The organism is Anabaena sp. CA = ATCC 33047 (assembly GCF_963870205.1).
Taxonomy (GTDB): domain Bacteria; phylum Cyanobacteriota; class Cyanobacteriia; order Cyanobacteriales; family Nostocaceae; genus Trichormus.
On record NZ_CAWMSA010000040.1, the window covers coordinates 184594 to 231586 of the forward strand.

Annotated in this window: 42 protein-coding genes; 22 read left to right on the top strand and 20 right to left on the bottom strand. The window is 41.6% G+C overall.

Features of this window, described 5'->3' with window-relative positions; all coding sequences use genetic code 11:
- Positions 1-169 precede the first annotated feature (169 nt).
- The 4 genes from AACS98_RS10300 to petB all read right to left on the bottom strand — a co-directional run bounded on the left by AACS98_RS10300 (position 170) and on the right by petB (position 3734).
- A complete protein-coding gene (locus tag AACS98_RS10300) occupies positions 170-1171 on the bottom strand; it encodes a GDP-mannose 4,6-dehydratase (RefSeq protein ID WP_066379181.1) in 1002 nt (333 codons plus the stop codon).
- Positions 1172-1641: 470 nt separating this feature from the next.
- Positions 1642-2070: an ATP-binding protein gene (locus AACS98_RS10305; RefSeq protein WP_066379183.1), complete on the bottom strand. Its 429-nt coding sequence runs from the start codon at positions 2068-2070 to the stop codon at positions 1642-1644.
- 288 nt (positions 2071-2358) lie between these two features.
- Positions 2359-2841 carry a cytochrome b6-f complex subunit IV gene (petD, locus tag AACS98_RS10310; RefSeq protein ID WP_066379185.1) on the bottom strand — a complete coding sequence of 161 codons (483 nt, stop codon included), beginning with the start codon at positions 2839-2841 and terminating at the stop codon, positions 2359-2361.
- Positions 2842-3086: 245 nt separating this feature from the next.
- Positions 3087-3734 (bottom strand): cytochrome b6, encoded by a 648-nt coding sequence (gene petB / locus AACS98_RS10315; RefSeq protein ID WP_010997571.1) that lies wholly within the window; start codon positions 3732-3734, stop codon positions 3087-3089.
- Between the two features lie 545 nt (positions 3735-4279).
- Between petB and ctpA the strand changes: the two genes are divergently transcribed.
- A complete protein-coding gene (ctpA, locus tag AACS98_RS10320; protein WP_066379189.1) occupies positions 4280-5536 on the top strand; it encodes a carboxyl-terminal processing protease CtpA in 1257 nt (418 codons plus the stop codon).
- A 177-nt stretch (positions 5537-5713) separates the two neighbouring features.
- On the opposite strand, the gene AACS98_RS10325 is transcribed toward ctpA, so the two are convergent.
- A complete protein-coding gene (locus tag AACS98_RS10325) occupies positions 5714-6448 on the bottom strand; it encodes an MBL fold metallo-hydrolase (protein WP_066379191.1) in 735 nt (244 codons plus the stop codon).
- 157 nt (positions 6449-6605) lie between these two features.
- Between AACS98_RS10325 and AACS98_RS10330 the strand changes: the two genes are divergently transcribed.
- A complete protein-coding gene (locus tag AACS98_RS10330; protein WP_066379198.1) occupies positions 6606-8084 on the top strand; it encodes a site-2 protease family protein in 1479 nt (492 codons plus the stop codon).
- On the opposite strand, the gene AACS98_RS10335 is transcribed toward AACS98_RS10330, so the two are convergent.
- A complete protein-coding gene (locus AACS98_RS10335; RefSeq protein WP_066379200.1) occupies positions 8081-8800 on the bottom strand; it encodes a Uma2 family endonuclease in 720 nt (239 codons plus the stop codon). The genes AACS98_RS10330 and AACS98_RS10335 overlap by 4 nt on opposite strands.
- Before the next feature lie 356 nt (positions 8801-9156).
- Here AACS98_RS10335 and serA point away from each other — a divergent pair, with 356 nt between their 5' ends.
- Positions 9157-10737 carry a phosphoglycerate dehydrogenase gene (gene serA, locus AACS98_RS10340; protein ID WP_066379203.1) on the top strand — a complete coding sequence of 527 codons (1581 nt, stop codon included), beginning with the start codon at positions 9157-9159 and terminating at the stop codon, positions 10735-10737.
- Positions 10738-10847: 110 nt separating this feature from the next.
- Entirely contained in the window at positions 10848-11768 is a 921-nt protein-coding gene (gene prmA / locus AACS98_RS10345; RefSeq protein WP_066379205.1) for a 50S ribosomal protein L11 methyltransferase, read from the top strand.
- A gap of 166 nt (positions 11769-11934) precedes the next feature.
- Here the strand turns inward: prmA and AACS98_RS10350 are convergent, their stop codons facing one another.
- From AACS98_RS10350 to trxA, 3 genes are all read right to left on the bottom strand, one after another.
- Entirely contained in the window at positions 11935-12861 is a 927-nt protein-coding gene (locus tag AACS98_RS10350; protein WP_066379206.1) for a GUN4 domain-containing protein, read from the bottom strand.
- Between the two features lie 15 nt (positions 12862-12876).
- Entirely contained in the window at positions 12877-13764 is an 888-nt protein-coding gene (locus AACS98_RS10355) for a hypothetical protein (protein ID WP_066379210.1), read from the bottom strand.
- Between the two features lie 241 nt (positions 13765-14005).
- Positions 14006-14323, bottom strand: a complete 318-nt coding sequence (gene trxA / locus AACS98_RS10360; protein ID WP_066379212.1) for a thioredoxin — start codon at positions 14321-14323, stop codon at positions 14006-14008.
- A 341-nt stretch (positions 14324-14664) separates the two neighbouring features.
- Here trxA and fabG point away from each other — a divergent pair, with 341 nt between their 5' ends.
- Complete coding sequence (gene fabG / locus AACS98_RS10365; protein ID WP_066379214.1) at positions 14665-15417, top strand: 3-oxoacyl-[acyl-carrier-protein] reductase; 753 nt, start codon at positions 14665-14667, stop codon at positions 15415-15417.
- A gap of 7 nt (positions 15418-15424) precedes the next feature.
- Here the strand turns inward: fabG and AACS98_RS10370 are convergent, their stop codons facing one another.
- Entirely contained in the window at positions 15425-16504 is a 1080-nt protein-coding gene (locus AACS98_RS10370) for an MraY family glycosyltransferase (protein WP_066379216.1), read from the bottom strand.
- A 157-nt stretch (positions 16505-16661) separates the two neighbouring features.
- Between AACS98_RS10370 and groL the strand changes: the two genes are divergently transcribed.
- On the top strand, positions 16662-18356 hold the full coding sequence (groL, locus tag AACS98_RS10375; protein WP_066379606.1) for a chaperonin GroEL: 1695 nt from the start codon (positions 16662-16664) through the stop codon (positions 18354-18356).
- Positions 18357-18554: 198 nt separating this feature from the next.
- On the opposite strand, the gene AACS98_RS10380 is transcribed toward groL, so the two are convergent.
- On the bottom strand, positions 18555-19271 hold the full coding sequence (locus AACS98_RS10380) for a biliverdin-producing heme oxygenase (protein WP_066379219.1): 717 nt from the start codon (positions 19269-19271) through the stop codon (positions 18555-18557).
- Between the two features lie 511 nt (positions 19272-19782).
- On the opposite strand from AACS98_RS10380, the gene glmM reads away from it, so the two are divergent.
- The 5 genes from glmM (at position 19783) to hpsP (ending at position 26955) form a co-directional block, all read left to right on the top strand.
- Complete coding sequence (gene glmM, locus AACS98_RS10385; protein ID WP_066379222.1) at positions 19783-21258, top strand: phosphoglucosamine mutase; 1476 nt, start codon at positions 19783-19785, stop codon at positions 21256-21258.
- Between the two features lie 120 nt (positions 21259-21378).
- The gene (gene hpsL, locus AACS98_RS10390) at positions 21379-23022 is read left to right on the top strand and encodes a hormogonium polysaccharide biosynthesis protein HpsL (protein WP_066379225.1); all 1644 of its coding nucleotides are present in this window, start codon (positions 21379-21381) and stop codon (positions 23020-23022) included.
- Between the two features lie 294 nt (positions 23023-23316).
- On the top strand, positions 23317-24342 hold the full coding sequence (gene hpsN, locus AACS98_RS10395) for a hormogonium polysaccharide biosynthesis glycosyltransferase HpsN (RefSeq protein ID WP_066379227.1): 1026 nt from the start codon (positions 23317-23319) through the stop codon (positions 24340-24342).
- A gap of 190 nt (positions 24343-24532) precedes the next feature.
- Entirely contained in the window at positions 24533-25708 is a 1176-nt protein-coding gene (gene hpsO, locus AACS98_RS10400) for a hormogonium polysaccharide biosynthesis glycosyltransferase HpsO (RefSeq protein ID WP_066379230.1), read from the top strand.
- Between the two features lie 56 nt (positions 25709-25764).
- Positions 25765-26955 (top strand): hormogonium polysaccharide biosynthesis glycosyltransferase HpsP, encoded by a 1191-nt coding sequence (gene hpsP, locus AACS98_RS10405; protein WP_066379234.1) that lies wholly within the window; start codon positions 25765-25767, stop codon positions 26953-26955.
- On the opposite strand, the gene AACS98_RS10410 is transcribed toward hpsP, so the two are convergent.
- From AACS98_RS10410 to AACS98_RS10425, 4 genes are all read right to left on the bottom strand, one after another.
- On the bottom strand, positions 26952-28076 hold the full coding sequence (locus tag AACS98_RS10410; RefSeq protein WP_066379237.1) for a substrate-binding domain-containing protein: 1125 nt from the start codon (positions 28074-28076) through the stop codon (positions 26952-26954). The two genes, hpsP and AACS98_RS10410, sit on opposite strands and share 4 nt — an antisense overlap.
- Position 28077: 1 nt before the next feature.
- The gene (locus tag AACS98_RS10415) at positions 28078-28596 is read right to left on the bottom strand and encodes a hypothetical protein (protein ID WP_066379239.1); all 519 of its coding nucleotides are present in this window, start codon (positions 28594-28596) and stop codon (positions 28078-28080) included.
- Between the two features lie 82 nt (positions 28597-28678).
- Positions 28679-29401, bottom strand: coding sequence for a hypothetical protein (locus AACS98_RS10420; RefSeq protein WP_232317141.1), 723 nt, complete (start codon positions 29399-29401; stop codon positions 28679-28681).
- A gap of 59 nt (positions 29402-29460) precedes the next feature.
- Positions 29461-31173, bottom strand: a complete 1713-nt coding sequence (locus tag AACS98_RS10425) for a VWA domain-containing protein (protein WP_066379241.1) — start codon at positions 31171-31173, stop codon at positions 29461-29463.
- A 366-nt stretch (positions 31174-31539) separates the two neighbouring features.
- On the opposite strand from AACS98_RS10425, the gene AACS98_RS10430 reads away from it, so the two are divergent.
- Both AACS98_RS10430 and AACS98_RS10435 read left to right on the top strand, forming a co-directional pair.
- Positions 31540-32178 (top strand): peroxiredoxin, encoded by a 639-nt coding sequence (locus AACS98_RS10430; RefSeq protein WP_066379243.1) that lies wholly within the window; start codon positions 31540-31542, stop codon positions 32176-32178.
- A gap of 104 nt (positions 32179-32282) precedes the next feature.
- Complete coding sequence (locus AACS98_RS10435) at positions 32283-32867, top strand: Uma2 family endonuclease (protein ID WP_066379610.1); 585 nt, start codon at positions 32283-32285, stop codon at positions 32865-32867.
- 34 nt (positions 32868-32901) lie between these two features.
- Here the strand turns inward: AACS98_RS10435 and AACS98_RS10440 are convergent, their stop codons facing one another.
- Together AACS98_RS10440 and AACS98_RS10445 are read right to left on the bottom strand one after the other, a co-directional pair.
- Positions 32902-33093 (bottom strand): hypothetical protein, encoded by a 192-nt coding sequence (locus AACS98_RS10440; protein WP_066379245.1) that lies wholly within the window; start codon positions 33091-33093, stop codon positions 32902-32904.
- Between the two features lie 110 nt (positions 33094-33203).
- Positions 33204-33404 (bottom strand): hypothetical protein, encoded by a 201-nt coding sequence (locus tag AACS98_RS10445; RefSeq protein ID WP_066379246.1) that lies wholly within the window; start codon positions 33402-33404, stop codon positions 33204-33206.
- Positions 33405-33613: 209 nt separating this feature from the next.
- On the opposite strand from AACS98_RS10445, the gene AACS98_RS10450 reads away from it, so the two are divergent.
- The 3 genes from AACS98_RS10450 (at position 33614) to AACS98_RS10460 (ending at position 36052) form a co-directional block, all read left to right on the top strand.
- Entirely contained in the window at positions 33614-34588 is a 975-nt protein-coding gene (locus AACS98_RS10450; RefSeq protein ID WP_066379249.1) for a cysteine synthase A, read from the top strand.
- Between the two features lie 271 nt (positions 34589-34859).
- A complete protein-coding gene (locus AACS98_RS10455; protein ID WP_066379251.1) occupies positions 34860-35192 on the top strand; it encodes a (2Fe-2S) ferredoxin domain-containing protein in 333 nt (110 codons plus the stop codon).
- 53 nt (positions 35193-35245) lie between these two features.
- Positions 35246-36052 carry a DUF5331 domain-containing protein gene (locus tag AACS98_RS10460; protein ID WP_066379254.1) on the top strand — a complete coding sequence of 269 codons (807 nt, stop codon included), beginning with the start codon at positions 35246-35248 and terminating at the stop codon, positions 36050-36052.
- A 19-nt stretch (positions 36053-36071) separates the two neighbouring features.
- Here the strand turns inward: AACS98_RS10460 and AACS98_RS10465 are convergent, their stop codons facing one another.
- Positions 36072-37109 (bottom strand): adenosine deaminase, encoded by a 1038-nt coding sequence (locus tag AACS98_RS10465; RefSeq protein ID WP_066379257.1) that lies wholly within the window; start codon positions 37107-37109, stop codon positions 36072-36074.
- 90 nt (positions 37110-37199) lie between these two features.
- The gene (locus AACS98_RS10470) at positions 37200-39725 is read right to left on the bottom strand and encodes a PAS domain S-box protein (RefSeq protein WP_369815979.1); all 2526 of its coding nucleotides are present in this window, start codon (positions 39723-39725) and stop codon (positions 37200-37202) included.
- A gap of 683 nt (positions 39726-40408) precedes the next feature.
- On the opposite strand from AACS98_RS10470, the gene AACS98_RS10475 reads away from it, so the two are divergent.
- From AACS98_RS10475 to AACS98_RS10500, 6 genes are all read left to right on the top strand, one after another.
- Positions 40409-41752: an adenylosuccinate synthase gene (locus tag AACS98_RS10475; protein ID WP_066379261.1), complete on the top strand. Its 1344-nt coding sequence runs from the start codon at positions 40409-40411 to the stop codon at positions 41750-41752.
- Positions 41753-41850: 98 nt separating this feature from the next.
- Positions 41851-42150 carry a 50S ribosomal protein L25 gene (gene rplY, locus AACS98_RS10480; protein ID WP_066379263.1) on the top strand — a complete coding sequence of 100 codons (300 nt, stop codon included), beginning with the start codon at positions 41851-41853 and terminating at the stop codon, positions 42148-42150.
- Positions 42151-42445: 295 nt separating this feature from the next.
- The gene (locus AACS98_RS10485; protein ID WP_066379265.1) at positions 42446-43990 is read left to right on the top strand and encodes a bifunctional aminoglycoside phosphotransferase/ATP-binding protein; all 1545 of its coding nucleotides are present in this window, start codon (positions 42446-42448) and stop codon (positions 43988-43990) included.
- 74 nt (positions 43991-44064) lie between these two features.
- Entirely contained in the window at positions 44065-44565 is a 501-nt protein-coding gene (locus AACS98_RS10490) for a hypothetical protein (protein WP_066379266.1), read from the top strand.
- 83 nt (positions 44566-44648) lie between these two features.
- On the top strand, positions 44649-45440 hold the full coding sequence (locus tag AACS98_RS10495) for a YdcF family protein (RefSeq protein WP_066379267.1): 792 nt from the start codon (positions 44649-44651) through the stop codon (positions 45438-45440).
- A 75-nt stretch (positions 45441-45515) separates the two neighbouring features.
- Positions 45516-45746 carry a hypothetical protein gene (locus AACS98_RS10500; protein WP_066379268.1) on the top strand — a complete coding sequence of 77 codons (231 nt, stop codon included), beginning with the start codon at positions 45516-45518 and terminating at the stop codon, positions 45744-45746.
- Here the strand turns inward: AACS98_RS10500 and AACS98_RS10505 are convergent.
- Positions 45743-46015 (bottom strand): ferredoxin-thioredoxin reductase variable chain, encoded by a 273-nt coding sequence (locus AACS98_RS10505; RefSeq protein WP_066379270.1) that lies wholly within the window; start codon positions 46013-46015, stop codon positions 45743-45745. The genes AACS98_RS10500 and AACS98_RS10505 overlap by 4 nt on opposite strands.
- Positions 46016-46993: the final 978 nt, after the last annotated feature.

Consider the following 46993-nt stretch of genomic DNA (forward strand, 5'->3'; position numbering starts at 1 on the left):
GCATCATCAGCAAAAATTTACCATAAGTCTCGCCTTAAAACAACAGGTTAAAACCTGTTGAGTCGTGTTACCCCTGCGGGAAAGCAAGCTACATCCCCTCTCTAAAGAGCAGGGGTTCTCACACTCCCACTATGTTTTGATAGGCAAGAATGCCATCACCAGCACTCTATTATACGAGTAGTTGTTTTTCAGAAATTTGAGTAACTTGACGGTTTTGCAAGCGGTCTATATCTGTTTTTACCATTGTTTCTAAAAGGTGTTCAAAGCTGATTTCCGGTTGCCAATTTAAATTGGTTTTGGCTTTGTTGGGGTTGGCTACCAGTTGAAAATGTTCGTCTGGTCTGAGTAAATTTTGATTAATGACTACGTGATTTTGCCAATTTAATCCTACGCTATCAAAAGCCAGAGATACTAATTCTTTCACACTGTGTAGTTTGCCTGTCCCAATCACGTACTCTTCTGGTTCTTCAGCTTGTAGCATCAACCACATAGCTTTAACATAATCTCCGGCAAAACCCCAATCCCGTCTAGCATCTAGATTACCCATTTCTAGGGTGTCAGCTAAACCCAACTTAATTGATGCAACTGCTAAAGAAACTTTACGGGTGACAAATTGAGGTGCTCTGAGCGGAGATTCATGATTATATAAAATCCCACTGCAAGCAAATAAACCATAACGCTGACGGTGATGTACCATCGTCCAATGAGCGTGTAGTTTGGCGGCTGCATACGGATTTTTCGGTCGAAAAGGAGTTTCTTCATCTTGCGGAGAACAAAAGACATCTCCAAACATCTCAGAGCTACTAGCTTGATAAAAACGTGTAGATAAACCCACTTGTCTGACTGCATCTAATAGTCTTGTTGCAGTACCAGTGATTAAATCAAGAGTTCCTAGTGGATCTTTCCAAGAGTCAGGGACAAAACTCGGAGCTGCCAAATTATAAATTTCTTGGGGACGCAGTTGTTCTACTGCATTGAACAGGGCTACGCTATCTCTTAAATCGACTGTATAAATTTCTACTTGATTGGCTAAATTTCCCAATTTCGTCAGATTTGGTTGTCGGTGTGGCGATACTAATCCCACTACCTTATAACCATGCTTGAGGAGTAAATGGCTGAGATAGTAGCCATCTTGACCAGTAATTCCTGTAATTAGGGCGGTCTTAGTCATATATTTTTTCCTATCTCCCCTTTCTACACTAAAAGGTGATTGCGTACCAGCGTAAAATTACTTAGAATAATTGCGTGAGCATTGGCGACCCTAGTATATTTGTCTAGACCCATGACCACACCAGATAAAACTAGCAAAAGTAATGCCCAATTCTAGCAAAGTAGTCAGGATAAATTGTATGTAATACTTACTAGGATAAAAATTAAATTTTATACAATCAATATGAATGTAATTCTATCACTGACAGTTGATTGGCATCAGAATGATACAAATACAACTCCTTGATGACAGAGATGAAAATGCTTAACGGAACTTGAGATCAGAGGGAATTAAAATATTGTCAATAAATACACAGAAATTCAATCTTGTAGAAAAACTGTAAGACTCGTTGGTACTTCCAAAAGCGGTTTTCTGTGTAGTAAAAACCTCCCGCTACACCTCGCGCTGAGGTTAGCGGGGGCAGGTCAATGTCATAAGTATTTGAGTATCACCAGACAATTTCTATTATCATCGCTACGCTCATAAACTACACGGTCAACTAAGCGACGCAGCAGAAACCAACCATAACCTCCTACTTGTAGAGTACCTGGTTCTGGTTCGGCGATCGCATTTGGATCAAAAGGATGACCGTGATCCCAAATTCTAATTTCTAATCTGTCAGACCATAGACTCACCTCAATGTCTATGGTTGTTTCCGGTGGTAAAGCGCGATGAGCGTGACGCACTGCGTTGGTAAAGCCCTCTGCTAATGCTAAATTGAGGCGATAAACTTGGGTTTCTGACCAACCAAGGTGAGACAAGTATTTTAAGGAAAATTCCTCAAACCATTGTTGAACTTTGTTGAGGAGCTTCAGTTCGCTGTTTACCGTCAGATGGTCTTGCTGCATTATGCCAAGCATTGACCGTAGCTTAAATTGAATATAAGTGAGAGGTTTTTGAATCTATCGTTCTTCAGTCTATTTTAGATTTTGGCAGATTTTTTGGTTCCAAAACTAAAAAGTTGCATACAAAAGCTAAATTCACTAAAATTGACGCTTGTTAATTGGTTTCAACAGCAGATCACCTGGAGAAATGAACGGCGGTTGATGCCATAGACACCCTGCAAGGTGACTTGTCATCAGACATCATAACTTCAGATATCTGCTCTTGAAACCTACAAGCGTCAAGATAGCTTTTTGGTGACTAACTTAGAACAATCCCAAGGTCAAAGATTTTTCCAAAGGTAAAGCAGCACCAATACCTAGCCACAGAGTAACCAAAGTCCCAAACAAGAAGACTGTGGTTGCTACTGGACGACGGAAGGGGTTTTGGAATTTGTTGACGTTCTCAATAAAGGGAACGAGGATTAATCCCAAGGGTACGGAAGCCATTGCTAACACTCCCAACAGTTTGTTAGGAAGCGATCGCAAAATTTGGAATACAGGGTACAAATACCACTCTGGCAAAATTTCCAATGGTGTGGCGAAAGGATTCGCTGGTTCACCTGTCATTGCTGGGTCTAATACAGCTAAAGCCACAATACAAGCGAAGGAACCCATGATGACTACTGGGAATACATACAGTAGGTCATTAGGCCAAGCTGGTTCGCCGTAGTAGTTATGTCCCATACCTTTGGCGAGTTTGGCTCTTAACTTAGGATCGCTCAGATCGGGTTTCTTTTGTGTTGCCATATTTAAATGCGCTCTCCTGCTGGAATTTCACTTAAAGCTTTGATTACAGCCATCAATGAATTTAGGCAAACCTAACGTAAAACTAGCCTGAATCTTCTGTTTTTGGGTAGTTTACCTGAAGTCTCAAATACAAGCATTATCCTTGTGGGAATGAGTCATTAATTGCTGATTTTCCATCAGTTTAAAGCAAATGACTGTTTCTTGTAACTGAGTGCTGTTGCCTGTTGACATTGGGGCTTCTGAAATTACAAGGGGCCGGAAATACCTTGTTTACGGATCATCAAGAAGTGGAACAGCATGAAGACCGCAATTAACCAAGGTAGAACGAAGGTGTGCGCGCTGTAGTAGCGAGTCAAGGTTGCTTGACCAACACTAGAACCACCACGCAGTAGGTCGGAAATCAGTACGCCGACTACAGGAATTGCTTCTGGTACGCCACTAACGATTTTCACAGCCCAGTAACCAACCTGATCCCAAGGCAGAGAATAGCCTGTTACTCCGAAGGAAACTGTGATTACAGCTAGGATCACACCACTTACCCAGGTCAATTCGCGGGGCTTTTTAAAACCACCAGTCAGGTACACCCGGAAGACGTGCAGAATCATCATCAACACCATCATGCTGGCTGACCAGCGATGGATGGAGCGAATCAGCCAACCGAAGTTAACCTCATTCATGATGTACTGCACTGAGGAGTAAGCTTCAGCCACTGTGGGCTTGTAGTAGAAAGTCATTGCAAATCCAGTGGCGAACTGGATCAAGAAGCAAACGAGGGTAATACCACCCAGACAGTAAAAGATGTTGACATGGGGAGGGACGTATTTGCTAGTTACATCTTCAGCGATCGCCTGAATTTCCAAGCGTTCCTCAAACCAGTCGTAAACGTTGGCCATACAATCTCAAGTTCCTAAAAATCAGTTGCGGTTGATTCAATCTCCCAATTGGCAATTTTGGGATTTTCTCGTCAGAGGATTTTATGTGTTTGCTTTTGCGTTTTGATAGTGCTAAAAGTTTATCAACTTAACACTCTTTGACACTCCCCGAAATTTCATTTCAGGGATTCTTGCTTCGCTTCGCGACGCTAGCGCGAACACAGGGAGACCCAAACAACCGGACGCATCGAGAAGTTCAGATTACTTTACCCGCGCTAACGCGCCGCTACGCGAACAGCAAGCATACACCGACTGCCCGACGGCGTTGGTAAATATGGAATATATTGCGTTCTCTTTGCAAGCCAACCATGATTATGGAGGGTACAAAGTAGATCATATCCTGTTATCAGGTATATACAGGGGCATACAGGACATCAGTTGTTTAACAACTTGATGAGAAGAATGCACCACTTCTATAAAAAAAGTAACATAGTCGAGAGATAGATTTCATCAAACAAGAGACAACTAGATAATTCTCGGCAATTTGGCTAGAGGTGAATTGGAAAATGGGGTTCATGCACAAACAGGTTCTGCGGCTAGGATTTTCACTATTTTTGGCTTTTGGTTTAGCTTGGGGTGCAGTCATGCAACCAGCAAACGCATTGACAGAAGAACAAAAATTAGTTTCAGAAGTTTGGCGAATTGTAAATCGGACTTATCTGGACGATACGTTTAATCATCAAAACTGGGCAGCAGTGCGGCAGAAAGCCCTAGAAAAACCGTTTAAAGACCAAAAAGCCGCTTATGTAGCCATTCAGAATATGCTCAAGACCTTAGATGACCCTTTTACCCGGTTTTTAGACCCTGAGCAATACCGCAGTTTGCAAGTGAATACTTCAGGAGAACTTACGGGTGTGGGTTTACAAATTGCCCTGAATCCCGAAACCGGAAAATTGGAAGTAGTTTCTCCTATAGAGGGTTCGCCAGCCGAGAAAGCGGGAATTAGATCACGCGATCGCATTCTCAAAATTGAAGGATTTTCTACAGCCAACCTGACTCTCGATGAAGCAGCCGCCCGGATGCGCGGCCCTATTGGTAGTCTAGTCACACTCATAATTGAACGCGATGGAGAAGGAGAAAAAGAAGTTAGAGTAGTGCGCGATCGCATTGCTCTAAACCCTGTTGTAGCGGAATTACGCACTTCCCCCGCAGGTAAATCTATCGGCTATCTTCGCCTAACACAATTTAATGCCAACGCCTCCACAGAGTTGGCACACGCCATATCTAGTTTAGAAAAAAAAGGGGCGGATGCCTACATTCTAGATTTACGAAATAATCCTGGAGGCTTACTACAAGCTGGCATAGAAATCGCCCGTCTATGGTTAGATTCCGGCACTATCGTCTACACCGTCAATCGCCAAGGCATTCAAGGCAGTTTTGAAGCCTTCGGCCCTGCTTTGACAGATGATCCTTTGGTAGTCTTAGTCAATCAAGGAACTGCCAGTGCTAGCGAAATTTTAGCTGGCGCACTCCAAGACAATGGTCGCGCCAAATTGGTGGGCGAAACTACTTTTGGCAAAGGTTTAATACAATCTTTATTTGAACTGTCTGATGGTTCTGGCTTGGCGGTGACTATTGCCAAGTACGAAACTCCCAGTCACCACGATATTAATAAATTAGGTATTAAACCTGATCAAGTGATTTCTCAGCAACCAATCACCCGTGAACAGATTGCCACAGCAGCCGATTTACAATACCAATCAGCACTGGAAGTGTTGAGGAAAGATTCTGTTGTAGCTGGTTTGGGGAATAGAGACAAATAAATTCAAAATTCAAAATTCAAAGTTCAAAATTAGGACTTACGCACTCGCAACGAAAATCAAAGCTTTGGGATTGCTACCCTTCGGTAACAATGACGAAAATACGTTATTTTTGCGTAAGTCCCAAAAATTACAGAATTCTTGAAAACAATCTCCTTTGTCTCCCTTATCTCCCTTCTTTCATAAAATCGCTTGTTTGTGTAACAAAGCTTCTAAATCTAGAGACTTCAGACGGTGGTAAGCTTGGTCAATTACACGTTTACCTCTGAGAAAACCAGTGTTAGCACCAGGACAAATATATTGCAGCGTATCTGGCGTAAAGTTGTCTAATAATGCTTGTATGTTCTTAATTTGTCTAGGCCAGTGAAAAGTTTTTGCTGTCCGTAATGGTACTGGTTCGCCTTGCTGGTTGGGTAATAAATGACGACCAGAAAACAGGATGCCGCCTAGTTGACTGTAGTATAGACAAGAGGAACCGGGAGAATGTCCTGGTGTCCAAATTAATTTGGTTGTGCTGTCTAGTGTCAGTTCTTGAGTAAAGGTAGTGACTGTCAACCCTGGTAATAAATAGGCTTCTTGCTCTTGAATGATTACCTCACAATTAAAGCTTTGCTGAATTTCTGAGGTTTTACCAATCGCACCGCGATGGGTGATAAATAACCAGCGCACACCCCCATGCGATCGCAAAAAATCTTGATTTATTTCGTCTAAAGCCGGGCAGTCTATCAGGATATTCCCTTGATTTCTTACAATGAAGTAAGAAGTACCCCCCAATGTGTCCCGATTTGGTGGAAAAGCAAAAATAGAATTGAGCGCGAAGTCTGAGCCGAGGTTTTCTTTGCTTGCAACTTCGTCAGCAAAAACAACCCGTGGGGACTTAGTTGTATTACTTGGCTGTGGTGGTAAGGGACGCATGAACAAACAAAAACTGAGGAGTTGTGAAATTATCGTGACAGAGTTAAAAAACTCTGTTAACTTTTGTAACAAAAATGAGTTGAAAGTCTGGTATGTAGTGAAAGCGATATTGCCAAAACTACAAATCAGGCTGTGTTTCTAAATTACCAAAGAGCAAATGACATTCTGGTTTCTCCTGCTACTGGGCATAGCTACGTATTTAATGGTGCAGCGCAGTGTGGCTAGCATCACCCGTACACCAATCTGGTTATTGTGGCTAGTGTTAATGACACCAGCATTATTATTGAGTGGCTGGACATTGATGTATGGTGTAAAACAACCTCCGCCGCCATCACTGATCATCTGGCCCTCAATCATCTGCCTTTTGTTATACTGGCTGTTGTTCCAGTGGGGACGGCGATCGCCGGGAAACACTCAAACTGAACCCCAAACTCAAACATCACAATCGGCTATTCATCCTACCGCAGAATCAGTGCCTGTGCGTCCCATTGAACCTACAGAAGAAACCCAACTGCGAAATTGTTTTCCCTGGTCTATTTACTATATTCAGAACATTGAGTATAGACCCCAGGCGATTATTTGTCGTGGTCAGTTGCGAACAACACCTATTCAAGCTTATCAACAAATTCGGGCAAATATTGAAGCAGAATTTGGCGATCGCTTCTTAATTATTTTTCAAGAAGGTTTTAATGGTAAACCCTTCTTTGTCTTAGTTCCCAATGCTCAAGCAGCTAAAGCCGGTAGTGCCAAAAAACCAGAAAAGTTAACTAGACCAGGATTAGCTTTAATACTTGTTTTAGCAACTTTGGTAACTACAACTTTAGTGGGAGTCAGAATCGCTGGTTTAAATCTGACAACTATCTCCTCAAATCCCACAATCCTGTGGCAAGGATTACCCTATGCTTTAGGATTAATGACAATTTTGGGGATTCACGAATTAGGACATTATTTAACAGCCAGGTACTACAAAATCCGCTCCACACTGCCTTATTTTATTCCCATCCCGTTTTTCTTGGGAACGTTTGGCGCATTTATTCAAATGCGGAGTCCTATCCCCAACCGCAAAGCTTTATTTGATGTGAGTATTGCCGGGCCTCTGGCGGGATTTATTGCCACATTACCTTTAATTATCTGGGGTTTAGCGCATTCAGATGTTGTTCCTTTAACTGAAAAAACCGGACTTTTGAACCCCGATGCACTTAATCCTAAATATTCCATTCTTTTGGGATTAATTTCTAAATTAGCCTTGGGGAGTGCATTAACACCAAAATCAGCCATTGATTTACATCCGGTAGCGGTAGCTGGTTTTTTAGGATTAATCGTCACCGCCTTAAATTTAATGCCTGTGGGACAATTAGATGGTGGTCATATTGTTCATGCGATGTTTGGACAAAAAACCGCGATGTTAATCGGTCAAATTTCCCGGTTGTTGCTGTTACTACTGTCTTTAGTCCAACCAGAATTCTTTGTCTGGGCAATTATTTTATTGTTTATTCCCTTAGTGGATGAACCTGCCTTAAATGATGTCACCGAACTAGATAATAAACGTGACATTTTAGGTTTATTGGCAATGGCTTTGTTAGTGATGATTATCTTGCCAATGCCACAGGCGATCGCGAATTTATTACAAATCTAACTCAAATTATCTGGGTCGATGCCCAAAGCTCTTAATTGCTCTGCCAACCTTTGAGCGCGTTGAGCCTCCTGTTGAGCGCGTTGTTCTGCTAACTGCGCCTGTTGTTGTGCTTGCTTAATTTGTTCTTGTGGTGTGGGATAGCGTTTCCCTTCCCTGTCGTACCAATACATCCATTCTCGCGTTACCCCAGAATAATCTCCCCGTTCACAACCAATTCCTAAGCCAATTTCTGGTAGCCAAACCGGGTTTCCTGGTTGTAACTCATATCTACCGTTAACTAATTTATGTACCTCCAAACGGGGTTTACGGCGACGGCGAGAAGAATAAATCACGTAATAGAGTACACCTAAAGCCGCATACTCATCTAATTTATCGCTGTATTCTTTGCGATAGTTTGGGGAAACGACTTCTAACACCAAAATCGGTATAACTTGTTCATCCCAAAGCACATAACTAGGACGCAGTTCCTCATCGTAAAATCTTTCTACCCCTAGACTGAGAAATCCATCTGGGACAATAGGAGGTTGATCAGGGTGATAATAAATACCCATATCCACCCCAAAAAACCAGTCCATACGTTCCCCCCACAGTAGCAGGAGAATAGCTTTTAACAACCCTGGTATGAGTTCTTGCAGTTCATTATCCACAGGCGTTTCATCAGAGTCCGGTAGTTCGTCGGCTGAGGGTAAATACCTTGGTAGGTTGAAGTTTAACATGACTGGTTGCCCCAAATCTCATACACCAGCGTCTTTACAGGAATTATAGCCATATCTTCTACTGACACGAACTAGCTGCTGAGTCATAAAAATAAATAATCTATATATAGATTTTTAGTGCGATTCATGGTTTATCATTTATCGGCAGGATAGTGTAAGCAGCCGCTCATCTTCACATAGGTAGGGGTTAGTAGCAGACTATTCCTGTACCCTGATACTCTGTTATCCTCAAGTAAGAGGTGTGAGTACAGCATTAGCTGATATTAAAACCAATATTTTTTGCTGAATGGCCACGAATAAGGACTAAACTAAAAAGTCTTGTGCAGCAAAACTCTTAACTTATAAATGATCTAATCATGTCTAAGGTTCTTGTCTCCGATCCTATTGACCAGGCTGGTATTGACATTCTTTCCCAGGTTGCTACTGTTGATGTCAAAATAGGTCTTAAACCAGCAGAACTAATAGAAATTATTGGCGAGTATGACGCGTTGATGATTCGCTCTGGAACACGCGTCACTCAGGAAATTATTGAAGCTGGAACTCAGCTAAAAATTATCGGTCGGGCTGGCGTGGGTGTGGATAATGTGGATGTGCCGGCTGCTACCCGTAAAGGTATTGTTGTAGTTAATTCCCCGGAAGGTAACACCATCGCCGCAGCTGAACACGCCTTGGCGATGATGTTGTCTTTGTCGCGCCACATTCCCGATGCCAATGCTTCTGTAAAAAGCGGTGTGTGGGATCGTAAAACCTTTGTTGGTGCGGAAGTATATAAAAAGACTATCGGTATTGTGGGCTTGGGTAAAATCGGCTCTCATGTCGCCGCAGTTGCCAAAGCTATGGGGATGAAGTTATTAGCTTATGATCCCTTTATTTCCGCAGAACGAGCCGAACAAATTGGTTGTCAATTGGTGAATTTTGACTTGTTGATTCAGCAAGCTGACTATATCACCCTGCATATTCCCAAAACTCCAGAGACAACTCACCTGATCAATGCTCAAACCCTGGCAAAAATGAAGCCCACAGTCAGGATTATTAATTGCGCTCGTGGTGGGATTATTGATGAAGCAGCGTTAGCCGCAGCGATTAAAGAAGGGAAAATTGCGGGTGCAGCTTTGGATGTGTTCGAGTCTGAACCATTGGGTGAATCAGAATTGCGATCGCTCGGTAAGGATATCATCCTCACCCCCCACTTAGGCGCGTCCACTACAGAAGCACAAGTTAATGTAGCTATCGACGTAGCTGAACAAATTCGCGATGTACTTTTGGGTTTACCCGCCCGTTCCGCCGTGAACATTCCCGGACTCGGCCCCTCTGTCTTGGAAGAACTCAAACCTTATATGCAGCTAGCAGAAACCTTGGGTAACTTGGTCGGACAGCTAGCAGGTGGTCGGGTAGAATTGCTCAATGTCCGCCTACAAGGTGAACTCGCCACCAACAAAAGTCAGCCTTTAGTTGTAGCAGCACTCAAAGGTTTGTTATATCAAGCCTTACGAGAACGGGTAAATTACGTTAACGCCAACATCGAAGCTAAAGAACGGGGAATTAGAGTCATCGAAACCCGTGACGCATCACTTCGTGACTACGCTGGCTCATTGCGTCTAGAAGCTACAGGTACTTTAGGCACTCATTCTGTCACTGGTGCATTGTTAGGTGATAAAGAAATTCACCTCACCGATGTTGATGGGTTCCCGATTAACGTCCCACCCAGCAAGTATATGCTGTTTACCCTGCACCGCGATGTACCGGGAATTATTGGTAAACTGGGTTCTCTTCTAGGTAGCTATAATGTCAATATTGCCAGTATGCAGGTAGGCCGCAAAATCGTGCGTGGTGATGCGGTTATGGCTCTCAGCATTGATGATCCCTTACCGGATGGTGTCTTGGCTGAGATTACCAAACAGCCAGAAATCCGTGATGCGTATACAGTAACTTTATAAAGTTTTGGGTGCTGAGTAGTAAGTGCTGACTTTCTACTCAGCACTCATTACTCTTGTCCAGACGCGATAAATCGCGTCTTTATTCAGCACCCAGCACTCAGCACAAAAAAATGGCAAACACTTGGTGGGAATTACAGGTTTTATGTGAACCAGCGTTAGAGGACTCGGTTTCTTGGCGACTGGAAGATTTTGGCTGTCGGGGTACAGCTAGTGAAAGTCAAGGAGTTTCTTGTCTGGTTAAAGGTTACTTACCTGCATTTCAAGCACAGCAACTAGATTTAGCCGCACTGGGGTTATTGTTACAACAAGATGCTTTATGTTTAGGATTATCTATTCCTACGCTCAATTGGCAGATCATAGACGAAGAAGACTGGGCAAGTAGTTGGAAACAATACTGGCATCCCCAAGAAATAGGCGATCGCATCCTGATTAACCCGGCTTGGCTACCCTTACCAGAAAACTTAGACCGGTTAGTAATTCGCCTCGATCCAGGTGTAGCATTCGGCACAGGCAACCACGCCACAACCCAGTTATGTCTAGAATCCCTAGAGATGCGTCTGAGTGAAGTACCCCAATCTTTTATGGGTAAAGCTGCTCAAAAAGAACCTGTAATAATTGCGGATATTGGTTGTGGTTCTGGTATCCTTTCTATCGGGGCAGTGCTATTAGGTGCGGAGAAAGTTTATGCAGTAGATACTGATCCTTTAGCGGTACAATCTACCTTTAGTAATCGCGCACTCAATGATGTTAATCCAGAACGCCTAGTACCAGCAGAAGGGAGTGTAGATATTGTCAAGAAATTAATTGACAAGCCAGTAGATGGAATTGTCTGCAATATTTTAGCTGATGTAATTATTCAATTAGTCCCAGAACTCAGCGAAATTTCTCAACCGAGTACCTGGGGAATTTTTAGCGGTATTTTAGTTGAACAATCAAAATCTGTAGCTGATGCTTTAGAAAAACATGGCTGGGTTGTCGCTACCATGTGGAAGCGGAAAGAATGGTGTTGTTTAAATGCCCGACGTTCTTAAGCTTGGTTGTAGCGTCAAAACACATTAGTAGCGTGACAAAAAAAATATTTAGTCGGTTTATTCGGTGTGGGTTCTCACTCACATTTCTGTAGGAAACCCAACACTAATATCATAGTTGGGTTGCGCTACGCTTAACCCAACCTACATCTAATCCTAGATTTTTCGATTAATAACGTGACAAAAAAACCTTGAGTCTGTGTGCAACTTCACCAACATTTCTACAACCTAAACCTACTAAACGCGATGTAGACGGTAAGTGTCCCTTATTAGCATCTAAATTGAAAGTATAGTCATCATATTTTACCCATTCACTATTAGCTAGACTTGCTAGCCATCCCACCCTATAAGCAAAGTGCTTATACTCTTTTCTGGCTTCCCAAAGAGTTTTTTGAATACTAAAACCAAATCTTCCTTGACTATATTTAACCCAGAGATTATTAATCATCACGATGTCATGACGAGGCAATTTTTTAATTTGATCATCATCTAACCAACCTTCTTCTTGACGATTACAAATTTTGAGGAGATTTAAATAAGTTTCTTTGTCAGCTTCCTGCCATCGATTTTCTGCTAAAAGTTGTTGCAACTGTCTATAATCTACCCCAGATGTATGAGAAACAAGGGTTAACTCTGCTGTTAATTCAGATAATTGCAACTGTAGATTTGATAAAGATTGTAAAATTTGTGTTTGAGAATCTATCGGCTGTGTTTGAGAAACAATATGAGATACTTGCTCTTTTATTTGTGCTAGTTCTTCAATAATTTGCTCATTGAATTTTCTTTCATTAATCATATTCTCTTTTATAGTTTGTAATTCTTGTTGAGCAGTTAGTGCTGCTTCTTCCATATCAGCTAAACTCATTTGAGTTTCTGCTGCTTTTTTCTCAACATCTTCTAGTCTTTCATAAATATGCTTAAGCTCTGTTTTCAATTCTTGAATTTCTGATTGCAAAGGCTGAGGAACAAAATCAATTTTTTGTAAGTAAATTGCTTTCATCTCCTGCAATTCTTCACGGCTGCGCCTAAGTTCTTCTATGGCTCGCTCGTAATAGCCTAGAGGTGTTTTAGATTGATTCTTATCCGCTTTAAACATAAAGACATTAAATAATTAAACTTCTGGATTATCTTGCAATAGTTTTGGTGAAGAATTAGTCTCTAACATCAAGCTATCTTGAGCATCATAAGTCTTGATGATGCTCCGCCAAAATTCACAAAGTAAACCATATTTAATCCAATCTTGAATAGCTCGATGTTTTAACTCTGGAGATTTGCTCACTAAAGCAGCCATGATTGTGGCATTATGTTGTAGTTGTCCATAGATTTTTAAAACTTCATCAACAGGGGTGTTCTCATTTAACTTACTTAGTTCGTAACACTCGTTTAATTCATAAAGCTCAATATCAGAAAACATCCCGCCGGGTTTCCATGATATCTTGAGCTTTTGTTTACATTTATCTAAAGGAGATGGTAAGGCGTGAACTAAATATTTTCTCAACTCATTTTGTAAAACAGCAGCGTTACGATCAAGACACTCACATAGTTTATCTACTATTTGATTCGCATCTCTAAACAAGTTACTCTCTAATTTCTCAATTCTATCTAAACTTTTATCAAGACTGTCGTGGGTATTATTAATAGCTTCCATTACAGCTAACGCCATTTGATTAATTCTGTTCTCTAGATAAAAGTTTGTTTGGTTAATAGTTTCACTGATAGCTTTTGCTCTAATATTATCTATTGTTTCTAGGTAATGTTTAATTTTGGCATCTGCTGTATTTAAGATTTCATAAATATCAACTTTAGTTTTATTTTCTAATTTCTCAGTATCTTCTATTGCCTGATGAATGCGTTCTTTAATTATATAATCGAGTTTGTCGGCTAAAGGATAAAGCTTGTCATCAAACAAGCCATTTATGTTATCACGACAGTCTGAAACAATCTCCTTTGCTGCACTCTCAAATTTTTTAACAAGTCCTCCAAACAGAAAACCTAACATTTCTCAACACCCTGTAATAGATGAATTAGTAAGCAGTTATGCGTTTAAAAATAACATATGTCTTTGTAAGCGTCAAGTATAAATAGCTGCGGATTGCAACCGGATAGAATCCAAATTCATCTGCGTTTATCTGCGTTTATCTGCGTTCAATTATTTTTCTTCTCACTGATTTGAGAACCGCAATAAATTCATAAAAAAATGTGTAGAGATGCTAATTTTTGCATCTCTAACTTAATATTAATTACAGAAAACTTTGCAACCGGTTAACTAAATCAGGTGTTTGCAACACACCTTCAATCCGATCCACTGGTTGACCTTGTTTGAATAAAACCAGTGTTGGTAGAGCATAAATTTCGTACTGGCTGGCTAATTCTGTGTATTTTTCCGTGTCAATTTTGACAATGCGGATGCGGTTATTGAGTTGAGCATTTACTTGCTCTAAAATTTTCGCCATCATCTGACAAGGGCCACACCAATCAGCGTAAAAATCTACTAAAACAGGTAAATCAGAACCAGACAGCATTTCTTCAAAGCTGTTGAATTGCTTTTTAGTAGTCATGTGACACACACCAATTTTTTATTCATTGAATTCAATATTAATGTGTGGTTTCTGAAAACGGTGTAACATTATTTTGTTTTTATTGTTGCTAAATTTATCCTCTGATTCTTCAGGTATATATACATGGGAGTGAGGAATAGGGAATAGGGAAGATATGTTTATGCTGTGTAGTGGCTCAACATAATTCAATATCAAATCATCATGCTGTAGATCCCCGATTTCTTTGATAAGTCGGGGATCTGATCAATTTTCAATTTTAAATTTTCAACTCTTGGTAAGTTGTAGGTACAAATCACCATAAGATAATTAGCGCGGGAATTTGCAATATTGAGGAATAATTTATGGCAATTATCAGTGAAAATTTAAAGGGACAAGTTGCAATTATCACAGGTGCTTCACGAGGAATTGGACGAGCGATCGCACTAGAATTAGCTACCTACGGCGCGACTGTAGTCGTCAATTATGCTAGTTCTAGTGGTGCGGCTGACAAGGTAGTAGCAGAAATCACTCAAGCTGGTGGAGAAGCGATCGCCCTACAAGCTGACGTTTCCCAAGCCGAGCAAGTAGACACCATGATCAACGCCGTCATGGACAAATTCAAACGCGTTGATATTTTAGTCAACAATGCAGGTATCACCCGCGACACCCTACTTTTACGGATGAAGCCCGAAGATTGGCAAGCAGTGATTGACCTCAATCTCACGGGTGTATTTTTATGTACCCGCGCCGTCAGTAAAATCATGCTCAAACAGCGTTCAGGAAGGATTGTCAACATTACCTCCGTAGCCGGACAAATGGGTAATCCTGGTCAAGCTAACTACAGTGCTGCAAAAGCTGGCGTAATTGGCTTTACAAAAACCGTCGCCAAAGAACTCGCTTCTCGTGGAATCACCGTCAACGCCGTCGCCCCTGGCTTTATTGCCACGGACATGACCAAGGATCTGCAAGCCGATGATATTCTCAAATACATTCCTCTAGGTCGCTACGGACAACCAGAAGAAATTGCTGGGATGGTGCGCTTCCTCGCTGCTGATCCGGCTGCTACCTACATTACTGGACAAGTGTTTAATGTCGATGGCGGAATGGTGATGTAATTCCTAGTTACTGGGTACGGAGTTTATGCCACACAGTGAAACCGAGCAGGATAATAATCCCACTGGTAGTGGTAACAATTACTGCCGCACTCATACCTTGGACTCTCATCGCCAGCAAATTACAAATTAAGGTAATTGACCATAAGGTAAGTGCCGCACGGCGTTGAGAAAATCCCCAAGCCAGGAGACGGTGGTGTAGGTGGTCTTTACCAGGGGTACTGAGGGGGTTTTTACCTGCTAACAGCCGGCGGATAAACACCTGTGTAGTATCTAACACAGGCAACAGCAGGAATAAAACTGCGGGGCCTAGAGCATAGATGGTATTCTCTTGCAGATTACCTAAAATACTGGTTGCAGCCAGCACATAACCAAAAAAGTAAGCTCCGGCATCACCCATGATAATCCTTGAGGGGTGGAAATTATGGCGCAAAAAGCCCAAAGCTGCACCCCCCAAGGCTGCCAACACTAAGATAGCCGCAGCCCGATTGGGAAACTGGGCAGCAACCCCTAATAGACTCATGGCAGTGATAAAACTAATTCCTCCCGCCAAACCATCCATCCCATCCATCAAGTTGACAGCGTTGGTAATCCCGACTATCCACAGCACAGTCAGCAACATCGAGAGAATCGAGTCAATCGGCGTACCGAGAACAACATCAACGCTAATCCTATTCGCAAACAGTAACAAAGCCGTGATAATTTGCGCCCATAAGCGTACAGAGGGGGGTAATCCGAACTGATCGTCAATAAAGCCGACCAAGACGAGAATTGAACCTCCCAGTAAAATAGTCAATACCTGAGCCAACACATTTTGCAGTTCAATTGGGCGCAAAAGGCTGGCTAGTACCAATGCGGCGATTACTCCCGCATAAATAGCTAAACCGCCAGCATTCGGCAATGGTTCTTGGTTGAGTCTTCGGGCGTTTGGTTGGTCAGCCCAACCCACCCGCAACGCAAATTTACGAATTGTGGGAATTAAACGCCAAGTTACCACCCAAGCCAAAACAAACGTAATTACTACTGCCAACCAGCCGGAACCGCTAGGGTTAGCAATGCCAATAGATTTAAGGGAGTCGTAGAAATTCATCTCCCGATTTAACCATTACTGCCAGTATCCTACATGAGCATCAAGTGTATATTAATCAATTTTTGTGATTTTCAGATGTGATCTGGTTAACTTGGGTCTTAGCACTCTGAACCTGTGAGTGCTAAATTGTCTAATGGAACTGCTAGAGAAAGGAAACATGACAAAGATTATTTCATTCGATGAAGACGCACGGCGCGCCCTAGAACGGGGTGTCAACGCCTTAGCTGATGCTGTAAAAATCACTTTGGGGCCAAAAGGTCGCAACGTACTTTTAGAAAAGAAATTTGGTATCCCCCAAATTGTCAATGATGGGATCACTGTCGCTAAAGAAATTGAATTAGAAGATCCTTTAGAAAATACTGGTGCTAGACTCATCCAAGAAGTAGCATCTAAAACAAAAGATGTAGCTGGTGATGGTACAACCACCGCGACTGTTTTAGTCCAAGCCTTGGTAAAAGAGGGTTTGAAAAACGTAGCGGCTGGTAGCAACCCAGTCAGTTTAAAACGTGGCATTGATAAAACTACTGAGGCATTAGTAGCAGAAATTGCGAAAGTAGCCAAGCCAGTTGAAAGCAGTGCGTTGGCATCGCCCGCCGCAGGCATCGCTCAAGTGGCTACTGTATCTGCTGGTAACGATGAAGAAGTCGGCAATATGATTGCCGAAGCAATGGAAAAAGTCACCAAAGACGGTGTAATTACCGTTGAGGAGTCCAAATCCCTCACCACAGAACTAGAAGTCGTGGAAGGGATGCAAATTGATAGAGGTTACATTTCCCCCTACTTCGTCACCAATAACGAACGGATGACGGTAGAGTTTGAAAACGCCCGCATCCTGATCACCGACAAGAAAATCAGCAGCATTCAAGAATTAGTTCCTGTATTGGAAAAAATCGCGCGTTTAGGTCAACCACTGCTGATTATTGCTGAAGATGTAGAAGGAGATGCCTTAGCAACTTTAGTAGTCAACAAAGCGCGGGGTGTGCTGGCTGTAGCTGCAATTAAAGCCCCCGGTTTTGGTGAACGCCGCAAAGCCTTGTTGCAAGATATCGCCATCCTCACCGACGGACAAATGATTTCTGAAGAAATCGGTCTGAGTTTGGATACCGCTACTTTGGAAATGTTGGGAACTGCCCGTAAAATCAGCATTGACAAAGAAAATACCACCATTGTGGCTGGTAGTGCTGCCAAGCCAGAAGTACAAAAGCGCATTGGTCAAATTCGCAAGCAGTTGGAAGAGACTGATTCTGAGTACGATAAGGAAAAACTGCAAGAACGTATTGCCAAGCTAGCTGGCGGTGTAGCAGTGATTAAAGTCGGTGCAGCCACAGAAACCGAACTCAGAGACCGTAAATTGAGAATTGAAGACGCACTCAACGCTACTAAGGCGGCGGTAGAAGAAGGTATTGTTCCTGGTGGTGGTACAACCTTAATTCACTTGTCGAAGAAAGTAGACGAAATTAAGGACAGCCTGGACGCAGAAGAAAAAATCGGGGCTGACATTATCAAACGGGCTTTAGAAGCACCTTTACGTCAAATTGCGAACAATGCTGGTGCAGAAGGTTCTGTGATTGTTGCCCAAGTTAGAGATAGTGAATTTAACATGGGTTACAATGCGGCGACTGGCGAATTCCAAGACTTAATTGCGGCTGGTATTATCGACCCGGCGAAAGTTGTCCGTTCTGCTTTGCAAAATGCTGCTTCAATTGCTGGTATGGTTTTAACCACAGAAGCGATCGTTGTGGAAAAACCAGAGAAGAAACCTGCTGTTCCTGCTGATGCTGGCATGGGCGGCATGGGCGGCATGGGCGGCATGGGCGGCATGGGCGGCATGGGTGGCATGGGTATGTTCTAAGGGACTGGGGACTGGGGATTGGGTACTGGGGATTGGGGACTAGATAGAAGTTCTTCTCTGCTCCCCCTGCTCCCCTACTCCCTACTCCCCACCCCCAAAGACTAGGGGCAACTTCCCTAAAATCGCCTGTTGAAAACAGATGAACTCAGGGAAGCTGCCCCTTAATTTTGCTTAAAGTTCGGTTACAAAAATTTACATTTACTCAGCAGTTGCCAGTTCGGTGCTACCGCGTGTGCGGCGGCGGGTTAAGGTGTTGTACAACATCGTGCCGATGGCTTTGATTAAGTTACCTTCTAATTCTTGGAACATCTTCATGTTCATGCCAAAGGCGGCGTTAGCTTCTTCGACAATGCGATCGCCTGTAGCATCATCAATCGGTAACTCATCCAAACTTTGACGATATTTAGCTTTAAACGCCTTCTCGTCGGAAATCTCGTCAAATTCATAAAAAGCTGTTCCCTGTCCTTCACCCAGATTCATGGCGGTGACAGCAATATTTTTGAGAATTTGACCTCCAGATAAATCACCCAAGTAACGGGTGTAAGAATGGGCAATTAATAACTCTGGTTCAGTAGCGGAAATTTCGCGTATGCGTTGTACATAGGCTTCCCCGGCTGACGATAACTGGATTTGTTCCCGCCAGTTAGCACCATAGTAATAATTCAGGTCTTGCTCTAAGGTATGCTTACGGTTGAGTTGGGGAAAATTGATTTTAGATAAAATCGGGTGCTGGCTGTGCTTTTCCATCTCCTCTTCCATCGCCGAGTAGATGTAGTAAAAGTTAGCCACTAGCTTGCGGTAAGAGTTTTTCTCAACAACCCCTTTTAAAAAACACTTGACAAAACCCACATTTTCTGCCATTGTGTGGGCTTTTTTTGTACCTATACGCAGTTTGCTTGCTAAATTGCTGCTCATACTAAACTTCTCAAATTTAAAGGGTCAACTGCCAGAGTCTTGAGTTACGAACGGCTAAAAAATGCCATTAAAACGTTACATTAGAACTATTTGATGAGAATTTATATTAAAATTTTTTAAGCGCAAACAACATATAGTTTTGTTAACAATTACCTGACGTGATGCGTGTTCCCGTTATTTATCTGGGGGATATAAGCAATTGACTGAATTTATAGGCAATATGTAGAGACGTTTTATACAACGTCTCTACATTTGCAAGGGACTTTTTTCTTCCCCTGTACCCCTGTGTTTGTTGAAAGATAACGTCTCTAGATGGAAGAATTTACCAAAAAATTGATAATTTTTCAGCAAAATTACTGAAAATTAACAGTTGAGAGACTTGTTCTGCTCAGAAAAATAAATATCATAAAGACAAAACAAAAGGGATTGACTAGGTTCTAGAGAAGTCAGATTTGTTGAATCAGTTGTAAAGTAATATTTTTCAGTGTGAGTGTGTGGGGTGTTTAAATTTATGGTTTCATCGATAACTCGGAATCAAGCTGATATTAGAGTAGTTACTGCTTGTGAAGCTGAGAAACTGGGGAAAGGACAACAGAGGAATGAGGGGTTAAATTTGCTATCCCTACCCAAAACGCCCCTATTTGGGACTGATGGGATTCGTGGTAAAGTCGGAGAATTACTGAGTGCGCCGCTAGCATTGCAAGTGGGTTTCTGGGCTGGTGTAGTTCTACGTAGTCAAGCTAATCGAGTCGGGCCTGTAATTCTAGGACAGGATTCGAGAAACTCCAGCGATATGTTAGCTATGGCTTTGAGTGCGGGGTTAACATCTGCGGGCATCGAAGTCTGGTATTTGGGATTATGTCCTACTCCTTGTGTGGCTTATTTGACTAGCAGTAGTGAAGCTATTGGTGGGGTGATGATTTCTGCTAGTCATAACCCACCAGAAGATAATGGGATTAAAATTTTTGGTGCGGATGGTGCTAAGTTACCCCAGGCTTTACAAGCGGAAATTGAAGCCGGATTACGTGGAAATACAGAATTCCTTAACAGTGTAAGTGATTGCGGTCGGCATTACTCTCGTCGGGAATTAATCGGGAATTATGGCGCAGCGTTGCAACAACCTTTGCAAGCATCAGTTAATCTTCAAGGCATGAAGATTGTTTTAGACTTGGCTTGGGGTGCTGCTGTTGGGTTAGCACCATCGGTATTTGAACAAATGGGGGCAGAAGTTATCTGTTTGCATAATCAAGCAGATGGCGATCGCATCAATGTAAATTGTGGTTCTACTCATCTAGAAACTCTACAAGCTGCCGTCCAAGAACACAATGCTGATTTAGGTTTTGCCTTTGATGGTGATGCTGATCGAGTCTTGGCTGTAGACAACACCGGCAGATCGGTTAACGGTGATTATATTCTCTATCTCTGGGGACAACACCTTAAACAACAGCAACAACTGCCAGATAACTTGATTGTATCGACAGTCATGGCGAATTTAGGCTTTGAAAAGGCATGGCAACAACAAGGTGGTAAATTAATTCGTACTGCTGTAGGCGACCAATACGTACAAGCCGAAATGCTGAAGACGGGAGGGGCGTTAGGTGGTGAACAGTCTGGTCATATCCTTTGTCGTCACTACGGAATTACCGGGGATGGTTTGTTAACTGCTTTACATTTAGCCAGTTTAGTCAAACAGGCTGGTGTTTCCCTAGCCGCATTGGTAGACGAAAGTTTTGATACCTATCCCCAATTGTTGCGGAATGTGCGAGTTATAGACCGCGATCGCCGTTTGAGTTGGCAAAATTGCGAACCGATACAACAAGCGATCGCCTCTGCGGAAGCCGCAATGGGTGATAGTGGTAGAATTTTAGTCCGCGCCTCTGGCACAGAGCCAGTAATTAGAGTTATGGTAGAAGCCGTTAATGCTGAACTGGCTACCTACTGGACAGAGGAATTAGTAGCACAAGTCCAAGCACACCTAGTCAGCTAATCTAACTATCTTCCTGTCAGCCAGTTCGTAGTCAGGACTTTAGTCCTGATATTTCTCAGCACGCTTCGTGCTTACTACCAACCCGGAAAACGAGCTTGGCTGATAGGTGAGAAAATTTCTATGGCGACAAAAAGCAAATCATCCCGTGCTAAAAAATCAAAAAAGCCGCTAAAAACAGAAACTCCTCCCCTCAGTCTCAAAGAGAGATTAGCCCAAAAACGTCAAGCAACCAAAGCGCGTAAAGAACTAATTAACCTCCTGACAAAAGCTTCCGGTGTCAGCCTGTTTATCGGAATTTTGCTGTTTCTTGTAGCAGGAATCAAGGCCGCAGTTCCGGCTGTATTAGGAATCATTATCATCACCCTGGCCTACAAATATCCTCGTACAGCCTTGATTGGATTTATAATTTACGTACCTGCTGGCGGCACAATCACTTATTACATAGGCAACAGTCCCATTTTGCAATTAGCAAAAGATGCCTTTTACGTTCCTGCCTTGATTGCATATTGGCAAATGTGCCGACAGCAAAAATTACCTTTCATCATTCCCGCAGCGATTAAAACCCCATTATTTATCTTATTGGGGTTGTGTATGCTAACTTTGGTGTTTATCAATGGTGGACAGCAACTAAACCCCCCTCCTGTAGGACTTTTAGAAAAAGCTCCCAAGGAAATCCCTATAGGTATGGGAATTCTAGGATTAAAAGTATTTTTGGGTTACGTACCTCTGATTAGTTGCGTTTACTACTTAATTCGCAATAAACAGGATTTTTTATTTATATCGCGCTTACAAATTAGCTTAATCCTGACCTGTGGAATATTAGGTATAGTACAATACTTATTCTTATTGACAGGTATCTGTGAAGGTACTAGAAACGCATCAGGAGCAGACTTATTTAAAGCCACACTAGATGCTCGGTGTTTCTTTGGTGGTTCCTTAGTTTTTAGTCCCAGCCAAGGGATGATTCGCCTACCTGGAACGTTTGTTGCTCCTTGGCAGTGGGCATGGTTCTTAATTTCTAGCACATTTTTTACTTTTGCTAGTGGTTTTTCAGATCCTAAGATTATTTGGCGGGTTATCAGCCTGGGTTCTATGGCTGTAGTTTTCGTCAATGCCGTGATTTCAGGACAAAGAATTGCTTTAGCATTAGTACCAACCTGCTTTGTTCTGCTGTTAATCCTCACTGGTCAAATTGCTAACCTTAAACGCTTTCTGCCCATTGGTATAGGACTCGTCGCTATCTTGGGAATTGCAATGGTGAGTAACCCTGCTGTTGTTCAAGAAAGGACTGAGAGTTTTATGAGTCGTTGGGAAGCTTCACCACCTCACGCCTTTATCGTCCAGCAGTTTGAGGAGAACACGAAAAATGTAGATTCTCCTATAGGCAGTGGTTTAGGTAGAGCCACTAACTCGGCTCGCAGTTTGGGTAAAACTAAGCTAGTGGAAACCTACTACCCCAAAGTTATGTATGAAGTGGGCATTATGGGATTATTGGGTTTTGTTGGCTTGGTTACTACCCTGACATTTACTGGTTTTAAAACCTATCGTTCCATAAAAAACCGTAATTTCCGCAGTTACGCTGGTGCTTTATGGGTGTTTATATTGTTTATAAGTTACAACACTTATTATTACCCCCTAGATGTAGATCCGGTAGCTGTTTATTATTGGTTTGCTGCTGGCATCCTCTTTAAATTACCAGTGCTGGATCAAGAAGAAAGGAAAAATGAAGAACTTGAACAAAAAGCAAAAAGTTTTGTCAAGTAACACAGTAGTAATACTGTATGAATTACTGCCCCAATTTAAACATATTCTCAAAGAGTTTTGGTCAACAAGATGTAGAGACGTTGCATGCAACTTGGCTTTTCCCATTTTTCTCTTTGTAATTTAAGCTCTAGATTGTTTGAAGAAGTTTTAAGAATCAGACACAAATAGACAAAGTATTATTTACGTATATTTATTTACAAAATCAGAAAACTATGTAATAAAAATGGTTAGCTATTTGCCGAAAAAGTCAAAGTAGATGTTAATAGCGTATTTAGTTAATTTATTCGCAAAAATATGAATGTTCAGCCTTTAGTTACTATAATTATCCCCACCTACGGTAGAGAAGAAGCATTACGAGATAGCATTGCAGATGTCTTAAATCAAAATTACCCGAATGTTGAAGTGTTTGTTGTAGACCAATCACCACAACACAAACCAGAAGTTCAAACTTATCTAGAAGAAGTAGCAGCAGCAGAGAAAATTAAATGGTTTCGCTTAAATTGGGCAAGTTTACCGGGGGCAAGAAATTATGGTATCAGAAGGGCTGCTGGTGAAATCATAATTTTTATTGATGATGATGTGAAATTAACCCCTGATTATATCTCAGCCCATGTGAAAAACTACGCAAACAACCCAGAAATAGGTGCGGTGGCTGGACGGGTATTTGACAGAATGAAATTAGGTGATTCTGGGGGAGAGTTGGAAATTGAATATCTCCCACCAGAAGCTATGAACCCTGGTATTGCTTGGTATCACATTGATTTAGTACATACCATCAAACCCCAACAAGTGCTAACTGCAAGGGGTTGCAATATGTCTTTCCGGCGGGAAATTTTCACTAAACATGGACTGCGGTTTGATGAGAGGTTTCGCGGTAGTGCGGTACGGGAAGAATCAGATTTTTGTCTGAGGTTGCGTCAGACAGGGTATAAAATTTGGTATGACCCAGAGGCGTACTTAGTACATTTAGGGGAAGAAACAGGAGGCTGTCATGATATTAGTATGCGATCGCTCAAATATCAAATCACCTTCTATCACAATCACTTCCTCATGGGGCTGAAAAACCTCACCGTCAGCCAAGCTTTACGTCTATTCGCCCGCTTATTTGATTGTCATGTTTTAGGTCGTCCTCCGTGTCATAAAAGCGGTTCACCGATAAAAATTTTGGTTCGTGGTATATTTTATAGCTTTGGTTTCCTCAAAGCTTTAGGAACTGTCATTCAATCAAGTTGGAATGATGGACAAATTTATAGTCGTCTTGATCAAATTCAAAATTCAAAATACCCTACGGGAAGGCAAGCCTACAAAATTCAAAATTGAATAACCCACAGATAAATCCTGCGTCTTGAATGAATTTTGCTTCCCATGTTTTATTGTCCATAAATACATTCAGGAACTTGAATACTTTTTGGGTTCAATTAACAATCAACCATCAACTATCAACCATCAACAGACATTAGTTTTGAATGAAAATTCATGACTACTGAACACTAAATATTACTTCACATTTATGAAAATCTTAGTTGCCAGTCATACATATATTGTAGACCTCAATTGTGAAAAACTTCGGGCTTTATCGCAATTAGAACCGGGTATTGAAGTAACAGTTGTAGTTCCGAAAGTCTGGAAACCTGGAGGTGTACAAAATAAAATTATTGAAACTCAATACCGGGATGAAGGCGCATTTAAAATAGTTCCAGTTTCTAATTTTAGTCAAAACCATCAAGGTTTACTGACCTTTGGTACTGATTTAATATCTGTATTGCGAGAATTCCGCCCCCAAGTCATCCAAGTAGAACAAGGTTCTAGGGGTTTGGCTTATACTCAAATGATTGTCTTAAATCAGTTGTTAGGACTAAAGGCGAAAAATATCTTTTTTACTTGGTGGAATTTAGCTTATGAATTAAAATTACCAGTGGCTTTATTAGAAAAATATAACCTGAATCACAGTCACGGTATTATCTCTGGTAATCAAGACGGAGCAGAAATTTTACGACAACGGGGCTATAATGGTGAAATTAAAGTTATGCCACAATTAGGTGTAGATGAAAATCTGTTTACACCAAAAGCACAACCAGAATTAGCAGCTAAATTGGGCATTAAACAAAATGATTTTGTTGTCGGGTTTGTCGGGCGGTTTGTTCCCGAAAAAGGTTTATTAACGCTAGTAAATTCCTTGGTTAAATTAAAAGAACAGCCTTGGAAATTATTACTGTTAGGACGGGGAATTTTAAAAGAAGCATTAGTTAAGATAGTAGCAGAGAATCATCTTGAAGATAGGGTGATTTTTGTAGAAAGTGTCCCTCATGACGAAGTTGCTAACTATATTAATTTAATGAGTACCTTGGTACTGCCATCAGAAACGACGTACCAATTTAAAACTTTAACTTCTGTGGGTTGGAAAGAACAATTCGGTCATGTAATTATTGAAGCAATGGCTTGTAAAATACCTGTAGTTGGTTCTGATTCTGGGGAAATACCTTATGTAATTGGTGATGCTGGTTTGGTGTTTCCTGAAGGTAAGACTGAAGCTTTGGCTGATTGTTTATTACAACTGATGCAAAAACCAGATTTGGCTAATAAATTAGGCGAACTGGGTTATCAAAAAGCGATGGATAAATACACGAATAAAGCTTTAGCCAAGCAACAATTTGAGTTTTATCAGTCATTAGTTATTAGTCATTAGTCATTAGTCATTAGTTATTAGTCATTAGTCATTAGACTAATATGTAAATAATAGAAATGAAAGTTTTACAAATTGTTCCATCTGTTTCTTTAGTATATGGTGGCCCTAGTCAAATGGTACTAGGATTAGCCCCAGCTTTGGCTAAAGAAGGGGTCAAAGTTACGTTACTAACTACTAATAGTAATGGTGATACGGGTCAAAAACCTCTGGATGTACCTTTAAATGTACCTATTCCACAAGATGGTTATGAAATTATCTATTTTCGCTGTGCGCCATTTCGCCGTTATAAATTTTCTCTAGATTTACTCAATTGGTTAAAAACTCACGCGAAAGAATATGATTTAGCACATATTCATGCTTTATTTTCTCCTGTGAGTAGTGCGGCAGCGTTTGTATGTCGTCAACAAAAACTACCTTATATTTTACGTCCTTTGGGGACACTTGACCCGGCTGATTTAAGGAAGAAAAAGCAATTAAAACAGCTTTATGTAAAACTTATTGAAAAACGTAATTTAGCTGAAGCAGCAGCAATTCATTTTACCAGTGAACAAGAAGCGAAAATCTCGGAAAGGTTTGGGGTGGCGACGCGAGATTTAGTGATTCCTTTGGGTGTAATTCCACCGTCAATTTTAGCCGACACTCAGAAACAGTTGCTAAATAGTAAGTTGGGTGTACCAGAAGATGTTCCTTTGGTGCTGTTTATGTCACGGGTTGAACCCAAAAAAGGTTTAAATTTGTTGATTCCGGCACTAGAAAAACTGCTACAATTAGGGATGAAGTTTCATTTTATTTTAGCTGGTGCAAATCCCCAAGACCCAGCTTTTGAACAAAAAATTAAAGATGAAATTGCTAATTCACCTTTAAAACAGCACACTACTATTACAGGTTTTGTCAGGGGTGAATTAAAAGCTAGTCTATTACAAGCGTCTGATGTGTTCGTCTTACCTTCGTATTATGAAAATTTTGGTATTGCTGTCGCTGAAGCAATGGTAGCAGGAAAACCTGTAATCATTTCTGACCAAGTGCATATTTGGCAACAGGTACGCGATAGTCAGTCAGGCTGGGTGGGGACAACTGATGTAGAATCTTTGGTAGACTTGCTGCAACAAGCTTTGCAAAATCCCCAAGAATGTCAGCGTCGGGGTTGCAATGCGAAAAACTATGCACTTTCAAATTTTAGCTGGGATGCGATCGCTCAACAAACCATCCAAGCCTATCAAACAATTATCGCCAATAAATTAAATTAATTCGCTCGTTCCCATAAACGCTGAATTTCTCGAATCGCCTGGCTGTTGGGTGGTGGTATAGTTTGGACAGTGGGTTTAACCTCAGCACCAGGAATATTTTGATTCCACGGACTGTTAGGTACTGTTTTTAAATCTACAGCATTATTCACTGGACGGAAACCATACTGAACCAAGACAGCTTGTTGTGCGGGTTGTGTAAGGAAATCCAAAAATTTCCTTGCTGCCTTTGCTGTACTATTATCAACATCCCGACGGAGAATAGCTGCTGTTGCTATTGACTCACTTGTGGGATTTAAATAATAGATTTGGTAAGGTCTACCTTGATTCGCTGTAGACTGTTGCCAACGATAGAGGGCTATACTTTCATATACTGTAGCCACATCCGCATCGTTAACACCTCTGCTAATAAACTCTTGTAAAAGAATATCTGTAGACCGGGGTGGTTGATAGACCGACTTTTTCACCAACCCAAACAAAGACTGTACAGAGGAATTATTAAAACTATTGAGGTTGATATTACCACCTAATTTTGCTTGTGTCCAGAGGTTAAGCGTCACCTGACCACTATTAGACCGAGTGGGGTCTGTGGTGACAAAATCAAAACTACCCCAGTCATTCACACCACCAACCTTTCCCCAATTGCCTGCTTGCATAGCTTGTTCAACTTTATCCCATTGGAAGCGTCCATCTGGGAACAGAACTTTACCCCGTTGCGGCCAGGCAATAGCAACGAGTAAAGTTTTAGCTATAGGTTTAGGGGTATTATAAAACGGGTCGGTGTTGTTAGTAGTGCGTAGGCGATCGCGCAACTCTGTTAAAATTTCCCCATTAGCTGGAATTAACACCGACGGTTTATAATCATTCTTTTGGTCAACATAATTATTCACCATTTCCTGCGAACCCTGAAATTTCAGGTCTAATTTAATATTGGGGTTTTCCTCCTCAAATTTCGCTTCTAATTGTTGTAGAGGTTCTTGTAATTCCGTACCACTAACAATTACCACAGTTTGCTGTAAACCAGGAACAGGTGCATAAGTTAAACCTAACGCTGCAATGATGATAGCGATAGAGGTAAAAATCTGTTTTTTACGTTTAGATTTGAATTTTTTCTTCTTCTTCATATTATTTTTTCGTGATGAGGAAATAACCGACAGTAGTTAATGTCAAGAAAAACAGGGAAAAACCGACCAAACAATAAATGATAATATGTACACCCAAAAAGATTTCTAAAAAACCTAAGACAGTCATAGAACTATCTTGCAAAGTTAATTCTAAAGAAGAACTACCTGTATTCCCCAGTAATTGTGCAAGTCGTTGTTTATCTGCTAACGCTGCTTGTAAATTATCACCGTAAAAATATAACTCCTCTTGCTGATGATGAGTTTGCAAATAAAGATAAGTACCTGCGCCAAAATCCTCTTTAAACCCATATTTTTCTAACTCCATACCCATTAATCTAAATGATGTCGGAGAACTTGACCATAAACCATAAAAATGACTAAACTGCTGCTGACAATTGACATAACTAGGTTCAATGCGCCGACATTTTAAATTAACAGACTTTCCAATAGTCAAAACAAGCATTGGGATAATTATCAACAACTCACTAATAATAAATGCCCATAAAAACTTGTTCTTCATATATATGACAAAGATACCCTAAAAACCCTCAAAAAAACTCCGCGCCCCTCTGCGTTTCCTCCGCGCCCCTCTGCGTTTAAAATCATTGTCTGACAACTAAATCCAGATTTTCCGCCAAACTATTAAGCTCATCAGCAATTAATTGCAACTGATGAATTTGTTCACCATCACTTAAATCAGATGTACGTAATTGAGTTTGCAATTTTTGCGAAACCCCAGCAAAATCTTGAATCAAAGTAGAAATATTAATTATTCTAGCTAACCTACTATCTTCCCCTTCTTGCGCCAACTTAATATTACGTTTGAGACTATCAGCTAACTGATTGAGATGTTTTTTAGATATTCCAGAACTAGAAGGTAATTTCAGCTTAACTTCCTTAAGCTGTCCTTTTAACTCATCAACAGAAAGCAGAGAATTACTAGCTTGTAAATGCTGCACCAACAAATCAAATTTACCAGGAAAATCAGCCACGCGATCGCAACTCATAAACACCGTAGTCAAAAGTTCCACCTGAAAAGTATCAGTTAACAACCTTTGCGCTTCCAAACGCAGAGACTTAGCTTGATTAACTAACACCAAAGCAGACTTTTTAACTGCTAATATTTCCCGTTCCAACTCTGGGTTATCTAACTCTAAACATCGAGGTTGACGAGACTGTAAAAAACTAGCCCCAGTCATAGCAAAACCAACCGCCAAAGGAAGCATAACAGGACTAGGCAAACTTACCAAACGCACACCAACAAATAGAGTCACCCCCCCACCCAAAACAGCCAACGGATAATAAAGTGGATTAACCAACCTCATAATAAATCCCCTCAAAAAAACTCCGCGTACCTCCGCGTTTCCTCAGCGTACCTCCGCGTTTAAAACTCCACCTGTAAATCAGACATCAACCGCGAAATAGTCTCAGGTTCACCATGAGAATAATACCCCCCATTAGCCTCAGCAATTTTTTTCAAAGCATCAGGATTAAACTCACCTTCCTTACCATAACCAACCGTAAAAAAGCCAATTCTTTGGTCAGTAGAAAAACCGCTTTTTTGCAACTCAGTTGATAATTGATCCAAAGAAACCTGCGAACCAGAATCTTCGCCATCAGTTAAAATCAAAACGGCATTAATAGCATCTTGACGACGATTTTGTTGTAACCAATTGCGAGCTTGTAGGGCAGCATCATATAATTTTGTTCCACCATCAGCCCGCAGACCGTTAATAAATTGCAGACCGCGATCGCGCCCTTGGGGTGTACCATCTACTAACACTGGCGGACGAATTTGGGAATCAAAATCTATTAACGCAATTTGTTCTTTTGCGCCCAGATTTTTCACATAATTTAACAAAGTATTTTGGACTGCTGGTAGCTTGTTTCCTTCCATTGAACCGGAAGAATCAACCACCACCACCACTAAAGAAGGTTTCTTAGATGCTTCCTGCCATGATTTCAACATAGCATCAACCACTTCCGGCTGAGGAGGTCGCAGAGAATCATATTTAGCTTGAGACTCCACCCCAAACTCAGAAGAAAATTTTACACCCAAAGCTACGCCGGGAGTTCCTGGCCTTAAACCCAAATCAGTGGCAATTTTTTGAGTGTCAGGCGATCGCCAATAACTGATAAACTTGTCAGCAGCCGTCTTTTCATCAGCACTCACCCAAGGCGCATTCGGCACAATTGCCCGCATATTAGACGTAAACGTTGCTTTGGGATAAACTGCTGTATAACGCTGCTGTCCTGGTTGCAAGCCAGAATTCGCCACAATCACACTAGACTCATAAACAGACCCAACAGAAGCCCAAAACGTCCCATTTTTGACCATTGCTTGGGCAAGAGAATGAGTAGAAACCCCATAACGGGTAATTTTGCTTTGAATTTGCTGAATTTGCGGCTGAAACTTCTGCACATCCGCAATAGTCAACTCTTCAGGACGCTTACCTGATACACTAGCGTATTGAGCTACCAAAGTCTGCAAACCCGAATTAGAACGAGTTGGTGCAGTGTGGACATAGTTAACAGTTAAAGCTGGCGCAGATGAATCAATATCCTGGTGAGTCTTAGCTGTTACCAAAGCTTGATAAGGATCAGCAACCTTTCGCAAACCTCCAGCCAAGTCAGACTGAGCCATAAACACCATTGGCGAATTCGCTATTAAAGGCGCGTCAGTAATTTCGGGGATATAATTCTGACCGGGGAACAGTTGATTAATTCGGTAAATTAACTGACTATGGTATATCTCCCCGTCCAAAGAAATAATTGTAGGTAAATCTGGCGCATCTTTTTGCAAAGTCCCATTTTTCAGTTGCGTGGCGGAAGTAACTACCTTTGTCACCACATCGCCGCTACCCTCTGCTTCACAACTGACCCGAAAAGCTTTACCATTATCTAACTTTGGTTGAGTAGCATTAAAATTTTTGGCTGCTTGGTTGCAAAAATCCCCTAAAGCACTACCCACCAAAACCTTAAGTTGCAAACCCGTAAAATTATCATCCGAGTTGGCATTACTATTACAAGCTGTTAGTAACAGTATACCAAAGGCAAACGTCAACCGTGTAATTGACCAAGACCCTTTGAGAATCATGTATTTATCCCAGAAACTCAGTTATTGATTAGGGAATGGGGAAGAAGTCTCTTTGACTTCTAGCTTCGCAAACATCAAATAGAGTTTTATATAACTATCACAGATTATACAAGTACCTCGACAAACTACAAATCCTTGGCAGAGGATTCCAGAAAACTTGTCAAAATTATTGGGCAAGAAAAAATACAAATACATTGATTTGTGCAATAATCAGAATCCGTCAGTTATTCCCATCGCCACAGACTTGTTAAGGTCAACAAAGTTGAACTTTTGTTAAAAACAACTCAAAGCCGATGGGGAAATCGGTGTTGTTACGAAACAACACGTTAAGATACATAGGCGTTATTTAACTACAGGGAATCTTATATGGCTCTCCGTCTTGGTGATACAGTACCTAACTTTAAGCAAGCGTCTACACATGGCGACCTAGATTTTTACGAATGGGCTGGTGATAGCTGGGTGGTGCTGTTTTCTCACCCTGCTGACTACACCCCAGTATGCACAACTGAATTAGGTACTGTTGCCAAACTCAAACCAGAATTTGACAAGCGTAACGTGAAAGCGATCGCTCTGAGCGTCGATGATGTAGAATCTCATAACGGCTGGGTAGGCGACATCGAAGAAACACAAAGCACCAAACTCAACTACCCCATTTTGGCAGACGCAGATCGTAAAGTTTCCGACCTTTACGACATGATTCACCCCAATGCTAACGCAGCTGTCACAGTGCGTTCCGTGTTCGTAATTGATCCCAACAAAAAACTGCGTCTTTCCTTCACCTATCCCCCCAGCACCGGACGCAACTTTGACGAATTGTTGCGGGTTATTGACTCGCTACAACTCACCGATAACTACAGCGTAGCTACTCCAGCCGACTGGAAAGATGGGGATGATTGCGTAATTGTACCATCTTTGAAAGACCCAGAAGTATTAAAAGAAAAATTCCCCAAAGGCTACAAAGAAATTAAACCCTACTTGCGGATGACTCCACAGCCTAACAAGTAAATTTTTAAGTCAATTCAAGTAGAAGACGCAAAGATACTGGTTGGTAGCTTTGCGTCTTTTTGCGTTTGGGTCAAAATAAAGATAAAGCCAGCTATGGAAAGATTATGCTGTCATCTCCCTTAGTCATCCAAATTCCGCCATCAATGCAAATGACAGACGAACAATTTTTTGAATTCTGTCAGATAAATCGTGACTTACGCATTGAACGGAATCAGTTAGGAGAAATATCAATTATGCCCCCTACGGGTTCAGAAACAGGCAATCGAGAGTTTAATATTTTAGGACAGTTGTGGGTGTGGTCAGAACAGGATGGTACAGGTATAGCTTTTAGTTCTAGTACAGGATTTAAGTTATCCACAGGTGCAGAACGTTCTCCTGATGCAGCTTGGATAAAATTAGAACGGTGGAATAGTCTTTCACCAGAACAACAACAAAGGTTTGCACCGATTTGTCCTGATTTTATCGTGGAACTGCGATCGCCTAGCGATAATCTGCAACCCCTGAAAGATAAAATGGCAGAATACATCAAAGAACCAGGGATACAATTAGGCTTTTTAATTGACCGCAAACACCGCCAAGTTTATATTTACCGTCCTGGTCAACCAGAGGAATGTTTAGAAAATCCTGATACCGTGAGCGCAGACTCTATTTTACCAGGATTTGTCTTGAATATGAGTAAAGTTTGGTAGAGTAGTATTTCTGATTATAAACATTCCTACCTATTTAAACATCAACATTGATTTGTTCTATCTGCCTAGCTGCTTTATCCCACAACTTAGCTGTAACTTCATCTTGCCAATGAGTGCGGAGATTTTCGGCGTGTTTGTGAGAGATTCGCTCTAGCATTTCTAAAATGGCAGCTAATGTCAATTTATCAACTAATGCTTCCAAAACTTCCATATCTTCATGTTTCATAATCATACAGCTAAATGCCGCCTCTGTGTTTGAGTTGCTCTATGTTCAGAGTAGGGGAAAAAATTGAAGAATTTGTGAGGATATACATTTTTGGTTGAGCGATCGCCTGATTATTGAGAAGTATTTGGAGTTTTAGTTGGCGGATATTTAATTTTGCCCTCGCTGTAGCCTAAATCATACATACTCGCCCCTTGAGCATCCTGTTCTGGTGAAATTTTCGGTTTTCCAGCCCAAGCATCAGATTTTCCTAAGTTAAACCAGTCTTCGTCCGTCATTTCAGCATCGAATCTGTTTTTGGTTGCTTTGTTCATGATGCACCTATCAGTGGCTAGGTTTAGCAGTTGCCATCATTTTTGATGTTGCCATGATGTTTTGAGCAAAACCTGCACCCTGAGAAATAACCAGTATTTGTAGTATTTGTAGTGGACTTGCTCAATCTACGAGCAAAGCATACACCCCCTGAGTAATGAGACAATTATGAGCCACAATTTTTATAAGTAAGAACTCAAGTAAAATCACAATGGATATCAAAAATGGTTTCATAGGCACTGTTGGCAATACACCACTGATTAGGCTCAAGAGCTTCAGTGAAGAAACAGGGTGTGAAATCCTCGCTAAAGCAGAATTTCTTAATCCAGGTGGTTCTGTTAAAGACCGGGCTGCATTGTATATCATCAAAGATGCAGAAGAAAAAGGTCTACTCAAACCCGGTGGTACAGTAGTCGAAGGCACGGCTGGTAATACAGGTATTGGACTCGCGCATATTTGCAATGCTAAAGGCTACAAATGTTTGATTATCATTCCTAACACCCAATCACAAGAAAAAATCGATGCACTCACCGCTTTAGGTGCAGAAGTCCGTCCCGTTCCCGCCGTACCCTACAAAGACCCGAATAACTACGTCAAACTATCCGGTAGAATTGCGGCTGAGATGGATAATGCTATTTGGGCAAATCAATTTGATAATTTAGCTAACCGTCGCGCCCACTACGAAACCACAGGCCCGGAAATTTGGACGCAAACCGATGGTAAAGTTGACGGTTGGGTAGCTGCAACTGGTACTGGCGGAACATTTGCTGGTGTAGCCATGTACCTGAAATCACAAAACCCAGCAGTTAAATGTGTAGTTGCTGACCCGATGGGTAGCGGACTCTATAGCTACATCAAAACAGGTGAAATCAAGACAGAAGGCAATTCTATCACTGAAGGCATTGGTAACAGTCGCATCACTGCCAACATGGAAGGCGCACCAGCCGATGATGCTATCCGAATAGATGATCAAGAAGCCTTACGGGTAGTTTACCAGCTATTGCGGAAAGATGGTTTATTAATGGGTGGTTCAACAGGTATCAATGTCGCTGCTGCTGTAGCTTTAGCCAAGCAATTAGGCCCTGGACATACCATTGTCACTATCTTATGTGATAGCGGTTCACGGTATCAGTCGCGGATATTTAACCGGGAATGGTTAGCTGCTAAAGGGCTGTCTGTAGATTAGTTATTTGTTATTAGTCATTAGTCATTAGAGGATGTCTGAGAAGTTAAGAAGGATACTAAAAACCCCTCTCCAAACCTCTCCCCTGCAAGGAGAGAGGCTTTGAAACCCCCATTCCCTTGTAGGGAAGGGGGGCTGGGGGGTTAGGTTTGAGTGACTTTGATGTTAATAACAATACTTTTCAGACATCCTTTTAGTCAGTTTTCCCTCCTACCTGTAAGGGTTTAGCAATGCTAAACCCCTACCATATTGATCAATAGGGTGTCATTGAAACATGAATAATATTACCCAACCATCAAACTCGCTCAACACAAATCAACCTGATACTTCCAGATGTGTGAGAGTCTGCCAAAATCGCACTTGTAAAAAACAAGGTGCAAAGGAAGTATTAGCAGCTTTTACAGCTTTGCCGGTTGCTGATGTCACGGTGATAGCTAGCGGTTGTTTGGGACAATGTGGTAATGGGCCGATGGTGTTAATTTTACCTGATATGGTTTGGTATAGTGGCATTCAACCCCAGGAAGTGCCTTTATTAGTAGAAAAGCATTTAATAGGTGGTCAAATAGTGCAGAAGATGCTCTATTATCGGTTTCATCGGCAAGGATAAAGCCAATTATCAATATACAGGTCTGCACTATTTCTGACTCTAGCGAGGCATCCATGAATATTCAGGAGCTGCGTCAATCCTTAAAAATGAAGTGGCTAAGTTACTACGAGGAAAATCGTCCTTGGTTAGTCAAAATGCGAGTTTGGGCTACTTATAATGGTATAAGACGGCCTTCTTCTGGGTTTATGTTGGCAACGCTGTCTGGTTTAGAGCCAAATTTTGCTGAGATTATGGCGTTTCTTGTAGAACTGAATAATAACCCTGATGATATAGTTGCAGCTTTGGGTCTTAATTTTAATCCTGATACAGAATTAAACTCAATTTCATCACAGTCGGATTTGGCTGTCAACCCACCAGAAGATGATTTTCCAGAAGAACCACCAGTAACATTGATTCCATTGATCATTGACGATGTTCCCACGCCTAATACCAACGGGCAGAATGGAAAACAGCAGGTGGTGACACCAGAGATACGCGAGTCTAGGACGGAAATTGTACCGATTGATCAACCTAGAGATGCGATCGCCTCTAATGCTAAAATACCTCCTCAACCTACCCTCACCATCACCCCCAACACACCTAAACCTTTACCATCTATCGGTTTGAAACTAGCTACCGCACCCTCTCGCAATGGTAAAATACTACGTTCACTAGAAATTACTACGACCGTACCCAGTAAACCAAAAACCCTGATTTCTTCAACATCAACCACAGAAATTTCCCACAACGGCAAATATCAGCATAAAAAACCACCCAAACCCATCAACAAAGTTAATCACATACCTCATACTAATGCCAGTAATTTGGCTTCTTGGGTAGATGAATTTTGTCAGGGTACTGGGTGGGAAGTCGGGGTGTAGGGGAGAATGACTAATGACCTTACATTACCAAAGCTTTGGCTGGTTCTGATTTAAGTAACCCATTCAACAAATATTCTGGGCGTTGACGATAAGGCCAAGCAAAGGCATGACGAAAGGCGGCATCTTGACAAGCTTGCAACTGCTTAAAATTAATTATGTCGTAAGTCAAGAGATTTTCATACTCAAACGGCAAACGCATATTATGCAAGCCAGCGTTATCAGTGCAAATAGCTATGTCTACCCCTGCATCAAAACATCGGTCAAAGACTAACTTGAGTTGCCGGATATCTTGTAAAGTCCCGGTTTTCAGGTAAGTTGTGGGGCAAACTTCTAAACACTGCCCCCTTCTAGCTATTTCTGATAGTAACTCAGGATACAATAGGGGAATTTGGATACCGTGACCTATTCGCATCAGGTAAGGTAACAGTTCTGGGTAACAACCCGCCGTAGTTTCGTACAGGTGTCCTGTGGTGTTAATGTCTAGCGATCGCGCATAATTATAGAGACTAATCCATTCGTCTAGGCGATCGCTATAATAACTATCACCCCCCGCCACATCCACCGCACAAACATAATCTCGATGTTGCGCTGCTAAATCAATAATCGCTTTATTCACCTCATAAGGTAAACGCGAGTGCATACAAAGAATTTGACTGGTGACAATGGGATACTCTGGTAACTGACTCGCTTTTCCTACCACTGCCACAATTTCCGCCATTTTGTCAATTCTCTCGGATTGACTTAAATGCTCTGGTGTCCGTAAATAGGGAGTATAGCGTAGTTCCAGATAAGCCAAATTTTCAAAAATGTAAGCACCCCGCACTAAGCGGTAAATAAAGTAGGGTAATGTCTCAACCGTCTGCACACTTTCTACTAAAGTGTGCAATTCTAGGTATTCGTCTAAAGTATTGCGTGGTCTGGTGTAAAAATCTTCAAACTCTGGATAGTTGTGAAACCGGGAAATTAACTCTGATGAATGTCTCTCGAAATACCGCCATAAGACACGAGGGACAACGGAACCGCCCAAGTGTCTATGTAACTCAGCATATAAAGCCATAGTGATAAATTGTCTATATAAGTTTACTAATATTAACAAAAACGCTGAGAAAAAAAATCTATATCCTCAGAAAGATTGTTCAATAGTTCGTCAATGATGCTGATGTACAGTTTTGATGGTTTGTAGTAACTCTTTAGCAGTACAAGGCTTGGATAAAAATGCTCTTATCCCCATGCTAGCAATTGCTGTAGACTGTGGAGCAGATAACAACCCACTCATGGCAATAATTTTGATGTCGGGATTAATATTTTTTAACTGGCGGATAGCGATCGCCCCCTCCATTGCTGGCATCATCATATCTAGCAGCACTAGACTAATTTGCTCTTGGTTCTGAGTATATACTGATACTGCTTCCAACCCATCCCCAGCAGTTAATACCCGGTAATTGTAGGCTTCTAGAGTGGATTTAGTAATTTCGCGGATAATCGCCTCATCATCTACAACCAAAATTCCTTCCCCATGTCCGGTTGGTGGTTCCATTTCTACCGCCGCAGTTGATTGCATACGATTAGATACCACAGCCGGCAAATACAGATGAAATTTACTGCCTTTGTGTACCTCACTCTCAACGCTGATAAACCCACCGTGATTGTTAATAATACTCACAGCAGTAGACAAACCTAAACCCGTACCTTCACCTACCGCTTTGGTAGAGAAAAATGGCTCAAAAATCTGAGATTGAATGTTTGATGGTATGCCTACACCCGTATCTTCAATAGATATAACAATATAAGAGTCTGATTCTGAAGCTAGTACCACATTCTCGGCGGATATCTTCAACATCCCACCATCAGGCATAGCATCACGGGCATTAACTACAAGATTCATCAATACCTGATGTAGCTGGGTAACATCTCCAGAGACATACCAAAGATTATCCGCGATATCTGTCGAGCAAATAATAGACTTGGGGAAGGTTTGCTGGACAATTTGCTCAATTTCTTGGAGGAGATGTTTAACTTGTACAATTGTCTTCTGCCCTTCAATCCCCCGCGCAAAAGATAATACTTGCTTAAGCAAATTTGCGCCCCGTTTGACATTCCCTTCTAAGGTGTTCAGCACTTTTTGCATTTGCTGGTCATGCAATTTCATCTGTAAAAGCTGAACTGACATTAAAATGGGAGCGAGGATATTGTTAAGGTCATGGACAATACCACTGGCTAGAGTACCAATAGTTTCGAGACGTTGCGATCGCATCAGTCGCGCTTCCAATTGTTTTTTCTGAGAGATATTAGTATTCACACTCAAAATAGATTTGGGTTTCCCCTCCTCATCCCTCACCAAAGTCCAGCGACTTTCGACGATAATTTGTTTACCATCTTTCGTTAGCTGATGTAACTCACCTTGCCACTCACCTGTACTAATAACAGTAAATAATGCCTCCTCTAGCTGGCGGCAATCGCCTTGATGCAACAGTTCGAGGATATTTTTCCCTAAAGCTTCCTCAACCTTCCAACCATACAAACGTTCTGCGCCTTTATTCCAAAATAGAATTTGGTTGTGAATATTGCCTACCAAAATTGCATCAGTCGCCACATCTAACAGTGCAGCTTGTTCGTGGATTTTCTGTTCTGCTTGCTTACGCCGAGTAATATCTCGTGTCACCGCTAAATGTAGAAATGTCCCATCCGCTTCATTGATGAGTGGTACAGCGTGAGTTTCCATCCAACGACGAGTACCCTTAAATCCTTCTAGCTCAAACTCTAAGCTGCCTTTATTACCCTGACAAACGCTTTGATGCAAAGCCGCAAAGGCATCTCGATATTCTGGTAAAATATTCAAATCAATCGGCTTGCCAATCAGAGTATCCGCATTTTCTACTTCCATGATTGCCAATCCAGAAGCATTAATTTCTAACAGCTTGCCATCCCTAGCAATTAACTTAATACATTCTGGTTCAGCGTCAATAATTGCTCGTAGTCGATTTTCACTTTCATGCAAAGCAATTTCAGTTTGCTGGAGTCTGCTAAGATAACGCCGTAGCAAGTCATACACAAACCCTAGCAGCAGCACATTCACCATCATAGTCAGAGAAAATGTTGCCAGTGTGGCTTGGGAAATGCTTTGAGACTGTAGTACAGCACTTTTCTGTATGGGTGATACTGTGTCAATTAACTCTCGGATATCTTGGCGCAGTCTCAGCGTCTGGTCTTGATGAGATAATACTAGCTGTTGAGCAACCGCAAAACCTTGCTGTTGACTCACAGTCACTTCTTGCTGAAGTAGATTTTGCTGTGCGGTAATTTTTTGTTTGAGCCGAAAAAGCCATTGTGGATGTTGCTTGGGGTTGACGGTTAACGAGTCCAGAATTGCGATTCTATTTTGAATTTTTTCACTAGCACCCAGGTAAATTTTGAGCGCATCTGTGTTATTAGTAAGTAGGTAGTGACGCTGGGCAATTTCTGCATCTTTAAATGTGGTAATGAGCATTTCAACATGACTCGTCACCAGATGATTATCTGCCACCCATTGCTGATGATGACATAATTTTATGATGTTGCTGTAGGAAACTACAGCATTCGTGAATAACACTGCTAACGCCAGAATAAATATGCCTTTTAGCTTGTGGATGAGAGAAAATTTCATCATGCGATCGCCCTTTATGTCGCCGCGCACTCAAACAGTGAGAATTCAAGACTACAGTTTTTCAACTGACAGTGAGTCTGAAAATTACTGATTTTAGTTATTACCCCAATTTTTCTTTAACCGTAATTATTTACTACCACGCTGACAAAATCACCGTCTCAAAGGTTCCTTCTATTAGGCAAAATAGCTGAATCAGCATTTTGTTTAACAATAAAGTGTAACTTTAACTACATTTATGCGGTAATTTGATGATGAACCACCTGAAATCTGTCTTGCTGGTTTTATATCCCAGACATCCAGATATTCAGATTTGATTTATCCAGAGAAAATAGGAATATTTTTCTCCAAAAATTATTGCTGTTAATTATGTTAGTTATTCAATATATCCTGAAAAATAAGACTATGGTGATTATGTAATAGTCTCATGCTTTGATGTTTTAGGTTGTGATTTGGATCACAACTTTCACCATCCTAAAAACAGCAAAGATTAGTCAGCTTAAACGAGCAAGAATTACTAAAAAATAGGCAAGTCTGAAATAGCAATTTATGCTACATATACATGATCAGGTAACAACAAAAAACTGATACATTTTGTGAAAAAAAGATGAATTGAGCAAAATATCTGAAAAATGGCTGTCTGTTGTATTGACAGATGTCAAAGAATATGTATATATTAGATATTTGTGGAAACTTTACCTCGATAAAATAAACTCTTGGCTAACGTCATTGTCATAGGCGCCCAATGGGGCGATGAAGGAAAAGGTAAAATAACTGACTTACTCAGCCGCTCCGCAGATGTGGTAGTCCGTTACCAAGGGGGTGTTAACGCTGGACACACAATTGTAGTGAAAGGTCAGACCTTTAAACTGCACTTAATACCCTCTGGTATTTTGTACTCGGATACAGAATGTATGATCGGCTGTGGAACAGTCATCGATCCACAAGTTTTAATTGCAGAACTCGACCAATTAGAAAAGTTAAATATTTCTACTAAAAATCTGCTCATTTCCGAAACTGCCCACGTAACCATGCCCTACCATCGATTAATCGATAAGGCATCAGAAGAACGGCGCGGTAGTCATAAAATCGGCACCACTGGTCGAGGGATTGGCCCTACCTACGCAGATAAATCAGAGCGTACAGGTATCAGGGTACTAGACTTGATGGATTCAGAGGCACTACGCGAGCAGTTGGAATGGACGATTAACTATAAAAACGTTATTTTAGAAAAACTGTATAACATACCACCCTTAGATCCGCAACAGGTAATTGACGAGTATCTAGGGTATGCAGAACGTTTGCGTCCTTACGTAGTGGACACATCGCTCAAAATATACGATGCGATTCAAAGGCGGCGTAACATCTTATTTGAAGGCGCACAAGGTACACTGTTGGATCTAGATCATGGAACCTATCCCTATGTCACCTCCTCTAACCCGGTAGCTGGGGGGGCTTGCGTAGGTACAGGGTTAGGGCCGACAATGATTGACCGGGTGATTGGTGTGTCAAAAGCCTACACAACGCGAGTCGGTGAAGGGCCATTTCCCACCGAACTGCATGGTGAATTAGGTGAATTACTGTGCGATCGCGGTGCAGAATTCGGTACAACTACCGGACGCAAGCGGCGTTGTGGCTGGTTTGATGCCGTCATCGGTCGTTATGCCGTGCGAATTAACGGTATGGACTGCATGGCGATTACCAAACTCGATGTCCTCGACGAGTTAGAGGAAATCAAAGTTTGCGTCGCCTATGAGATTGACGGCGAACGCTGTGAACACTTCCCCACAAGTGCGCGTCAGTTTGCTCGCTGTCGTCCGATTTACAAAACCTTACCAGGGTGGCAAGTGCCAACAACACAATGCCGTACCCTGGAAGACTTGCCACAGCAAGCATTGGACTATCTCAAGTTCTTAGCAGAACTCATGGAAGTCCCGATCGCGATCGTCTCTTTAGGCGCAAGCCGTGATCAAACCATAATTGTCGAAGACCCCATTCACGGGCCAAAACGTGCCTTGCTGCACGCCGATGGTACTCCCGCTTCCTTGCTGAGTGCTTAATTAAAAGTCAACAGTCAATAGTTCCAAGTCAAAACTCATGACTCATGACTAATGACTAATGACCAATAACTAATGACAACTAACAACTGATAAATTGTATGGCTCTGACAGTCGAATCTCAAAAACGACCAGAAGGAAGCAAACCCAATGCTTTGCGTCGTTCTGGACTTATCCCTGCTAACTTGTACGGTCACAACATTACAGAATCAATTTACTTAGTAATTGATGCTAAAACCGTTGACCGTCTACTGAAAGCAGCTGCGGTTAACAAAACAGAAATTGAATTGAACATTCCCGATCTACAATGGCAAGGTACAACTGTACTCAAAGAAGTACAAAAACATCCAGCCAAGGGTACACCTTACCACCTGAGCTTTTACGCTACTGCTAAAAACTAAGGCTGGTAGAAAATTTGTCTTAACTTGTCATTTAAAGTTTGTGATAATTGCTGATGATACCAGGGGTAAAACCCTGGTTTTTTGTTGTTTGGCTTTTCCGGCTTTAAGTTCGTAGTAAGCGGCTCTAGCCCTTATCTGGTTGATGTAGCCTTGAATAAAGAGGACTAAAGTCCTCACTACCAACCCTTCTCAGGACGTTAATTCTGATTTAGTTGATGTAGCACAACAGAGAACTAAAGTCCTCACTACCGACACTAGCAACCAAAAAAAATTAAATTTTTTGTCCCACATTTTTATGACTGAAGTAACTCTTCCAACTTTAATTCAGCAAATGTTACAACCGGGATTCTATCCCCATCCTGTGACAGAACCGATTCAACTGATTCAAACCCATGTTTCTTACGTGCTGCTAACTGGGGATTATGCCTATAAATTAAAAAAACCAGTAAATTTTGGGTTTTTGGACTTTTCCACACTAGAGAAACGCCAACATTTTTGTCAGGAAGAACTGCGGTTAAATCAACGGGGGGCGGCTGAACTGTATTTGGAAGTGTTACCTATAACTTTGATAGGTGAGCAATACACTCTCGCAGGAACGGGTGAGCCTGTGGAGTACGTGTTAAAGATGTGCCAGTTTCCCCAAGAGACTTTACTGAGTTCACTGTTTGCCCAGGGTAAATTAAACGAGACACACCTCGAAGAATTAGGTCGGGTAGTAGCTCAATACCACGCTAAAACTGAGACTAATGACTATATTCGTAGTTTTGGGCAAGTAGAGCAAATTAGAGCGGCGTTTGATGAAAATTACGAGCAAACTGAGAAATATATTGGAGGCCCCCAAACTCAGCAACAGTTTGAGGAAACCAAAGCTTACACCGATGATTTTTTTGCCACAAAACAAGAATTATTTCAACGCCGCATCCAAAATAACTACATTCGGGAATGTCATGGTGATTTGCACCTGAGAAATATTTGTCTGTGGCAAGATAAAATACTGTTGTTTGATTGTATTGAGTTTAATGAGCCGTTCCGCTTTGTCGATGTCATGTTTGATATTGCTTACGCGGTGATGGATTTGGCAGCCCAGCAGCGTCCAGACTTGAGTAATGCTTATCTCAACACTTACTTAGAACAGACTGGCGACTGGGAAGGTTTGGAGGTATTACCTATATATCTCAATCGTCAGTCTTATGTACGGGCGAAGGTGACATCATTTTTATTAGATGATCCTGGTGTACCTGTGGAGGTAAAAGCAGAAGCCAGCAAAACAGCCGCCCAATATTACAAACTAGCTTGGGAGTATACTAAACCCAAACCAGGAAAACTGATTTTAATGTCGGGGTTATCCGGTTCTGGGAAAAGTACAACCGCAAAATATATAGCACGACAAACGGGAGCAATTCACATTCGCTCAGATGCGGTTAGGAAACACTTGGGGGGAATTGCTCTACAAGAACGTGGTGGCGAAGATTTGTATACGCCGGAAATGACCGAGAAAACCTATGCACGGTTACTAAATTTGGGGATTATACTAGCTAATCAAGGTTATACTGTGATTTTAGATGCTAAGTATGATAAACAAACACTGAGACAGGAAGCGATCGCACAAGCTCAAAAGCATCAACTACCCCTGCAAATTATATTCTGCACCGCACCGTTAGAAGTAGTAAAACAGCGTCTTGTCAACCGTACTCATGATATTGCTGATGCCACAATTGATTTATTAGATTCCCAACTCAAGCAAGCAGAACCCTTTACTGATGCTGAAAAACCTTACGTCCAAAATTGGGATACAACTGAGCCACCACAAACACAATTGCAGCAACTAATTAGCCAATAGATTAGCAGGTGTAGGAGGATTAAATTGTCCCTTACACCCCTCCAGACAAGCATCCCTACACCCCTATTTATCTCATGGCAAATAATAACAACCTCTTCAATTTCACACCTGAGTCCCTAACTCAATTTTTATTTGGGGCATTCATCACTTTTATATTGACTACAACAGGAACACCAATATCCCTGAGCCTGTTTCTGGGCATTCTTGGTTGGTTTGCTTTGGGTTGGTTTACTAATGCCAGTAAAACCAGTCCTCAGCCCCCCACAGTCCCCTCCTCTGATGGTATTGATGCCGGACTAAAATATTGGTTATTTTTCTTGCTAGGGTTTGGGTTGTTAGGATATCCAGCACCTATGAGTATTTTGTTAGGTGCTGTAGGTGCTGTAGGTGGGGGTTGGATTATTGCTTGGTGGAGAAGTCAGGAAGAAACTAGAACTCAATTACCAGTAGAAACTGTAGAAACAGTGGAAGGTGAACAGTCTACCGATAGAATCACCAGACGGCAAACCAGAAGGGCTAGCCGTCGTTATCGTCGCACACCTGGAAGTTTTAATTTCAAGTTTTGGAATAAATAGTTATTAGTTATTAGTCATTAGTCATTAGTCATTGGGAAAAGTTCTTCTCTATTGTTCCCCTGTCCTATTCCCTATTCCCTAATATGTTCTTATATCTCTCTAAATTACTGCCACTATTTTTCTATCCTTTGGGACTAGCGAGTATCAGTTTAGTAGTGGCATTATTTACGCTGTGGAAAAGACCACGTATAGCAGCGATCGCCGTCTCTTTGGCGTTAGTTGTATTATTACTCTGTAGTAATGCTTGGGTGGCAAAATACTTAGTGCGATCGCTAGAATGGCAAAATATGCCACCGGCACAGTTGCCTACGGCTGACGCAATTGTAGTATTGGGAGGTGCCACTAAATCAGCCTTTCCGCCTCGCCCTGGGGTAGATTTAGCTGAACAAGGCGATCGCGTAATTTATGCGGCTCAACTATATCGCCAAAAAAAAGCTCCTATAATCGTACTGAGTGGCGGACGTATTGATTGGCGTGGTAGTGGTTCCCCAGAATCAGCAGATATGGCGGATATCCTGACATCTATCGGTATCCCATCTGAGGCACTGATTCAAGAACCAGACTCCCTGAATACCTATCAAAATGCCGTCAATGTGAAAAAAATTCTCGATGCTCGTGGTATTCGTCAGATACTGTTGGTAACTTCAGCGATACATACACCGCGATCGCTCAAAATTTTTCAGCGTCAAGGTATTGATGCTATCCCCGCCCCAACTGACTTTCTTGTGAGCCAAAATGAATTACAAGAAATTAGCAGAACTCCTAAAGCCGCCATCCTGAGTTTATTACCGGATACGGACAACTTACACCAATTTACTAATGCCCTCAAAGAATATATCGGTACTTTCGTCTATTGGTTACGCGGTTGGCTGTAATTCTTAGTCATTAGTCATTAGTTATTAGTTATTAGTTATTAGTCCCCAGTCCCCAATCAAGAGTCCCTAAAAACTATGTCTGAAAATCTGCCTCACATCATACCTGGACTGCCACCGGAAGTTGACGAAGGTTTCGCTACATACCATACAACTAAGCAGTTTTATTATGAAGTGCAAACGCGCTTAGAGTTTCAGCGTTATTGTGAATGGTATAACCAGACTGCCGAACAACACCGTCAAGAACTCAAAAAAATGCGCGGCGAATTGAATATTTTCAGGTTGTTTCGCCGCCAATCATCAATTTAGATTAGTTCGATTTCATTTTCTCGCAAGTGGACTTTAAATTTTTTACTCACTTGGACTAACAAGGGGAAATTAGCACTCACAGGTCTACCTTGCCATTGAGTGACAATCTGCACAATTTCGCCTTCTATGCCTTTGATGTCAAAAGCTTTACCACGATGTTCAGGATGATGATAAACTACCACCGACTCTTTAACACGGACGCGATCGCCTACTTTCATATCAATATTTTTACCTTGCTTTTGCTGTTCTACAAGTGTCTCCACAACCAACCCTCACTCAACTAACTGACTTTTTACCCATAAACTGTTGACAACAGTCACTTCCATAGCGTCAATCTTGACAGATGCTTTATTTCACGCTTCTGTACCTGTTATATAAACAAAGCCTGCCCGTGCAGGCTGTGAGAATGATTAATCAGCAACATCAGAATTTCTGATTAGACTTATAATGTATTAACAGGTTTACGCGGGAAAACCCTGTATTTCCTAGTCCCTGCTAGCAATCAAGCGCAAACTGCATAAACGCTTTTGCGGCTACTCGTAGGTACGACAGTTGTCGCCAAGCAGCAGTTGAGTGGCAGGGTAATCCACAACGCTTTTTCTCATCAATGCACTTGTTCACTCCCACAGGTGGTTTAAAAGTACATTTTCGAGGTTAGATAGGCAAACAGGGCAAGAAAAACCCACTTTGCTCTTGATTTGCGCTTTAACGATAAATTCAATTCTACAACAATCGGAACTCATAACTCAAAACTCAGTACATAGCACTTTACAAGTATTGGAGCAGAAAGCCCACCAGTAACAGGCTGAAAATCCAAAAAATTTTCAGCCTGTTACGTCCTTAAGGGGTGGGGACGGGCAGTTTCCTCAAGTCGGGAAACCCGCCCACGGAACTGCCCTCATGAATGCGTTGCGGCTGTCTTCCGCCGTCTTAGTCCTCTAATCAATTCCCGTAAAATGTCGGTTTGGGTTGTGCATTTTTGGTCACAATATTGTTTGAGCAATTCTTTTTCTGCCTCTGTTACACGAAAAGTTATAAAAATCTCAGGTTTAGGCAGATCAAGATACCACATAAAAAGGTATCTTTATTATAGTGGTCAGGGGAATTAAACAGTGCTGAAAAACTTGCTCAAACTTACTCAAAATCCACTATGATTAGGGATAAGCGAAAACCAAGCTAAAAAAAATTTTAGGCTTGAGAACCTGTACAAAACTTTTGAGAGTAGCCAGCCTGTAGCAAGGTAATTG

What these genes read in the sequence shown, in the direction of transcription:
- AACS98_RS10300 (WP_066379181.1), bottom strand. Translation starts at nt 1,171, where the DNA reads ATGACTAAGACCGCCCTAATTACAGGAATTACTGGTCAAGATGGCTAC.
- AACS98_RS10305 (WP_066379183.1), bottom strand. Translation starts at nt 2,070, where the DNA reads ATGCTTGGCATAATGCAGCAAGACCATCTGACGGTAAACAGCGAACTG.
- petD (WP_066379185.1), bottom strand. Translation starts at nt 2,841, where the DNA reads ATGGCAACACAAAAGAAACCCGATCTGAGCGATCCTAAGTTAAGAGCC.
- petB (WP_010997571.1), bottom strand. Translation starts at nt 3,734, where the DNA reads ATGGCCAACGTTTACGACTGGTTTGAGGAACGCTTGGAAATTCAGGCG.
- ctpA (WP_066379189.1), top strand. Translation starts at nt 4,280, where the DNA reads ATGGGGTTCATGCACAAACAGGTTCTGCGGCTAGGATTTTCACTATTT.
- AACS98_RS10325 (WP_066379191.1), bottom strand. Translation starts at nt 6,448, where the DNA reads ATGCGTCCCTTACCACCACAGCCAAGTAATACAACTAAGTCCCCACGG.
- AACS98_RS10330 (WP_066379198.1), top strand. Translation starts at nt 6,606, where the DNA reads ATGACATTCTGGTTTCTCCTGCTACTGGGCATAGCTACGTATTTAATG.
- AACS98_RS10335 (WP_066379200.1), bottom strand. Translation starts at nt 8,800, where the DNA reads ATGTTAAACTTCAACCTACCAAGGTATTTACCCTCAGCCGACGAACTA.
- serA (WP_066379203.1), top strand. Translation starts at nt 9,157, where the DNA reads ATGTCTAAGGTTCTTGTCTCCGATCCTATTGACCAGGCTGGTATTGAC.
- prmA (WP_066379205.1), top strand. Translation starts at nt 10,848, where the DNA reads ATGGCAAACACTTGGTGGGAATTACAGGTTTTATGTGAACCAGCGTTA.
- AACS98_RS10350 (WP_066379206.1), bottom strand. Translation starts at nt 12,861, where the DNA reads ATGTTTAAAGCGGATAAGAATCAATCTAAAACACCTCTAGGCTATTAC.
- AACS98_RS10355 (WP_066379210.1), bottom strand. Translation starts at nt 13,764, where the DNA reads ATGTTAGGTTTTCTGTTTGGAGGACTTGTTAAAAAATTTGAGAGTGCA.
- trxA (WP_066379212.1), bottom strand. Translation starts at nt 14,323, where the DNA reads ATGACTACTAAAAAGCAATTCAACAGCTTTGAAGAAATGCTGTCTGGT.
- fabG (WP_066379214.1), top strand. Translation starts at nt 14,665, where the DNA reads ATGGCAATTATCAGTGAAAATTTAAAGGGACAAGTTGCAATTATCACA.
- AACS98_RS10370 (WP_066379216.1), bottom strand. Translation starts at nt 16,504, where the DNA reads ATGAATTTCTACGACTCCCTTAAATCTATTGGCATTGCTAACCCTAGC.
- groL (WP_066379606.1), top strand. Translation starts at nt 16,662, where the DNA reads ATGACAAAGATTATTTCATTCGATGAAGACGCACGGCGCGCCCTAGAA.
- AACS98_RS10380 (WP_066379219.1), bottom strand. Translation starts at nt 19,271, where the DNA reads ATGAGCAGCAATTTAGCAAGCAAACTGCGTATAGGTACAAAAAAAGCC.
- glmM (WP_066379222.1), top strand. Translation starts at nt 19,783, where the DNA reads ATGGTTTCATCGATAACTCGGAATCAAGCTGATATTAGAGTAGTTACT.
- hpsL (WP_066379225.1), top strand. Translation starts at nt 21,379, where the DNA reads ATGGCGACAAAAAGCAAATCATCCCGTGCTAAAAAATCAAAAAAGCCG.
- hpsN (WP_066379227.1), top strand. Translation starts at nt 23,317, where the DNA reads ATGAATGTTCAGCCTTTAGTTACTATAATTATCCCCACCTACGGTAGA.
- hpsO (WP_066379230.1), top strand. Translation starts at nt 24,533, where the DNA reads ATGAAAATCTTAGTTGCCAGTCATACATATATTGTAGACCTCAATTGT.
- hpsP (WP_066379234.1), top strand. Translation starts at nt 25,765, where the DNA reads ATGAAAGTTTTACAAATTGTTCCATCTGTTTCTTTAGTATATGGTGGC.
- AACS98_RS10410 (WP_066379237.1), bottom strand. Translation starts at nt 28,076, where the DNA reads ATGAAGAAGAAGAAAAAATTCAAATCTAAACGTAAAAAACAGATTTTT.
- AACS98_RS10415 (WP_066379239.1), bottom strand. Translation starts at nt 28,596, where the DNA reads ATGAAGAACAAGTTTTTATGGGCATTTATTATTAGTGAGTTGTTGATA.
- AACS98_RS10420 (WP_232317141.1), bottom strand. Translation starts at nt 29,401, where the DNA reads ATGAGGTTGGTTAATCCACTTTATTATCCGTTGGCTGTTTTGGGTGGG.
- AACS98_RS10425 (WP_066379241.1), bottom strand. Translation starts at nt 31,173, where the DNA reads ATGATTCTCAAAGGGTCTTGGTCAATTACACGGTTGACGTTTGCCTTT.
- AACS98_RS10430 (WP_066379243.1), top strand. Translation starts at nt 31,540, where the DNA reads ATGGCTCTCCGTCTTGGTGATACAGTACCTAACTTTAAGCAAGCGTCT.
- AACS98_RS10435 (WP_066379610.1), top strand. Translation starts at nt 32,283, where the DNA reads ATGCTGTCATCTCCCTTAGTCATCCAAATTCCGCCATCAATGCAAATG.
- AACS98_RS10440 (WP_066379245.1), bottom strand. Translation starts at nt 33,093, where the DNA reads ATGAAACATGAAGATATGGAAGTTTTGGAAGCATTAGTTGATAAATTG.
- AACS98_RS10445 (WP_066379246.1), bottom strand. Translation starts at nt 33,404, where the DNA reads ATGAACAAAGCAACCAAAAACAGATTCGATGCTGAAATGACGGACGAA.
- AACS98_RS10450 (WP_066379249.1), top strand. Translation starts at nt 33,614, where the DNA reads ATGGATATCAAAAATGGTTTCATAGGCACTGTTGGCAATACACCACTG.
- AACS98_RS10455 (WP_066379251.1), top strand. Translation starts at nt 34,860, where the DNA reads ATGAATAATATTACCCAACCATCAAACTCGCTCAACACAAATCAACCT.
- AACS98_RS10460 (WP_066379254.1), top strand. Translation starts at nt 35,246, where the DNA reads ATGAATATTCAGGAGCTGCGTCAATCCTTAAAAATGAAGTGGCTAAGT.
- AACS98_RS10465 (WP_066379257.1), bottom strand. Translation starts at nt 37,109, where the DNA reads ATGGCTTTATATGCTGAGTTACATAGACACTTGGGCGGTTCCGTTGTC.
- rplY (WP_066379263.1), top strand. Translation starts at nt 41,851, where the DNA reads ATGGCTCTGACAGTCGAATCTCAAAAACGACCAGAAGGAAGCAAACCC.
- AACS98_RS10485 (WP_066379265.1), top strand. Translation starts at nt 42,446, where the DNA reads ATGACTGAAGTAACTCTTCCAACTTTAATTCAGCAAATGTTACAACCG.
- AACS98_RS10490 (WP_066379266.1), top strand. Translation starts at nt 44,065, where the DNA reads ATGGCAAATAATAACAACCTCTTCAATTTCACACCTGAGTCCCTAACT.
- AACS98_RS10495 (WP_066379267.1), top strand. Translation starts at nt 44,649, where the DNA reads ATGTTCTTATATCTCTCTAAATTACTGCCACTATTTTTCTATCCTTTG.
- AACS98_RS10500 (WP_066379268.1), top strand. Translation starts at nt 45,516, where the DNA reads ATGTCTGAAAATCTGCCTCACATCATACCTGGACTGCCACCGGAAGTT.